Consider the following 57,671-nt stretch of genomic DNA (forward strand, 5'->3'; position numbering starts at 1 on the left):
TAGCCGCCAGCTTCAAGGACATCGAGACGGCGAGGCATACAAGGCGCGTAGGGGCATATTCAGAGGTGATCGCGGAAGCACTGGGCCTGACCCGGAGGGAGTGTGCGGATATCAAGCTTGCATCGCCGATGCACGATATCGGAAAGGTCGGCATTCCGGATGCCGTGCTTTTGAAGAAGGGTAAGCTCACCGAGCAGGAGTTTGCCGAAATGCAGACTCATACGCTTCTGGGATGCGACATCCTGCGCGCCTCGAAATCAAGCCTTCTGAGACTCGCCGCTGAGATCGCCGCCACCCATCATGAAAGGTGGGACGGCCAAGGCTATCCGTCCAGGTTGTCTGGGATAGACATTCCCATCGCCGGAAGAATTGTCGCATTGGCCGACAACTTCGACGCATTGACCACGGCCCGTCCGTATAAGCACGCCTGGTCGGTCGAAGAAGCTGTCGTGCACATACTGTCCCGATCAGGCTCTCAGTTCGATCCCGCATGCGTCCAGGCGTTTGAGGTCGCACTTCCGCAGATCATCGAAATCAAAGTTCGTTTCGGGGAGGCACCCGACGAGATTATGGCATGTTTTGAGGACGGAGGCCGAGAGGTCGCCGCCTGACGGCTATATCCGTTACTCAAAAACGGAGGCCAATTGCAGTCACTTCGCGAACATAGCCGAGTTTGCTCCGATCAGCCTAGAATTCAGCGCAAGCGTCTTGTTTTGTGAGCGCAAGCACTATGAGGGGCGCAAAGGCTGCACGAGGAGCCAGGCCAAATAGGAAGGGAAGTCCGACGCGATAGACGCCAAAATGACCCAAAGGAAAAAGCCAGCTCAGCGGTATCGAGAGGGAATGGCAAGCCAACGTCATGATCGCACCTGCAGCGCGGGGCGAGCGCATCTGCTCGGTGGGTCATGAGGTGAACTTGATTGAGCCCGATGTCCGAAGAGTTCGGCCTCAGGGCTCACGGCGGCAAAGGCTGCGCGGGTACGCGAGCGCCGAAGACATCGAAACGAAGACCGCAGCCCCCGTTGTCGCCAGGCGTGTCCGCATTGATCGCCTCGAAAAGCCGTCAAACCCCAAGCAATCAAGGCATCTCCATGTCGGGTGTATCTATCCGCCGGAAAACAGTGTTCGACACCTGTTTCAGCGGTAGATTGAACCCCGTGATCGATTCCGAGTGGCCGATGAACATGTAGCCACCTTTGGCCAAGCAGTCGCATAGGCGTGTGAGGACCACCAACTGTGTCTGCTGGTCGAAGTAAATCAGCACGTTGCGGCAGAAGATGATGTGCGCGGGTTCGCCCAGAGGATACTTCTGGTCCATCAGGTTCATGCGGGCAAAGCCGACCCTCGACCGCAGTTTTGGAGAAATGCGCACCTCGCCGCGCCCCTGCTGCTTCGGTACCATGACATATTTCTTGCGAAGCTTGCGCGGAACGGGGGAGATCATGTCGACCGTGTAGATGCCCTTGCGGGCTGCCTGCAGCACGTCAGTGCTGAGATCGGTTGCCAGAACGCTGTAAGCGAGGTCGTTGCGCCCCTCCGTAAATTCGGCAAGCACCATCGCCATCGTATAGGGCTCGGCGCCCGTCGAACAAGCCGAGCTCCAGGTCTTGATAGTCCTGATCCCGCTGTTCGCCAGCGCCGGCAATGCCGTTGAAAGCATATATTCGAAGTGCTTTGTTTCGCGGAAGAAATCCGTCTTGTTCGTGGTGACCGCGTCGATAAGGTAGACGGTCTCCTGGTCGAGGCCGCCGTGATTGAACAGGAAATCGCAATAGTCGTCAAAGCTCGCGTGCCGGGTCGCCCGCAGACGCCGGCGCAGCCGCCCTTCCAGCATGGTCAGCTTGGTAGGCGGCATCTTGATGCCGCTGTAATCGTAGATGAAACGAGCCAGCTTGTCGAAATTTCGCTTGCTGATTCGATCTCCCGGCGACTGCGATTCGGACTGCGCTACCCTCATATGCCTGATGCTCCGAATTTAGCGCTGTGCGGCCGACAAGGCCGATGTGTCCTCGCGTGACAGGAGCCGCGCGAGATCGACGATGACGACAAAACCGCTGTCATGATGAACGACGCCGGCGATATAGCCCGATCGCCACCTCACACCGATATCTGGGGCGGCCCCGATCTGGGCATGCTGGAAGCTCGTCACCTCGTAGACGCGGTCGGCGACGAGGCCGAGCGACAGCAGCCGGTCTTCCACCGGAACGTCGAGAACGAGAACCCTTGTGTTGAAGGTTGGGATCGTCTTAGACATTCCAAGTTTCAGCCGGAGATCAATCGTCGGCACACCCTGGCCGCGGACGTCCCGCAGCCCGAGCAGATAGTCGGGACCGTTCGGAATCTTGAAGGCCTCGGCATAATCGAGGATCTCCCGCACTACATCGACTGTTACCGCGAACATCTCGTCGCCAAGACTGAATGTCACGAATTGAGCTTCTTGAACGTTTGAGACCATTGATGTTTTTCCCAGAGAAAATGAAACGGGGTTGTCCGGAGCGGCTAAAAAGCGCCGAATCACTTTAAGCGATATCGCGGAAGTCCCCCCTGCCGCTTCAGGTCCTCTCATCGCCAAATCGAGCGCGAAACGCTTGGCATGAGACTGCTGGGGTGTATTGTGTTGTTGGATGACGTGGAAGCGGTGTGCAAGGAACGGCCGCGCTGGGCTGCAGCCGGAGCCGAACAAGCAGGATTATGGGGGAGGGCATGTTAAGTACCTTTCGAGTGGCCGCCCGTGTGATTTATGATGGTTTTCATGATAGATTTTCTGTTCCCGTCGAACGGGACTTTTGATGAATCTCGCTGTCGATACTGCGCCGGCCCTTTGCAGATGTTGTGGCTACAATTAGATCTGAGCTGCCCTGCTGCTTCGCCTGGTAAAAATGGCCTGCAGGTTGGGAAGGATGATGAATTCGCCGCCGCGCTTGACGAGGTAGCTGATGTAGTCCGGTCGCCAGCGCATGCCGACGCTCGGAGGCGCTTCGCTGGAGGCTTTCGCCAGCGTGGTGACTTCATTCACCTTGTCCGTTCGCAACCCGACCAGTGTCGGTTCGTCCTGGATCGTCAGGGAGATGACGACGATGCGGCTGTCGATGGTCGCTGCTGCCGCTTCCATGCCGAAGGCAAGGCGCAGATCGGCGAGCGGAATGACTTTGCCGCGAAAGTTGATGACGCTGGCAACGAAAGGCTGGCTTCCCGGCACCGCAGTTTCCGGCAGGAGGTCGAGGATTTCCTGAACCATTGCCGCCTCGAGCGCAAATGTCTCGCCGTTCAGATCGAACGTCAGGACCTCGAGTTCATCGGTGTCGTTCCAGTGATTATCGTTCTGAAGGGACTGGTTCATCCTGCTGCACGCAACTGCGCCTCCTGTTGCTGACCGGCGGCGACCAGGTGGACGACGTCGAGAATAAGCGCGACATTGCCGTCGCCGAGAATGGTGGCACCGGAGAATGTCGAGACATCCTGATGCAGCTTGGACATCGACTTGATGACCGTCTGGTGGTCGCCGATGATCTGGTCAACGACGAGACCAACCCGTTCCGTGCCGGTCGAGATGACCACTACCTTCTGATGCACATCCGGCTTGGTGCCGGTGCGGAACAGCTCGCGCAACCTGAGGAAAGGCACGAGGCTGTCTCGCAGCGAGATGAAGCTACGACCGCGCGAGCGCAGATCCTCTTCCAGCGACAGTTCGAGGCATTCCTCGACCGCTGAAAGCGGAATGACATAGCGACCGGTGCCGACCCGCACGAGCAGGCCATCGATGATCGCCAGCGTCAGCGGAATGCGCAAGGACACTTCCGAGCCCTGCCCGTCATGGCTGGTGACGTCGATGGCGCCGCGCAAGGCCTCGACCGTCTTCTTGACGACGTCCATGCCGACGCCGCGGCCGGAGAGATTGGTGATCTGCGCGGCGGTCGAGAAACCGGGAGCGAAAATCAGCTGCAACAGGTCACTGTCCGTCAGCACCTGGCCGAGCTGGATTAGCCCGGAGCTCTCGGCCTTGGCACGCACCCGCTGGCGATTGATGCCGCGACCGTCGTCCTTGATCGAGATGATGACCTCGCCGCCGGATTGGCGGGCCGAGAGTGTCACGGTGCCACCCTCGGACTTCCCGGCCGACAGGCGCTCGGCCGGCGGCTCCAGGCCGTGGTCGATGGAGTTGCGGACCAGATGCACCAAGGGATCGGCCAGCCGCTCGATGACCGTCTTGTCGACTTCGGTGGTTTCGCCTTCGGTGACCAGTTCGATGACCTTGCCGGTCTCGCGGGCCAGATCATGGGTCAGACGGCGAAAGCGGCTGAACAATGTGGCGACCGGCACCATGCGCAAGACCATCATCGTGTCGCGCAGTTCGCCCGACAGCCGCTCGATTTCCTCGGAGACGGAGCGCAATGCCAGTTCGGCGCTGGAATTGGCCAATTGCCGCAGCCGCGACTGGGCAATGACCAGCTCCCCGACACGGTCCATCAGCTCGTCGAGCCGTTCGGCCGGAACGCGGACACTTTCGGATGCCTTGGCCTGGCGGGCATCGGCGGGCGGCGGCGATGATGGTGTTTCAATCTTGACTGGCAATGTCTCGGCAGCCGGGACAATAACAACAGCGGCTGGAACAGCGACCGTGCCTAGTGGAGTGGCCACCGGCAGTGGCACGACGATCGCAGGCTGTTCGGCAACAGGGGCTGGCGCCACGGCGTCCGTCAGCGTCTCGACCTCGAACTTCATGTCGTCGATGACAAAGATGAAAACATCATCGATGGCGGAGCGCGGCTGGTCGGATGTCAAAAACACCTCCCAGGAGAGATGCAGTTCCGTCGGCACCAGCAGGTCGAGTGGCGGAACTCCGGCAGTATCGGCAACGATCCGGCATTCGCCGAGATCGCGCAATTCATCCAGCAGACCGAGCGGGTTGGTGCCGTTGATCATAGCGTTGTGCGGCAGGCTGAAGCGGATGCGCCAACGGTTCAATGCGTCCTTTGCAGCAGCTACGACCGGCTCTGCGGATTTGCCATCGACGGCAGCGCGCAGCAGTTCCAGCAGGCGATCACCCGCCGCCTGATGATCGCCGTTCGGCGTCTCGACCAGGGCACGCATGTGATCCTGCGCCGCGAGCACCGCAGCAACCAGTTCGGCAGTTGCCGGCACTTCACCCTTGCGGACACGGTCGAAGGCCGTTTCGCAATGATGGGTGAACGCGGCCAGCGCGTCGAAGCCGAACATCGACCCGGAGCCTTTCAGCGTATGCAGTCCGCGGAACACCGCGTCGATCTGCGCCTTGTCGTCGAGCCTGCGGGTAAGGTCGAGGAGGCCGCTTTCGATCTGTTCGAAAACCTCGGCAGCTTCAATGCGGAAGACGGCAACCGGATCGAGCGTGTTCATCGGCCGAGCACCTTGCGGGTTATCTTGATCAGGTTTTCAGGATCGAACGGCTTGGTCAGCCAGCCGGTGGCACCGGCCGCCTTGGCGCGGGCCTTGAGGTCGGCATCGGATTCCGTCGTCAGGAAGATGATCGGCACGCCCATGTGCTCGGGCAGCTTGCGCAACTCCTCAATCATCGTCAGGCCGTCCATAACAGGCATGTTGAGATCGGTGATGATCAGATCGAAGGAGCCGCTCTTGGCCTTGGCCAGGCCATCGGAGCCATCGACCGCTTCCGTCACCGTGTAGCCGGCGTTGGACAGGGAGATCTTGGTGGTCATTCGAATGCTGGCGGAATCGTCGACTGTGAGGATTTTTGCCGACATCACACGGCCTCCTTGCATAGCCAGAAATCCGCCGAGGGAGACGCGGCTTCCAGAAACCCTTCGCGTTTAAGGACATCGAGTGGCACGCGGTTTGCCGGAGCGTTCATCCGCAGACTCTTGCCGCTGTCCTTGGCGCTCGTTCTCGCAACCTCGATCAATTGAACGAAACACAGGTCCGCCTCAGCGCCCTCGGGCACAGACAGTTCAACGACGGAGTTCTTATCCAGCAAATCCGCGAGCAGAGTCTGGATCGCAACGATCTGCGGAAGGCGCATACTATTCGGCAGCAATGTCGTTTCGCTCATTTCAAATTCCTCGTGGCAATGGTTTGCGCAACATGATCAAGTTTTCTGCGTTCGCGGGGTCCTACGCTTGCCATCGCCTGTGGGCTGTGATCCGTCCCACCCGAGTAATGTCTCGATCGCTATGGCAGGATCCAGGCCTCAACTACGACATGGGAAAGCCGATATGAGCCGCTTTTCTGTTTCCGCCATGTCAAGCCGTGCAGACCGATCCTTGGGACGTTTGCTCGCACAATTCCGCGCAGACCCGGAAAGCAGTCCGGAGATGCGGAAAGCGCATTCGTCGTCAAGCATTTCCTTGGCCACCTCTACAGGACTGCAAAGCATTCATCCTTGAGATCGAACGTCACATACGGTGATTTAAAGGCGTTCGTAGCCCCGATCATGCGCTTTCTTTAAAGTCAGAATCTTCGGAATCCGGCCCCCCCATCGACATATCGAGCATCAAGCCCTTAACACGAGCCTGCTGGCTTGCAACCGTTTGGCCAAATTTGAATGTTGGTGCCTTGGCTGCCGGTCTTGCCGGGATGTTACTCTTAAGCCAAGCCTTGGCCGGCTGACCACGAGATGCCTGCATTTTATCACTCCCGGCATTGTCGACCTTAAAGAAGGCGATAGAGGCCTGAAGTTCCTCGGCCTGTGCGGCAAGTTCTTCAGAGGTTGCCGACATCTCTTCGGAAGCACCGGCGTTTTGCTGGGTCACCTTGTCGAGCTGCTGGATTGCTTCATTGATCTGACTGGCGCCGATATCCTGTTCGCGGCAAGCAGCGGAGATTTCCGATACCAGCTCTGCCGTCTTGCGGATGTCTGGCACCAGTCGGGTAAGCATCGCACCGGCGTCCGTCGCAATGCTCACCGTTTCACTCGAAAGGCCACTGATTTCGGCAGCGGCAGACTGGCTGCGTTCCGCAAGCTTGCGCACTTCGGAGGCAACGACGGCAAAGCCCTTGCCATGCTCACCCGCACGGGCCGCCTCCACGGCTGCATTCAGAGCGAGAAGGTCGGTCTGGCGGGCAATCTCCTGAACAATGGAAATCTTCTCGGCGATCGTGCGCATCGCAGCCACGGCCCGGTTGACGGCCTCGCCGGAAGCTTCGGCATCCTTCGATGATTGGCGTGCGATCTTTTCAGTCTGAGCAGCGTTATCAGCGGTTTGCTTGATATTCGACGCCATTTCTTCCATTGAGGCCGCGGCCTCTTCAGCCGCTGCGGCCTGCTCGGTGGCACCTTGCGAAAGTTGCTCTGAACCGGACGATAACCTCTGTGAACCCACTGATACATTGTCACTGGCGGTCAATGCATCGGCAACGACTCCGCGAAGTCGCTCGACCATGGACAGAAGAGCGATTCCCAGCGTGTCCTTGTCGGAAAGCGGCTCTGGTTCAACGGTCAGGTCGCCACTGGCGATCTGGTTGGCAATGGCTGCAGTGTTACGCAGATTGTCGACCATATTGTTGATCGCATTCTTCATACGCTCGTGATCGCCTTTACATTCGGTTCCCACATGCTGGGTAAGGTCACCGACACTCACCTGAAGAAGCACGCGATTACCATCTGAGATCGGAAGAATAATAGCGTCCAGCATGCCGTTGATTCCGAAGATTACCTTGGCGAAATCCCCAACGAAACGATCTGGAGCACCGCGCTCTGAAAGTTTGCCGGCCGTAGAAGCCGCAATCAGCCGGTGAAGTTCAGTAATAATCGCCCGCAAGTTTCCACGCAGGGTCTCGATCGTCTCATTGATGAAAGCCTTCTTGCCGGGGAATAGCTCGAGCGGCGCATCAAAATTGCCCTCGCCAAGTTCCTTGATGCAGGCCATGGCCTTTTTCTTGACCGCGATATGGCCGCTGACCATGCCGTTGATGCCCTTGGCCATGACGGCAAAGTCACCCTTGAATTTTTCTTCCGGTACGAAGACATCAATATCGCCCTTATCGTGCTCAATAGACATCGTATTCATTTCGGCAATCAGGCCTTTGAGGTTGGCGCGCAAGGTTTCGATTGTCTCGTTGATAAAAGCCTTTTTGCCTGGGAACTGCTCAAGTGGCGCTTCGAAGTTGCCCTCGCCGAGCTCCTTGATGCAGGCCATGGCCTTTTTCTTGACCGCGATATGGCCGCTGACCATATCGTTGACGCCCTTGGCCATTATGGCAAAATCGCCCTTGAACTCCTCTGAGGGCAACATGACATCGATGTTGCCCTTGTCGTGATCTCCTGACATACGCGCGATAGATGCTCCGAGCGTCTGCATCGGCTCCATGCTCTCCTCCAGCAACCGGTTGATAGCGATCAACACCTCTCTGGCTTCGCCTGTCGCTACATCGAGATTTGCACGCTCGGAGAGGTTCCCGCGGGAAACGCTGCCACAGAGCCGCTCTATTTCGTCCAGAACCACCCGAGATCTGGAAGATTTCTTCATTTGTGTGTAGAAAGACATTCTATTTCCCCTATCGGAAGCTGTTTTGGGACTTGATTTATCTGATATCGTCGCATACGACCGCTGACGTTGAGAACAGACTGGCCAGGCTTGTCGAAGCCGAGCAGGTCATCAGAGCCATCTGGAATGACTCGATTCATAAGGCCCCAAGCCCTCGCCCCCTTTGATAGCCCTTCATGAGAGCGAAAAGCTGATATCTTGCCTTCAATGTCGAAACGCGTGAATTCCTGTCGCCGCCTCAGGAGACGACCACCCGAACTCAGTTCTAAAAAACGTGATTTATTGTCGCGTCATGCGAAGGGACCATCTCGACCAGATGTTCTACAACCTTAGTTAGAAGCTGTAATAGTTAACTATTTGCTAAAGTATCGCCCCAATTTGTAACGCGGGTCAACTGGGGTTGTGTCATGCCGCGCATAGTTCACAGACTGTACGAAACCGGACTACTCATTCAGACATGACGATTTTTAATACTTTATAGACGCCGTCGTCTCAGACTGAGAATCCTAATACAATGGTGGGTTGTCGTCTGCGTTTCGCGGGAAACCGACAAGAAGACGCTGCACGGCCTCATGGTCGGACGGGTGCGTTCAGCCGACTACTACAAGGAAGCAAGGCCCGGCGGGTTAAGGAGACCTGCGGCGCTGGACTTGCTGATGATTGCCAATGTCCCGGCTTCATCAACTTGTTTGATAAAGATATTTCGTGTTAATGACGGATGGTCATAATGTAGTATGAGGTAGCCGAGATGACCGCACGGATAGCCGCTTTGCAGCCTGATACGCTGCGCCGTCAGAGCGAAAAAGCTGTTCGTGATAATATCACGTCCGGACGTTATGTTCCGGGTTCCCGCCTGATCGAACGCGAGCTGTGCGAAGATCTTGGTGTCAGCCGCACTTCGCTGCGTGAAGCGCTCCGCAAGCTTGAAGCGGAAAAGCTTGTGGAGATCGTCCCTCATAAGGGTCCGGTCGTCGCTATCATATCGCTTGAGGAGGCGCGTGAGCTTTACGCGCTTCGCGGCGTGTTGGAAGGCTTCGCCGCGCGAGAATTCGCCCAAAATGGCAGCGATGCCTCCATCGAAGAGTTCGCTAAAGGAGCGGAATTCCTAAGACGTGAATCACAATCGGGTGATACCACTCGGGTAATTGACGCGAAAAGTTTGCATTATAATATCATGCTCGCACATTGCGGAAATCACCTCCTCAAAGAGGTGCTGCAGAGTCTGTTCTCGCGAATTAACATTCTGCGCGCCACATCGCTGATGCACCCGAACCGTATTTCGCAAAGCCTTACAGAAATCGACGACCTCGCGGCTGCACTGAGGCGCCGGGACGCACCTGAGGCGGAGAAATTGGCGTCGCTTCACGTGCGGAATGCTTGTGTGGTAGCCATGCAATTGTTGGAAGAACAGCGTCGGCTCATCTTGAGGTAGATTGACTGGCATGCCGACGATCGAAACAAATCGGAAAGCTTAGCCCCCGCGCTAACTCCAAGGCCATAAATTTCCCTCGGCCCGTAGTATGCTATTCTACCTGCCAATCATCGTAAATACCGCTACCCGTGCGAATGCCGGGTAGTTGACGCGGGATCTACAACTGCCGCGTCCAAGTTCCATAAATGCGCATTACGCGCAAAGAGCGCGCCTTTTCAGACGCTTATGTAATTTTGGCCAGCCGGTCGCGGGTTCGATTCCCTTCAAGGCGAGGGGCAACCTCGCGTGCCAGGTGAGCCCATTCTTCGGGGAGAAGGCTGCCTGTAGCCTCTTATCAGCCGATCAGCCCCTCGCTCTCTATGCCCTTCGTAAGCTCCAACGCCTGGCGCTCAAACAGCCCGCGATAGATCCCGCTCTTGCGCCGGATCAGGCTCGCGTGGGTGCCTTCCTCTGCGATATGTCCCCGTTCGAAGACCAGCAGCCGATCAAGCGTCCGCACTGTCGACAGCCGGTGAGCGACGACGAGTGTCGTACGGCCCTCCATTAGCTTCTCCATTGCCTGTTGGATAAGCATCTCCGACTCTGAATCGAGACTTGAGGTCGCCTCGTCGAGGATCAGAATGGGCGCGTCGGCCAGGAATGCCCGGGCGATGGCGATGCGTTGCCGTTCGCCACCGGAAAGTTTGATGCCACGTTCGCCGACAAGTGTCGAATAACCCTTTGGCAACGCCTCTATGAAGTCATGGGCGCTGGCAAGCCGCGCGGCCCTTCGAATTTCCGATTGCGTGGCAGTTGGTCTTGCATAGGCGATATTCTCAGCTAGCGTACGGTGAAACAGGATAGGTTCCTGCTGCACAATGGCGATCTGGCGGCGAAGAGAGGTCTGAGCCACCTTGGAAATGTCCTGCCCGTCGATCGAGATTATCCCGCCGTTGATATCATGCAGACGCTGGATCAGTTTAATGAAGGTTGTCTTTCCAGAGCCAGAATGACCGACGAGGCCCACCCGCTCGCCGGGCTGGATGGTGACCGAAAAGTCCTTGTAAAGCGGGGCATGGTGGTTGCCATAGTGGAAAGTGACACGATCGAACGTGATCAAGCCAGCCTTCACATGAAGCGCTGGCGCGCCCGTAACATCTTCCACCCCCAAAGGCTGGGCGTGGATAGTGACAAGCTCCTCCATGTCGTTGACCGAGCGCTGCAGGTTGCGAATATGCATGCCGATTTCGCGCAGGTAGCCCTGGAGAATGAAAAACGCAGTCAGGACGAAGGTGATGTCGCCGGCTTTGGCCTTGCCATTGGCCCAGAGCCAGAGGGCAAGGCCCAGCACGCACCCACGCAACAGGCTAAGCAGCGCATTCTGCGAGGTGCCGTTCAGAGTGCCCCGCGTCCAGGTCCGTCGTGTTCGATCTTGCCACTTGCGAGTGACGAAGGAGAGGCGCTCGTCTTCGCGGCTTTCGGCACCAAAGGCTTTAACCACCGCATTACACGTCACCGCGTCGGCGAGCGCGCCTCCAAGACGCGTATCCCAACTGTTGGCCATGCTGGCCATAGGTGCGACATAGCGCAATGCCATCACCGCAGTGAACACAATAAAGAGGACTGAACCGGCGCCGACCAGCACTCCCATCATCGGCCAGTACCAAGTCATCAGGATCGTTGAGCCGATGAGCATCACCAGCGACGGGAATAGCGCTACGAAGACGGTGTCATTGAGGACGTCAAGCGCCCACATGCCGCGCGTCACCTTGCGCACGGTAGAGCCGGCGAAGCTGTTGGCATGCCATTCGCTCGAAAACCGCTGGATATGGGCGAAAGAGTCCGCGGCAATCTCAGACATCGACTTCAGGGTGAAGCCTATAATGGCAGTGAACGTCGCATGCCGTAGCATGACGGCGCCGATCGACAATGCCATCAGCCAACAAAAGGCGTTGATGGCATTGCTCCATGTTGTGGCATCGCTCGCCTGCCCGGATACCACGGCATCGACCAGCCGACCGGAGAACAGAGGTGTCAGCACATCCGCAAGCGTCGAGAGCATGACCGTGAACAACATGAAGAGCGCACGGCCCGGCTGATGCTTCCAATGAGCCCAGCAAAAACGGAAGACGCTGCGAAAAGCCCCGCCGCGGCGGGATTTGAAACCAAAAGCCATTGATATTTCCGGCTCACGCCGGCTCCTTCACAGGGAAAAGGATGTCCGCGCAGAAACGCGCGAAATGGTTTTGTGAGGAATGATCGACGGGAGGGTGGCACCAGTCAATCAGGTTCTATCGCGTCAAAAAAACGCTGCAGGCTTCAGGCGAACTTCGCGGAAGCTACTCGGGAGTTGTGAAAATTTGCCATCGAAAACTCCCTAGAACCGTGTTGATGATTGCCAATCCTAGATCGATTGGGGACGCAGGCCAAGTCGAACCCGGCGAGATTTCCAGCTAATCTTTGATATGCGGCAAAGTTGCAACAGATCGCGGGCGGCACCTGCTATCGATGCGTTCCGAATTTCCCTCGTCGTCCGCGCTGTCAAGAGGCCCAGATCTAGCCTCGCTCTCATCATGTTGGCGTCACAGACCAGCGCTATCAACCTCACAAAAAAGAGGGTGATCGCATGTGCCACGATGATTTGACGATGTCGGAAGTTCTCCATGATCCGATGATCCGGCTTATGCTTCGCGCTGATCACGTGCCGTTGGGTGAATTTGCGAAGATCATGGAAAACGCCGCGCGGGCTAGAAATCTCGCGTCTCAGGATAGACGCGAGCGGCTCCCGCGCGAAACTCGGCAATGAGGGTATAATGGCACAACAGTGTCGTTCGAACTTTGAGGACTAGGAGTGGTCAACATGACGCCCGACCGTTTCAGAGAATGCCTGAACCTCATCCGCTGGACATCGATTGATTTGGTAAACTCGCTGCATTGCGACCTTGCCTGGATCGAGGCGCTGGAGTCGGGCGAAGTCGCCATTCCGGGTGATGTCGCGACATGGATTGAGACGTTGGCGCAATGCCACAGCGAGAATCAGCCGCCGACAACCCACCGAGCAGTATCGTTGACGCTTCTAAACTCTCCGGAGTTAAAAGGCGTTGGTCATCGAAGTCAGAACGCTTGAACCGTCGTCCTAAATGACGCAGCAGTCGGTGCCCGAAGGTCTTACTACAGAGGGACAGGCTGTCGTTGCCTGGCGGAGTTGGCGAGAATCCGTATTCCATCAGGACCGCCGCTCGCACCCAGCTAACTCATTTCTTTGGGACATACTTCGGCTTCGGTTGATACAAGCGCCGTTTCACGTTGGAGCGCAACGCATTGCGCAGATCCTTGTCGGCAGTCGAAAGGTCAAACCATTCCGAATCGAAGTAGCCACCGCACCAACGGATGGTTTCATCATACTCCGGGTCTTCCCGGTCGGCGATGATCTCCAGGAACCGCTCATATCCCGACACGCCGCCGACATCCTCCGGTGGTCGCGCCCTTGCGCCTGCGACACAGCTCCCGTGCTTCGGCGTAGCAGTGAGCGTCAAGAACTCTTCAACCACGACGGTGTGCTGCCAGTCGTCCCCGAAATCATAATGGTAGCTGAACACGGAACCTTGCTCGAAGTCCAGCAAACGGACCTCGCTCTGATCGAAGACCCGAGGATCGTCGTCGGTGGCATCCTCCGTCAGGGTCTCGACTTCCCCATACCGCAGACCACCGATCCGGAACTCATAGAGGTGATAATTCCACCAGTTGAATGCAGCCTGAATTCCAAGATGCAGATGCTCTAGGTTCCATTGGACCGGCAGGACCAGCCGGCGCCAGACGTCTGGTTCGATCTCGTCGATAGAAACTCTGATCTGCACAGCATTCGCGGCTTTGAACATTCCCCGAATGAACAAGATAGACGAAAGATCGTCAAGTCGGTCGGGGTGCGGCATGCCAGGATGTTTTGCGGCGCCGTGTGTTCGTCCTACATCAAGGGTAGTTGATAGGTCCGTATGCGTGCCTCTTTCATGAAAACCAGCCAGAACTGCCTTCCCGACAAGCCACCGGCCTCCATCCGGCGATGGGCGTCCGATGTAGCCGTGAGCGGATATACCGCTCTAGTGACCGGCTTAAGCTTGCGGACAGCCCTCGGCAGCGTTGGCGCCGCAATGAATCTGTAAATCGGACGGGTTCATGGGGAATGCTATAGGGAGGGTTGTCCTATATCCGAAAGTGCAGTTATCTTTCTCGTAATGAGAAGCACTCGTCAACGCAGAGAAACGGCGACGTATGAAAACGGCAATCATATTTGACTGCGAATTTCTTTGCTTGGAAGGCTCTCAACGTCGATTTTGGTGTGCAGCCCACGATCCGGATCCCGTGATCGCGCAGATCGGGGCGGTCAGGCTGGGGCTTGAAGGTGAATTTCCGATTTTGGGGACATACAAGGCATATGTCCAGCCGGTCGACAGGTTTGGCAACAGGTATGCCATCGATCCGTTCTTCACCAAACTGACCGGCATTACCGAAAAAAACATCGAGGCCGACGGCGTATCCTTGCAAGATGCCCTCACTGGGGTCGATAGCTTCTCGGAGGGTATGCGGTTTTGGTCATGGGGCAAGGACGAGCTGAACATGGTCGCGATTAGCTGCTATATCGCCGGTATCCAACCTCCCATTCCGGCCCACCGTTTTGATAATGCCGTCAAACTTCTGCTTGCAGCAGGTATGCCGGTCGAGGATTTGGCGAAAACACCGAGCAACAAGCTTGCCGGCTACTATGGAATTGAGCATCACCCACTGCAGGGCCATGACGCACTCGATGATGCCCTTTCGATATCCTACACCTTGCAGCATCTCATGATGGCTGGACAGTTGGCGCCTGAAGTCTTTGATCGCCGGTAGCTGTCTCGGGTGTTAGGAGAAACTGGCGACACCCTTGCGCGTGCGGCCGCCAGGCGTTAAGTTTATGTCGCCATGAAAACATTCGCTCTCAACATCGCAACGGCCTTCTTCGACGCCTAAGGGCGCTCCCCTTGCCGGAGGGGTTCGAAGCAGGTGCATCGCACCTGGGTACGTTTTAGCCAGCCTCGCATTGGCGAGCTTGTAATGCTGGCTGCGATTCTGAGAGACTTCCATGAAATTCGTGCATTCTCGCACCGATCTTCCGAGCGAAGATCTGGCGAGCGGTAAGGTCCTGTTCAGCCGACCCGGCCTCACCGCCTTTCCCGTACGACCTGCCAGTGAATTGTTTCTGCGAGCGACCTCCCTTCTGAGGAGGGAGGGCCGGACGTCGCCTTACCACCTGTATGATCCAACTTGCGGAGGCGGCTATCTCGCCACGGTGTTGGGCTTTTTGCACGGCGACCAGTTGAGAAATATCAGCATGTCGGACGTCTCGGCCTATGCCGTTTCGGTCGCAGGAAAAAACGCGGCTCTCCTTACAGAGGAAGGGCTATCTGAGCGTCTCAGCGAGCTGAGCCACTTCGTTGCTCTGCACAACCGCCAAAGCCATCGTGCCGCGGTTGAGAGCGCCAACCGGCTTTTTGATCTGCACGGCCATCTGTCTACACATGTCATTCAGGCCGATGCGACAGATGCTGAGCTCCTTGCCTTAAAGCTAGCCAATCTGCCGCCTGTCGATCTAGTGGTGGCAGACGCGCCTTACGGCAAACAAGAGTATTGGCGAAATGGAGCACACGAAGCCGCTCTGCTGGCCTCGCTAGCCAGCATCAATGTTCCGGTCGTCATTCTGGCGACTGCCAAAGGAATTAAATTCGACCATCCCGGCTTTGGGCGCGCCGGCAAATATCATCATGGCCATCGCACTCTATGGCTCTTCCGAAACAGTAATTTAGCAGTTGATACTGCGATATCATAAGGGGAAGCTTATGCCACTCGTCATCCTCACCGGCGCATCCGGAGCTGGCAAGACAACAATTGCTGAGGCGATCGAACACCGACATGGCCAGGAGTTCGACGTTTTCTACAAGGACCGTATCGGTGTCCCACCCGTGCGAGAGATGATCGACGAATTCGGCTCAGTCGAGGGATGGCAGAGAGCGGCCACTTTCGAATGGATGGTCCGATTGTCTCCACTATTATCACAAGGCCGCAACGTTCTTTTTGAAGGTCAGTCCCGATTTTCGTTTCTGGCTGAGGCCGCCGAACGGGCAGGCATTGCTTTCTATACCGCAATCCTCGTCGACTGCGACGACGAGACCAGGACCGAACGTCTTACGATCGATCGAGGTCAGCCTGATCTCGCCAATGCGGACATGATGAACTGGGCCAGCTTCCTCAGAAATGAGGCGTCCCGCCACGGGTGTGAAATTCTCGATACCTCGGCACTGACCTTGAACCAGGGGATCGAACGCGTGCTTTGGTATTTGAGGAGCGAAGATGTTTAATTTCGAAACGTGTGCGGCGAGCGCGAAGGCAGGGAATCTTCAGAATTGGGTTCTCTCCTATCTCGCGACCGGCTATTGGGCGAACTTGGGTCTACGCGACGGGCTCCACGCCTATCTCGGATCTTTGGCAGAACGATGTACAGGGGGTAAAGCTCGCGAAAATAACCTTTGTATGAGCAAGAATATGGCAACAGCCGCCAAGCTCGATAAAAGGCCCCATATGGGCAAGAGAAGGTAATATTTCAGAGACAGCATTGGCAACGGTAAAAGGTTGGATGTGGTATGCCATAGCGTACAATAGACGAGAGCAAAGGCCGGAAATTCGGCTTTTAGATACACATAACTAGTTGCGACATGAAAAACCTTTGTGAAGATCAAAAAATATAAAGCCAGTAATATTGACGCGATACCCGGGTCGACTCCGAGGTAAGCGAAATGGCGTGATACTGAGGAAAATTGTGTTAATCCCTCGAGGAGGGCGAATGGGAGAAGTGCGATAACTGGGTACGGCGTACGCTTGAACACCCACACGATCAGAAATTTGATACCTTCTTCTAGGAAGGCGAGCAGCGTTGCTTTGAATATTATAGCAAAGTCTAAGGACACCGCCGCTCTCCCACTCTTAATGAGCTTGTGCTGAGCGCTATCTGCCCGGTCCGTCCCGACCATTGCCAGTGGGGGCTCCCCCACCGCCGTAGTCTCCCATAACGGTATATCCCGCTGGATCCGGCGCACCGTTCCCGAGCATAGAACCAAGAAGAGAATTGCTCCAACCAGGGTTATTGCTCGGATCTTTCGATGCTGCCACCTGGCCGTCGAAACTGTATCCGTCTTTGACGCCCATCCCTACACCTTGGGACATAGAGCTTGAACCGGATGAATTTGAAGAGCCACCCATTAAACTTCTCCTGCTGTTGTGAACTGAGCCGAAATTTAATTATGTAATGCATTCACAGTGATAAATATTTGTGGAAAATGCCTTGGCGATCACCCCCAAAAGTGGCCTTAGATAGGAAAACAACCGTTGGACGAGATCCCAGCATCACTGTCATGGTTCACAAAAACTACTGGGAAATACACTGCGCATATATTTGAACTTTCAATAATCTCTATCGTAATGCGCCTCCTAGGGCTTGTTCAGCCGTTTGTTTTGAAGGCGCTTATCGACAGAATTCTCCCGTTTCAACGAGAGGCTAGCCTTTACATTGTCGTGGCTCTGCTCGTTGTAGTCGCCCTTTTTCAGAGCGCATTTAAATCCGTGTCGACATATCTCGGCGTAGATCTGGTCAATCAATTAACGCGCGAATTTAGCAGTCGCATCTATGAACACGTCCTCCATCTGCCGCTGCGCACGCTGCAGAAATGGCAGGTGGGGGAGCTCTTCGCGCGCATGGGCGAAATCGAGACCGTCCGCCGATTTCTCACTGGAACCATTTCTGGCGTCGTCATCGACATCGTCTTTTCGTTTATCTATCTGGGCGCTCTTTTTTCGATCAGTCCATCGCTTACGCTGATAATAATTGTGGTCCTGCCGACACAAATGGCAGCAATTGCAATAGTCGGTCCCTTCTTGCGCCGCCGCCTGAAACAGGCGTTTCTGGCAAAATCAGCACACCAGTCCCGGATGATCGAGACATTTAGAAACGCCGAAACCGTGAAAGCGCAAGCAGCTGAGAACCGGTATGCAAAACGTCTCGATGGAACGATGTCTGCGTCCTTGGATCTAGGCTTCAAGATTACGAAGTTGCACATCTTCAACGGCATCATCAACGATGCCTTTAACAATGCGTTTGATATCCTGATCGTATTCTTTGGCGCCGGACCTTCTCAGGGAGGTGCATGAATGGACCGGATTTGCAGACCAGTTCACGCATGTCCGGACGGGCGATGCGCCGCAGAACATCTCCGCCATGCTCGCCGGCGTGTTGGCGGATGGCACCAATCTTGGCCCAAAACGCATGGCGGGAGCCTCCAAGGGGATCAGTGCACATCAGATCGGTTGGATGCGCACTTTTCATGCCCGATCCGAGACCTACAGGGCGGCCCAGGCCTGCGTGACGGATACCCATGCGCGTCATCCGCATTCGCAGCTCTGGGGAGACGGAACGACCGCCTCATCCGATGGACAGTTCTTCCGCGCCAGCGACCGGGCCGCCAAGCGCGGCGACATCAATCTCCATTATGGCAGCGAACCCGGTTCGAAATTCTACAGCCATCTCTCCGACCAGTACGGATACTTCGGCATATTGCCAATCAGCCCGACCGAGAGCGAAGCGGTCTATGTCCTCGACGGTCTGTTCGACCACGATACGATTCTGGAGATCGAGGAGCATTTTACCGATACCGGTGGCGCGAGCGATCATGTCTTTGCGCTGTTCGCCCTGATCGGCAAGCGTTTTGCACTCCGGCTGCGCAACATCAAGGAGCGGAAATTCCATACCTTCGAGAAGGCCGATGCCTATCCGGCGCTGGAAAACCACATCGGCGCCCCATCAACACCGCGCTTATTCTCGAACATTGGGACGATCTTCTGCGTCTGGCCGCCTCGATCACGACGCGCACCGTCGCACCGTCAACGATCCTCAAGAGGTTCTCCGCCTCATCTAGATCCAGCGATCTCGCCAAGGCCTTGCGCGAATTGGGCCGCATCGAGCGCACCCTGTTCATGATCGAGTGGTATTCCAGCCCGGCGCTGCGCTGGCGTTGTCAGGCCGGTCTCAACAAGGGTGAAGCTGCGCACAAGCTCAAGCGCGCCGTCTTCTTCCATGAGCGCGGCGAAATCCGTGATCGGTCCTTCGACAGCCAGGCATTCCGGGCTTCCGGCCTCAATCTGGTCGTCAGCGCCATCGTTCACTGGAACACCGTCTATCTGAGCCGCGCCGCAGCACTTTTACGAGAACAGGGCCGGGATGTTCCTAACGAGCTGCTGAAACACGTCTCGCCGCTCAGTTGGGAGCACATCAACGTTACCGCCATCTATTCGTGGGATGCTGAGCAACAGATGGCGGAGGGCTTTAGGCCCTTGCGACTTCCTGGCAGGATGCGGCGGGCCGCATAGCGGGATTCGAATTTCAATTGCTCATGCGAACCTATCGAATAGTGGTTGACACAGTTTCCACCTTGATACACTTTCGCCAAAGGTAGATACGACCTGCTGGTTGCACCCGTCAGGGAATGGTGAACGTATCACGCCTCGATGGCCTTCCCTTTGCCCGAGCGACTAAGTCAGCTAACGCAACCATCTGGCGCTTTTGTTCGCTCCTGCAAAGGACACGTCTATGCGCGATTACCGCGAAGCAGAAATCATGGCCCAGACTCTACGTGAGTCTTTGGCCGCAAAAGACCTCGTCGTCAGTCACAGTGAAAGCCTCGAGCTTGTTTCGAAAATGCTGGGACTTCCCGATTGGAATACGCTATCGGCAAAGATACAAGGAGGTCGCGACGGAGCGGCCTTGCCCCAAAATAACGCCGAAAGTTTGAGGGATTCGATGGATGAACGCAGCCGCAAATTAGCAGAACAGGCCGCACCCTCAGGAATCCCCTCATTCAAATGATCCCGAAAGTACGTTTGAGGATTTGATGGTCGCGGAAGAGCGTCTCGAACTGTAGGATGAGAGGGCGTAATCTTTCCTCGGGCATGTTGGGGATCAGTTGATAGTACATCACGCCCTGCCGGAAGAGTGAATGCACGCGTCGCGATGTCGTGCTCGTGCGCAGATGGCGGTCGTAGCCGATGGCCTCTCCGGCAGCGCCCAGCAGGGTTAGGAGCACAATGGCAAGAGCGGCGATCAACCACAGCCTGTCGCGCCGAGCGGGCGTGGAGACGCGGGTTGCCGACATGCCCATCCCGAACCGCCAATCCTTGGCATCGCGAAACGCGCATTCGATGCCCCAGCGCCGGGAGTAAAGATCAATGAGGATCTTTGCCGTCACCTTGGTCAGGCTGGTTGCGAGGCACCATGGCTCTTTCATGTCCTTGGCGTGGACGCACACGACCGCACCGACGGGGCATCCCTGCGCCGTGACTGTCGCCTCGCGCAGCAGCCTGGCACGTCCCGAGGGGCCGATCCACTCCTTCGCCGGACGGCTCTCACCGCCGGTCGTCACCTGGATGTTGCCGCGAAAGCGGATGACATAGTCGAAGTGCAGCTCGTCCTTTAGGACGCCGTAGAGCTTGGCGTCGCCAAAGCCGCGATCGGCGACGAGCAGCACCTTCACTTCTGTTGGCAACAGCTCGGCAAGCCGGGTCACGATCCAGTATTCATACTGATTGCGCCGCGCTTTCAGCTCCGCCTTGCGTACCGTCAACCACAGGAGTGGCGTCGCCCGGCCATGTTCGGTAAGCAGCGACAGCATCAGGGTCGAGTGCCCGTCGGCATCGAAGTCGGTCCAGTCCATGGCGACGACGATATCGGTGCGGCTACCAAGACAATAGTCGGCCCAGTCGGCCATCAGCGCGTCGACTTCGATCCCGTCGTTCGACAGCATCCGGTCGACCTGCTTGATCGCATGACGCGAGAGCCCTCCTTCGGCCAGCGCAAGACCGTGGCCAATCGCGCTCACCGCCAGCGACGACGCCTGCAGCGTGCCAACCGTCGCCTTCGCCAGCGAAGTTACCCGCTTCGCGTGCAGGCCCTCGCCAAAAAGTTCGTCAACAAAGGAATGCACCGCTTCAGAAGAAAACTCCGCCTTGCCGTTCATCTGACTCTGCTCTCCGTTCGAACGGAAATGCAGAATCATCTTTCCCGCCCTACGTCATCTCAAAATGAGGGGATGCCTGAGGGCCGCACCGCGAACTGCGGTTCCATTCGCTTCTCAACGTTTCGACAAGTTCGTTGGCTACTATCAACTTAAGCCCGGCACTTTGTTCCGAATATATCGCGAAGGCGAAAGATTCTTTTCCCAAATTACAGGGCAAGGACCGGTAGAAATCTACCCGGAAAGCGAAGTGAAGTTCTTTACGACCATCGTTAACGCTCAAATAAGCTTCATCATAAATTCCCAGGGCCGGGTAACTGATCTCATTCTCCATCAGGATGGCTTTGAGCGATCATGGAAGCGCATCGATGGGAAAAGCGCAGAACGCCAAATCACGAGGCTTGAGGAGCGTATCAAAAATAATCTACCCGACCCGCGTACAGAGAAGGCCCTTCGTCGATTTGTCGAGGGGATAATCTCAGGAGATCCCAACTACGACGAGATGGCCCCCGAGCAGGCCCAAGCTATCCGTGACCAACTGACTGGCTTGCAGTCTTTTATTCGAGAGAAGGGGCAAATTAGGTCGATTCGGTTTGTTGGTGTTCAAGAAAACGGCGACGATACCTATCACGTCGAGCATGAAAGGCGGCTCTTCCGCTGGACTATAGGTCTCGGTTCGGATGGCAAAGTTGAAAGGTCATGGGTCACCTCCGGCGGTTAAAGGGCTAGCCCTTTAACAGCTCATCAAAAGGTAGAAGCACGATAGTGGCAACGATATCGCCATAGGCATGCACGTTGCCGCCATTAGTTTACGATCCGTGGGTGGACCATTTTGGGAGTTCGTAGCGCGGTTCACGCTACGTTCGACCTTAGCGCAGGATTTTGAACTGCTCTTGTTCCGCCCCCAATGTGCCCGGCAATAGAACCATCCCATGGCCGAGAATGACATCGATCTGTCGGGCCTGAGCAAGGGCCATGATCTCACGGCGTTCGGCTCGATGTAGCTTCGCGCCGGAACCGGTCTCTTAGAAAATTCCGGTGACACTTTGACCGGCGCGTCTAGCAAGCCCTACCGCGACGAATTGAAAAATTAACTTGACAGATTTACTCAATTTCAGGTGAGTTTGGATTGTAGAGATTGTTCTCGAGTGCTTTCGTAAAACCGATTATTGGGAACGGATGTGATTGATATTCGCAGCAAAGAGTTCCGGGCTAGTACGCGCTTTCGGAACTCGATTTTCACTGTAGTCATCGTATTAATATCGTTATTAGTCGCAGACTCCATCTGGATTAATCGAGCAAGCCCGTCGATTCCCGAAGGTGTCTTATCGCAACAGATTTCGCGCGGGGCGGTCAGAGAAATAGTTCTAGCCACCGGCAAAATCTTGCCTCGCGCATACGTCGATGTCGGGGCTCAGGCGTCAGGAACACTGAAAAAGGTTCACTTCGAAGTAGGAGATCCGGTCAACGCCGGAGACCTACTTGCCGAAATCGACCCTGCGGTCCAAGCTGCAAAAGTAGATGCTGATCGCGCTCAATTGACGGAATTGCAAGCAGATCTCGTTGCTCAACAGGCTGAAGCTACCTATGCCGCAGCCCAACTCCAGCGAAATATTAGGCTTGCACCAACGAGCTCTATTTCACAGGCTGCTTACGATCTTGCGGTACGCGACGCCAAAACAACAGCGTCGAAGGCCGAATCTATTGGTGCACAGATCGCACAAATGCAGTCGGCTATGAAATCCGACGAAGCTCTTCTTGGCTATACCAAAATTTACGCGCCTATGGCAGGGACGATTGTTTCAATCGATGCTCGCGAAGGACAAACACTTAACGCAGCATACTCCACCCCAATGGTCATGCGAATAGCAGATCTTCACACCATGACGGTTTGGGCTCAAGTCTCGGAAGCGGATGTACCTCAACTAAGGGTAGGCATGGATTTGTCGTTTACGACACTTGGTTATGGGGAAAGGCGGTGGGTTGGAAAACTTCGGCAAATATTGCCGGCTCCACAGAAGCCAGATCAGCAATCGGGGCAAGGAGCCATTGGCGGGGGAGCTCAGGCCGCCTCAAACACGGTTGTTTTATATACAGCGCTATTTGATATCGACAATACGAGCGGTGACTTACGATCAGAAATGACCGCACAGGTATCATTTATCACCGCCAGTGTTGAGAGCGCGATTGTCGCTCCCATGAGCGCATTGATGATTTCTCCAGGAGAAAACAACAAAGCCCAAGTGACAGTTATTGATGCCATCGGTCATAGCGATCTCCGCACAGTGAGTATTGGCCTGCGTACCCGTTTTGAGGCACAGATTTTAAATGGCCTAGCGCCGGGTGATCGCGTTGTGGTGGGACACCGTACAGTTAAAAGCGGCCGCTCCATCTTTGGGCTACAGCTATGAAGGCTGGTGATGGATCAATGCCATATCCCTTGATCGAACTAGCTGCTGTTGGAAAGGAATTTCCGGAATCCGCAACCAGCTCAACCAGAGTGCTACGCAATGTCTCATTCACTATTGATGCTGGTGAGTTTGTCGCGATTATGGGACCGTCCGGTTCTGGAAAGTCGACATTGATGAACATCCTTGGCCTTCTCGATCATCCTAGTGACGGAAGCTATCGAATCAACGGCCGTGACGTCACATCCTTAACCAACAACCAGTTGGCGGCCCATCGGCGTCAGACGTTTGGCTTTATCTTTCAGCAATATCGCCTCATAACTTCGATGACCGCCATAGAGAATGTAGAAATGCCGGCTGCCTATGCCGGAGATCCTAAAGATCGGCGGCGAGATCGTGCTTCTTGGCTTTTAGGAAAGCTTGGCCTAGCGTCATTCCTTCATTATTATCCAGGGCAACTCTCTGGAGGACAACAACAACGCGTTTCGATTGCCAGAGCTCTGGTCAATGGGGGACAGGTGATCCTCGCAGATGAGCCAACTGGTGCACTTGATAGCGAAACCGGCGGCGAAGTCATTGCGTTGCTAAGCGATCTTGCAATGCAAGGTCATACTGTGATCCTTATTACACACGATCGTAAGACCGCTCAATCCGCAAGACGTATCATTGAGATACATGATGGGAATGTCATCACTGATACACGTCAACCTTCCCAAAACGCTACCACGGCTGACAAAGTAGCTTTGTCAGCTAATCAGGTAAATTCTCCGGTTGCCACTATCCGGAGCAATGTAACGGAGGCGTTTAAGTCTGGAGCAAGGGGACTACGTGCCAATCCGTTCCGGACTTTTCTCACCCTTCTTGGTGTCATTATCGGCGTAGCATCGGTTGCAACACTGATGGCAATCGGAGAGGGTGCCCGACGTGACGTCCTCGACCGGATGGCTGTATATGGCGCCGGCCGAATATATGTTGTGCCTGGTGGTGAGCGAAGCCGTGGAGCCGGCGGCAGGTTGCTTGCCAGTGATGTGGACCTGGTTCGAACTGTAACAAATGTCTCGGCGGCGATACCATATCTTGCAGGTCGCGTCACGGTGCGGGCAGGCAATGTAGACTACCTGACGACTGCTGCAGCAAGTACGGACGACTTTCCGATGGTCCAGAGCTGGCAAGTCGATCGCGGACGGTTCTTCACAAATGACGATAATCGCAAACTGGCAACGGTTGCCGTCGTGGGAGCCGCAGTTGCCAGCCGGCTATTCCCCGTTGGCTCAGACCCTCTCCAACAAATAATTCTCATCCAGGGAGTGCCATTTCAAATTATCGGCGTCTTCGCCGTTAAGGGAGGTGACGGTACGGGTACAAACAACGATGATTCCATCGTTGTTCCACAAAAAACGGGTCAAATACGGCTGTTTGGCACGCAAGAGCTTACGTGGATCTCCCTGATAATGGAGAATATTCATGCGTCAAAAGATACAGAGGACGATATTAAGAATGTGCTAAATCAAGCCCATGGCGGCGATGATTTTCGCGTCCTAAATCAAGCCGCGTACATCGATGCTGAGACCAAAACTCAGGATACTCTCAAACTACTTCTTACGTCCACCGCAGCAATTTCGCTGATAGTTGGGGGCATTGGTATAATGAACGTTATGCTCATGGCTGTAGCGGAGAGAACGCGTGAAATCGGAATTCGTATCGCTGGTGGAGCAAGAACTTTAGACATTTTGATCCAGTTTCTGACGGAAGCTGTAACGATGACGGTGTTTGGCGGCCTATTGGGGCTGGTCTTGGGGTTGGCGGCGGGAGCTGTCGCAGCATTCGGGTTTGGAGTTCCTGTGATCTTCACTGGCGTCTCTTTGGCGGGTGCCCTGATCAGCGCAATTTTGATGGGATTGATATTCGGCTTCGCTCCCGCTCTTCGTGCGGCAAGGCTGAAACCTGTTACCGCGCTTGCAAGAGAGTAATCTTGCAAGGCCAGTTTTCGCGGTGCATGTGCTTCGGCGCTTCATTTTTCGTTACATTCGAACGCAAAAAGCAATCACGTCTATTTACATAACTTGAGTCACAAGGTAGACTTTTACCGCTTATCGACGAAAGCGTACTGAAATACACAACCTCAATTCATGCAATTAGATCTCAACGCTAGCGCTGAGGGGGACGAACTGTCTTTGCCTTCAGCTGAAAGGAATTGACGATGATTTCTGTAAAGGCTCTGATCTTTTCTGGGGTCCTACTTGGACTTTCAAGCTTCTCCGCGACAGCTGGGGAGTCGCTAGCCCATAAGGACCTTAACGTCGCACGCTCAGCAGACTTAACCTGGAAAGTTAACGAGCTTCACGCGGCCGATAGCCAAACGAAGCATGCAGCGATTGTCGACGTAAACGACCAGTTCGTTATTAAATCCAGTGCTGACAATGGGGTTACAGCAGTAAAATTCGGAATACTGGATGGTGAGCGGGCAGCATTTGGCTCATGCACAAGCCTCAGCGCTAGCGACTATCATCCTAACTCTGGCCAGAGGCACACAACATGGGTGCAATTCTCGTACTCTCCGCGTGATGGTGCTGGACGGAGGAACATCACCCTCCAAAAGACGGCCGATTTTTACGGGCATGCCAAGGTCTACAATTTCCTGACAACCGGCAAAGCTCACGAAATTGCTCAACTTGATGAGGGTGTTACTGTCCGGATTGATGGTGACCAGCTCACTTATACGCAGAATGCCGGCCCTATTGGAGCTTCTGGAAATATCGACGTACTACGGCTCGCGTACCATTTGGCCGACGACCTGAAGGAAATTGACGCAAACGTCGTATTGAACGACAAAAGCTGGGATGTGGCGACTGCCCGCATTGCTGACGATATTCCAATCTATAGCGTCAATGACTTCAAGTCCCCAACAGTACTTGAGGACCGGTCAACGGTGGCCGCCTCTTCCACTCCCGTCATAGCAGAGCCGACCATTATGGCAGTGGAGGCTAGCGGAACACTGGTAAACAAGGTTAAATATTCCGCTGACTTGAATGCTGAGACCTCGATCGGCAGCCCGGCAATTACTAAAGAAATTAAAAACAAGCTCTCGGCAGTTTCACAAATTTCTGAGTTCAAAACATACCAAGTGGCAGAGAGGAATGCAATGCTCAAGGATGCAGCAAATTTGGTGCCCCTTGCTTAAGAGACACGTTTGCTTGCGTATGCAACATTTTGGACAATAGTGGAAATACCGGCGTGGGTGCATGCCTAATTTAGCTTCATGGGTGAAATATTGAGCGCGCTGCCTGATCTTCAAAAAGACAAGCCGTTACGATTACTTCCTGGAGATCAGGCTCCGCCACTTGAGCTCTCTTTGGCATTTAACGCGCCTCTCCCCGCAAAGATAGAGCTGAATCGTATCTCGTTGATAGTCCTTTGGAACGCGGGTTGCCTTTCAAGCCTACCATCGTTCGAGAAGCTATCTCGGGTCTACGAAGGTCGCGGCATTCCCTGTTATGGGGTGGCCATAATGGTGAGAGACATAGCTAGAACTGCGGCGGCGGCGGCCTCGGTTGACAGTAGTGGTCTGATGGCGCTCGAGGCATTTTCGCAAGTACCATCTCCGCTATCGCGCGGATTAGTGACACGCCGTTGGTTCGAGGACAGTGGTCAGACAGGTATACCGGTTGCTTTTCTAACGGATAGGGCTGGGATAATTGCGTGGATTGGCGACCCCAGTGAGGTTGATGACGTCCTTCCGAAAATTGAATCCGGTAAGTGGGATGTGGAAACGCATCGTAAAACCTGGCAACAAAAGAGAGCAGACCAGGATGTATATGACTTCCGGCTACTTCAAGATTTGGCTGATGCTGAGTTTGCGGGAAAACCTGCCGAGGTCGCAGACCTTATTTCGGTCGCGGAAAATACGTCTGTTCAAATCTCCAGTAACCCGAGATTTTCCAACTTCAAGCTACGAAGTCTTATGGCCAATGGCCAGATTCGGTCTGCGACACAATTCTATGATTGCATTTCCGAGCAATTCCGGGGCTCTGTTTCGACCCAATGTGACCTTGCACGAGCAATCTTAAGGGCCAGCAATTCTGATCAAATTATGCTAGAATTGCTCCTCGGAAATCTCGAAAACTCCTTAGAGTCTACTACCAACCAAAGCAATCTAAGCGGCATCAGCGATCAACTAGTGGTTACCGCCTGACATAAGAGTCCTGTATGGGATTCCATTTGCTGGGTTGGCATGCGAGTCTGGCGCATGCGCACAGGAATATCGTTCACCGTTTCGCCAACAGATCACCAACGCCTGATGGCCTTGACCAGGGATCGCAATGCGCCCCAAAAGCACGTCTGGCGGGCCGAGATCATCCTGCTGAGTGCCGATGGCGTCGGAACTGTCGAGATTATGCGCCAGACCGGCAAATCGAAGACCTGCGTATGGCGCTGGCAAGAGCGCTTCGCCACAGAAGGCGTCGAGGGTCTCCTGCGCGACAAGACGCGGCCGTCGCGTATTGTGCGGCTCGGACCCGATGTCGCCGAGCGTGTGGTGGCCCTGACGCTGGCTGATCCGCCGGGCGAGACGACGCACTGGACGGCCGACATGATGGCGACGGCCGCCGGCATCAGCGCCAGCGCAGTCAGGCGTATCTGGAAAGCGCATGGCCTCGCACCTCATCGGTGGCGGCAGTTCAAATTGTCCAACGACCCGAAATTCGTCGACAAGCTGCGAGACGTTGTCGGCCTCTATGTTGATCCGCCAGCCCACGCCGTCGTGTTGTCGGTCGATGAGAAAAGCCAAATCCAGGCGCTCGACCGCACCCAGCCGGGCCTGCCGATGAAGAAGGGTCGGCTCGGCACCATGACCCACGACTACAAGCGGCACGGCACAACCACGCTGTTTGCCGCCCTCAACGTGCTCGACGGCACCGTCATCGGCCGCAACATGCAGCGTCATCGTCATCAGGAGTTCATCCGCTTCCTCAACGCCATTAACGCCCAGGTGCCGGACGACAAGGCCGTCCACGTCATCCTCGACAACTATGCTGCCCACAAGCATCCCAAGGTGAGAGCCTGGCTCGACCGTCACGAGCGTTTCACCTTCCACTTCACTCCGACTTCAAGCTCATGGCTCAACGCGGTGGAGGGTTTCTTCGCCAGGCTGTCGAAGCGGCGTCTGAAACGCGGCGTTTTCCATTCCGTCGTCGATCTCCAGGCCGCCATCAACCGTTTCCTCGTTGAGCACAACAAAAAGCCAAAGCCCTTCACTTGGACCGCCGATCCCGACAAAATCATCGCCGCCGTTAAACGCGGGCACCAAGCGTTAGATTCCATCCACTAGAATTAAAGTTGTTGATTGCTGAAACGTTGGCTCGCCTAGACGATGAAAGAGCAAACAAAAGCATCAACGCGATCCAGTGCTGGATCGAAGATAAGCCTTTACACGACCTGGAACGGAAATGGGCCATCGCGGAAGTTGAAAGGTTGTCTAAAATGTGAGTTGCACACTGCTCGGATCGATAGACCTGATATCGGCTTGGATGCCGGGAACATGAGATACCAAGACGAAGCGACCGGGCCGGAACCATAGCCCGTCCTCGTCGAGCGGTTTAAGCGGCCGGCGTTCCGAGCGATGCGCTCTTTGAACCATAATGTTAATGTCGATTTCGGTTGATGCCGCAACCATAGCCAGGCGAGCTCGACCATGGTGGCTCGCAAACGCGGATTTCCCGCCTTAGACACGCCCTGTTCGCGATTGACGTTACCGCTTTGCCAGGGGGAGGGGGCAAGACCTGCGTAAGATGCAATTTGGCGTCAATTGTCGAAGTGTCTGAACAGGCCCTCCGTGTGAGTATCGTAGCGAATTCCGGCCCTATTCCTTTGATGCCTAAAAGCGCGGTCGCTTCTTTCGGCGTTTCCGGCGTCTCCTGAACGATCAAGGCATCTCGCTCGGCCTCAACAGCCTTGATTTGTGTGAGCAACAATCCGAGGCGATCGAGTTCTCTGCATATTTCTGCTATCAAATGTTTTGAGAGCGGTCGACCATCGCCAGTCCGAAGTTCTTCCAGACGTTGGCGGCGATCTCGATTGACAGGTTGGTAATCCCGAATTCCTTGCGTGAAGAGCAGGCCCTTTATGCGATTGACGTGGAAGACACGTTCCGCAATCAGAGTTTTCCGCTCCCGTCCAATTCGTCGATTGTCGTCTTCCTCGGGTGTAAGAAGTTTGACCATCGAGCACGCACGAGGCTCGCCACGTTTCCATGCCATCAAAGCGCGGATCAGCGTTTCGCCGTCGATACGGTCGGTCTTCGCCCGGCGATGGCGGCGCGGCATGGCAATTGATGCGGCTTCTACAATGTGGCTCTCAATCCAAGCTTCCTTGCTGAGCACTCGTCCCAGCCAGAAGCCATCCAGCCCGGCCTCCTGAATCACTACCAGTGGGTAAAGTATGTTCTTTCGCCGGGTGGCTTTCTGACGAAGCGCTGCAAAGCATGCGAACAAGCCGGCAATATCCCCTCCAGTAACGGAGTGGCGGGACATCTTCTCGCTGCCAGGTGACAGAGCTGTCACCAGCCACGTCGATTTACTTAATTCCAACGAGACGAATATTGCGCCAAGATCGACGGGGGTATGCGATGAGGTGAAACGTTTGGCATGAAATGAGCGATGATTGGCGCAATGGCCAAGTCATTAGGCGTTAAAGTCTGGCAGTCAAGACAGGAGTTGGCCAATGAAGTTTCGTTTCGGTTTCTCTGCTTCCCAGCGGTCCAGCAGTTGGACCTGACCGGCCCCTATGAGGTCTTCGCCTCCGCTGATGGCGCCGAAGTCCATCTCGTGTGGAAGGACCTCGAACCCGTGAGGTCCTCGACTGGCCTCTGGCTGAAGCCCGACACGCGTTTTGCTGACGCGCCGGATTTCGATGTTCTCTGCGTGCCCGGCGGAGCTGGTGTCAACGCGCTGCTCTTCGACCAGGAGACACTGGCCTTTGTGCGGGACAAGGCGGCGAAGGCTCGCTTCGTGACGTCAGTTTGCACGGGATCGCTCGTTCTTGGCCAGGCCGGTCTCCTTGAGGGCCGGAGGGCCACCACGCACTGGAACGCGCACGCCTTTTTGGAGCGCTTCGGCGCGGTACCGGCAAAGGAGCGGGTCGTTCGAGACGGATCCCTCATCACCGCGGGTGGCGTGACGTCTGGCATCGACTTCGGACTTACTGTTGTCGCGGAGCTATTGGGACGGGAGGAGGCCGAGATAATCCAGCTCTCGCTAGAATATGCGCCGGCGCCTCCCTTCAGCTCGGGCCTGCCCGAAACTGCCCCCTCGTCCGTGCTTGCGGCAGCGCGAGCCCGCATGGCGGGATCGCGAGCGGAACGCGAGGCGCTTCTGGTCGGCAGGTCTGTATAGAAACAGACATCCGGATCTGCGCATCTTAACCCGATACCCCAGTCCGTCCGCGTGCGACGGAAGCAATGTTCATCCCGCCGATGCCATGAGCGGTCCAGGCGCCGATATCCAACGAAACGACAAGCCTTAGTTCCCTGTCGAACATGCGCAGACCCGCTTCATATATATGATACAGGACAGTCAAGCCCACATGTAGTTCGCCATAGCCATGCCGAAAGCGCAATATTGAGTAGCATATTTACTCATAATAATACGTTTAGATTACAAATATATTCTCTCGCGCCTTTGGATATATTAAAGATATATCGATCGAAAGTAAGGCCTAGAGGTAGGCCGCCCTAATAGGGCGGCTCGGCATTAATCAGGCAGTCGAAATGCGTTCTCATCCTTGGCAAGGCGCGCTTCAGCTACCGCTGTCGATTTCAGAAGACGGGTTCAGTTGGCGATCAAAAAAGCATTTCAGTAAGGGCGTCACGTCAGAAAATTAGGCCGCACCCGCAATGAATATCATCTCATCAGAGGCGCCTTCATCGAAAGGCTTTTTGTCCCAGGGAAGGTTTCCGTCATCGCCATGAACGGTATGGCGTTCGACCTGTCGTCTCCGCATGGCCGCATGCTCGCGACCTTTCTCTCGGGCATTGCTGAGTTCGAGCGTGATCTCATCAGTGAGCGGGTCAAGTCCGGCCTCGCCGCAGCAAAGGCACGCGGCAAGAAGCTAGGCCGCCAGACCGGAGATCGCCCAAAGTCGGACCGCCTCACGCCGAAAGTCATGGCAATGATTACGGAAGGCCGCAGTTACCGCTGGATCGCGCGCCATCTCGGCATCAGCAAGAATACCGTTGGCGAAATAACAAGGCGCAACAACCGACCTGAGAAAAACTCGTCAATGTCATAACCATCGATACGAATTTTGGAGTGTTCTGAATGTCAGTTTGGCCAGATCTGTTCGCGGCAGAAGGCAATTTCGCATCCGTCGTTCCGCTTACGATGGAGCATCATGATGACCTGGTCGAAGCCGCCGGCGACGGTGAGTTGCATCGGATTTGGTACACAAAAGTACCAGAGCCAGAAAATATGGGGGTCGAAATTGAAAGACGGCTTGGGCTCCGCACTATCGGCTCCATGTTTCTATTTGCCACTATTGAACGGGCAAGTGGCAAAGCCGTTGGAATGACCACCTATATGAACATCGAAGCTGCAAACAAAAGGCTGGAAATCGGGGCTAACCGCGAGTCCCACGCACTTCTGCATGCCAACAAAGCGTGCTCCGAGCTGCACAACCATAACTCGCGCACCCGCTGGCGCAACCGGTTGCCGCCACCACAGATGCCGGAAGGCCGTGCCGTCACAATATCTCGAAGCCATAATGGCGAAACGAGCCCGTCACCTACTCTTATGTTCTATCTTGAGTATGCAGACGAGGCGGCAATGCTAATTATCGTATAGCCTGGCCAGGAAGCCAGATTCGCTCCGATCTGTTTGCCGAACTGGATGTATTGGTCCACTCGTTGCCAAGTCGTGCCTCGCCGCGAAGGGTGGCGACCCTAACTTTTTTGGCAATATTTCCGAACGCGCGCCGCAGCTAGTCTCCTGGAACTGAAATAAGCATCATTCTGTTTTCTTCTGCAGCAGCCTCGGCAGGAGGTCGAGTGATCATGAGCACGCGAGCAGACATTTGACGCTGAGTGAGGGAGATGCTTCCGGTGATCAGTCGCGAAAATCGCGGAACGCAGGTCGACCGACCAATCGACGGACCAGCCATCCGCAGCGATATGGTCGCGGAGCGCGTTGCCGATTATGAAATTGTCTTCCACTAACAGTACGGGCACCTATTCGGCTCCAGCTTCGGCAGTCAAGATGCACCGGCATGCTGACATCCACCTGAAACCGGCTCGTTAAGGCTCCTGTCAGCTAGGTTTGCGAGACGACGACGCGGCGAAGTCCTCTTTCGATATTGGTGACGCGGGCCTCTCCATCCGCTGCACGTCCGCTCGGTGACCAGCTCCGCATCCGGCCGTTCATTCCTTCCAAGATCGCGCACGCAAGGCCGAATTCATGATTGAACAGATCGCAATGGCGTGGATCCTCGGCCTGGTCGAGGGTCTGACCGAATTCATTCCCGTTTCTTCCACCGGGCACCTGATACTTCTCGGCCATTTCATGGGCTTCAAGTCTGCCGCGACCTTCGACGTGCTCATTCAACTCGGCGCGATCTTGGCAATCCTGCTCGTCTATTTCCAGCGCCTGGTAGGCATTGCAAAGGCCCTACCGACGGACAGACGCGCGCGTCACTTCGTGCTCGCCATTCTGTTTGCGTTCCTGCCGGCGGCGGTGATCGGCGCTGTAGCCCACGACTATATCAAGGCTGTGCTTTTCGAGACGCCGATGCTGGTTTGCATCGTGCTCGTTCTCGGCGGCTTCGTTCTGCTGGCGGTCGACAAATTCGCATTCAAACCTCTTTATCGCGATGCCATGGACTATTCCTGGCCAATGGCGGTCTGCATCGGCTTCTTCCAGTGCTTGGCCATGATACCGGGCACATCACGGTCAGGGGCGACGATCGTCGGCGCGCTGTTGCTTGGCGGAGATAAGCGGTCGGCAGCCGAATTCTCTTTCTTTCTGGCGATGCCGACCATGGTCGGGGCCTTCGCCCTCGACCTATTCAAGAGCCGGCACGATCTCAGCGCCGATGACGGGCTACTGATCGTCGTCGGCTTCGTCGCTGCCTTCGTCTCCGGCCTGCTGGTGGTGCGATCACTGCTAAATTTCGTGTCGACGCGCGGATTTGCGCCGTTCGCGTGGTGGCGGATTATGGTTGGAGTGATCGGAATGATTGGCCTATTGACGGTTGGCTAGTGTCGTTCGTCTGGCGACCGCCTCATTCGAAACCGATGCGACGGCCATTGTCTTTTCACCCCATCCAGGAAACAAAGCTGGTAATCCAGCGGAACGGTTCGTTCTTGCCATCGATATTGAAGACCACAGGCCTGCAATCCGGTGACATCGGCCCTTTCAGCCTTTCGGTTGCAAGTGGAGAATGTCTGGCTGTGGCCGGTCCTTCCGGATCGGGGAAATCCTTGCTTCTGCGAATGATGGCCGATCTGCTGCCCCATGCGGGGTCCTGCTGGCTCGATGGCCAGGAATGCACCGCCATGCCCGCACCGCAATGGCGTCGGTTGATACGCTACAGTGGATCGGAGCCCGGCTGGTGGGCACCGACGATCGGGGCGCATTTTCGCGATACACAAGGCAATAGAGGCGGTGCCGAGCATCTGGGTCTTTCACAGGCTCTGTTTGACGCAGCGCCCGACCGACTGTCGACCGGTGAGCGGCAGCGCTTCGCGCTGCTGCGGGCGATCGAACAGCGGCCACGGTTTCTCCTCCTAGATGAACCGACCTCGGCTCTCGATCACAATTCCACCCTGCAGGTCGAGTCACTGATCCGCGAACTCATCGCGGAGGATATCGGCATCGTCATCGTCTCGCACGCGGCCGACCAGGTGCAAAGACTCAGCAAGGCCGTTTTCACCATGGGGACAGGCCAATGAGCGGCATGACCTTCGGGCCCATGGAACTGGTGTTGGCGAGCGGGCTGGTGCTGCTCAGTTCAGGTCTCTCGCTGGCCCTGTCCCTCGGCATCCATCGGCAGATCCTGATCGCGGCGTTGCGCACCGCCTTGCAATTGCTGATGATCGGATTTGTGCTGCGGGCCCTGTTTCAAAGCGCCAGCCACCTTTTGACGGCGCTTCTGCTGATCGCCATGATCGCGGCCGCCGCCTTCGAAGTCGGTTCGCGTCAGCAGCGGCGCATCGCCGGGATCTGGCACTATCTGATCAGTGGTGTGGCGGTCAGCCTGTCGACGACGGCAATCGCGGCCTTTGCTCTCGTGACCCTGTCAACCAGCCAAGACTGGACGACCCCTCGGATCATCATTCCGATCGCCGGCATCATTCTCGGGACATCGATGAATGCTGCCAGCGTGGCGCTCAACAGCCTGTTGGGCAGCATTTCCAGTGAACGCAACGCCATCGAAGCGCAACTTGCGCTCGGTTATACCCGTTGGCAGGCGGTGTCCTCGGTCATGCGCCGCGCCGTCCATGCGGGTGCCATTCCGATCATCAACCAGATGGCCGGTGCCGGTATCATCACCTTGCCGGGGATCATGAGCGGCCAGATCCTGGTCGGTCAGGACCCGATGGCAGCCGCGCAGTCGCAGATATTTTTGATGTTCCTGCTGTGCGCCGCGTCGGTCGCCAGCATCATCATCACCGTCTTCTTGTCGCTCTCGCGGCTGACCGATGAGCGCCACCGTGTCAGACTTGATCGCCTGACCAACGGCTAGTCGCGATTGCCGAGTCCGATGCAAATACGTTGGTGGTGGATGCGGAACATCTCAAGCAATTCCCCAGTGCTTTCAGGTAGCTGTCAGTAGGCTTCGCCATAAGCGACAGCACGGTCAATGGTGGACTTTACCCATGAAGTTTTTTTCTAAACGCTTGAAAAAAGCCTTCGCAGTTTCCGGTCTTTCGGCGCTTGCCGTTGCGGCATCACTCGGCGGCTATGCCTGGGCGCTGCAACTGACGGGCAATTTTCATACTGTCATTCCGGGCGAGCTTTATCGGTCGGCGCAGCCATCGCCGCAACAGCTTGCCGATTACGTGCAGAAGAACGGCATCAAGACGGTGATTAATCTGCGGGGTGAAGACGAGGCCGCAAAATGGTACGGGAGCGAGCTGGCGGAGGCCAACCGTCTCGGCGTCCAACACATCGATTTCCGCATGTCGTCATCGCATGAATTGTCGCCGGATCAGGCGGACCGCCTTTTTGCGATCATGCGGTCGGCCCCCAAGCCGATCCTGGTCCATTGCAACAGCGGTGCCGACAGAACCGGCCTGGTTTCGGTCATTTACAGCCAGCAGATCGCCGGCGTCGATGAGGAAACGGCCGAACGGCAACTTTCCTTCTACTATGGCCATGTTGGCTTGCAGGCGGTTTCTCCGACCTACGCTATGGATTCTAGCTGGACGAAGCTCGAAAAGCATTTCGGCGTCAAGGAACAGGTTCTGGCGCCCCCGAATTCGAAGCCAGTCAGTGGGTGATTTCTTTCACAGCCTTTCATCGCGTCCCGAGCTGCCTGCGAACCGACGCCGGTGTCCGTCGTTGCGTATCGACACCAGGGGCTTGAAATGATTTCCTCCTCTGATCGACGCGAGAAGTCCGGCATCGGACTGAGAATTGCCCGGACTTCGATCGCTATCGGATCGCTTCTGTTCGTGTCGCTGATGGTCGCCGTGGTGAATGGTTGGACAGAGCGTTTTGATCATGACGTGCTGCTAGTGATCCGCCACAGGGACGATACGTCTGTGCCACTGGGTCCATCGTCACTCGTCCATATCTTCATCGCCATCACCGACCTCGGCAGCAGTGTCGCACTTGGCATCATCGCCGCAGCCGTCGCGGGATATCTCTTCATCGTCGGGAAAAGATCAGATGGCGTGTTTTTGCTTTTTTCGGTGATCGGTGCCTGGTGCCTCTTCAACATTATCAAGCTTGCTGTTGGGCGTCCAAGACCGGACATAGGATTGCACGTCGTTCCAGCGAGCGGCTTCAGCTTTCCAAGCGGGCACGCTACCGATTCATCCGCCACCTATCTGGCCCTTGCGCTGCTGTTTGCCGCCACCCAGTCCTCCAGTCGGCTGCGTGCCTGCGGATACGCTCTGGCGCTTGTCATGATCGCCCTCATTGGGTCGAGCCGAGTGTACCTTGGTGTTCATTATCCGATCGATGTCGTGGCTGGCTGGTGCTGTGGCGTCGTTTGGGTCCTGGTGTGCTGGCTGGTGACAAAACGCCTGACGCTGGCGCGTTCGCGCGGATAGACGTCATCCGCTCCGCTTCGTCTCCAATCTATTTTATTTATCTCCACCCTAAAATCGATCCAGGAAGTCCCGTCAAATGGTAGATTTGTGCCGCAAGCCCGAACTGAACATTGTGTATCTCGAGATGGGGGCTTCCAAGGTCCCTGAGGTCACCGCGCTTTTTTGGATCATCAAGATCCTGACTACGGGTATGGGTGAAACAACGTCCGACTACCTCGTCACCACCATCGATCCCATGGTCGCTGTCGGATTTGGCGGCGTTGCCTTCGTGGCATCGCTGGTGCTTCAATTGCGGGCCAAGCGCTACATCGCCTGGATCTACTGGCTGGCGGTCGTCATGGTCTCGGTATTCGGGACAATGGCCGCCGACGTGGTGCACGTCGTGCTCGGCATCTCTTACGCGATCTCGACGCCGTTCTTTGCTGTCGCGCTGGCTTTGATCTTCGCGATCTGGCAGCGGACCGAGGGAACGCTGTCGATTCACAGCGTCTACACGACGCGGCGCGAACTCTTCTATTGGGCGACCGTCTCGACCACCTTTGCACTCGGAACTGCGGCCGGCGATCTGACCGCGACAAACATGGGGCTCGGCTATTTGCAATCCGGCATTCTGTTTGCCGTCGTGTTCGCGCTTCCTGCGATTGCCTATTGGAAACTCGGCTTTTCAGAAATTGCGACCTTCTGGTTCGCCTATGTCGTCACCCGGCCTCTGGGTGCCTCGTTCGCGGACTGGATGGGCGTGAATGCCGCCCGCGGAGGCTTGAATTGGGGAACCGGTCCCGTCAGCCTGGTTCTGGCGATCCTAATTTGTGCGCTTGTCGTCTATTCGTCGCTGACCAGAAAGAGATCGAAGACTGAACTACCCGCCGGTGGGTATTGAAGTCGATGCCGCGGCGCGCGGCTCGGACCCGCAGGAGGTCAAGCCAGTGCCAGTCAAAAGACGCTTTCGGTGTTGGCAGCCGCATGAACGTCAGACACGGAAAATTGCACGACGACGGACAGTCCCGGTTGATTGTCTTGTAACAGAACTATTGCACCATGCAGTTCTGCGATCGCCTTCACGAGGCTCAAGCCCAGCCCGCTGCCCGGTGTCGTCCGGCTTTTGTCCAGCCGATAGAGACGCCGGAAAACCAGGGCCCGTTCTTCTGGTGGAATCCCTGGGCCGTTGTCCGCGACGACAGCCTGCGGACTTTCACCATCCCTGCCGGACCTTATCGATATGACGGTGCCCGCCGGACAATGGGTGATGGCGTTTTCAACAATATTGACAAACATCTGGGTCAGCAATTCAGGATCACCCAGCACCCACTGCGACGGGCTTGAACTCGGATCGAATTGTATCGACTGTCCATTGTCGATCGCGACGTCGCCATAGATCTCCGCGATGGAGGCTAAAATGCCCAATAGGTCGACGCGTTTAAAACGCGTCTTGCGTGCGCCAGCTTCGATTTGTGAGACACGCAGCAGGGCTTCGAAGGTGGCGTTGATATGATCGGCTTCGGCACGCGCCTCGAGCAACAGGGCCAGTGTCTCTTGTCCACTCTCGCTTTGCTGTATTGCCTGTTCGACGGTCATCTTCAGGCGGTTCAGCGGGGTCTTGAGGTCATGGGCGATATCGGTGCTGACCTGCCGCATGCCTTCGACGAGGCCGGAGAGGCGATCGAGCGCGTGGTTCATGTGCGTGGCGACGACATCGATATCATCGCCATTTCCGCGTAGCGGTATGCGGTCGGTTAGGTTGCCCCCGGAGACCTCGACCATTGTCCGTTCGATGCCATCGAGACGGCGTTGCGCGCGACCAGCGAGCCACGCGCCACCGGCCACGGCCAAGGCGACGATGGCGACGGAAGCCCAGGCGAAACTCACCAGGGCGATCCTTTCGAGATGGTTCGTTTCGACATAGCTCTGCCCGATGATCAGATGATTGGGTCCGACATTTCCGGCGAAACTCCGGAATTGGCCATCGCTTGCCATTCCGACGTCACTGGCAGGAACGGTGGAAAAGCCCTCCTGGAAACGGGCGGCCGGAATATTTCCCGCCACCCTTCTGCCATCGGGATCGAGCAGGAGAAAAATGCGATTGTTCGAGCGGCTAAGGCTGGCATAGGTGCCGACCGCTGCCGTCAGGTCCTCGAGATCGTTGGCGACGTAAGTCGAGGCAACAACGGAATAGGTTTCCCGGATCGACATGTCCAAAGCGCGCGACAATTCCCGCCTTAGCAGTTCGTAGGTCACCGCGCCGGCGATCAGAAAGGCCGTAATAAAAAGGATGCCGAAGGTCAGCGCCAGCCTGAACGGCGTGCTGCGCAACAGCCTAGCGCGGCGCATGAAGGCAATAGCCCGTGTTACGGACCGTGTGCAGAAGCTGGACCTCGAAGGGTTTGTCGATCTTGGCGCGAAGCCGGCTGATATGGGTTTCGACGACGCTGGTCTTCGGGTCGAAATGAAAGTCCCAGACCCGCTCCAGCAACATGGTGCGCGTCAGAACCCGGCCTTCGCCGCGCGTCAGTACCTCGAGCAAAGTGAACTCGCGCGGCTGCAGCTCGATCACCTGGCCCTGACGGGTGACGAGCCTGCGGACGAGATCGATTTCGAGGTCGGCGACGCGAAGGACAGTTTTCTCCTGCTGGATCGGCGGGCGACGGGCAAGCGCGTTAACGCGCGCCAACAACTCGGAGAATGCGAATGGCTTGGTCAGGTAGTCGTCGCCGCCGGCCTCCAGTCCCTCGACCCGGTCGTCGACCCCTCCGACCGACGTCAGAAAAATTGCCGGCGTTTTCACCTGCGCGGCGCGAACCGCCCGGACCATCGACAGGCCGTCCAGCCCCGGAATCATCCGGTCGACGATCATCACATCGTAAGGGTTACGCGTTGCTTGAAAGAGCGCATCTCGTCCATCGGCGATGATGTCACAGACATGCCCCATCTCCAGAAAACCCTTGGAAATATATTGCGCCGTCTTGGGGTCGTCCTCGACGACGAGAATATGCATGGGCTGTTGACGTCCTTCGCTTCAGACGGAATCCGGGGTTGCGCGCTTTGGTATCGCAGTATTGTGTCACCAACCTTAGCCGCACCTTACAGATTCGTAACATAAGCCTCTGGTTTGCCTTACGAAACCGTATTGTTGCGGACAGAATGTCGTATGCGCAACCCAGTATAGCTTGATCTGCCGCCGATCAGAAATCGCATCGTGCGGAAGATCAATCACCGCCAAGTCGGTCATTCGGAGCTATTCACATGAGAACATCAATTGCCGCTGCCCTTTTTAATGTCGTTGCCCTGGCCGGCCTCGTTGCTCTTGCCATTCCTACCCACGCCGCTTCGGTGCCCTGCGAGGAAATGCTGAAGGACATGCGGGCGACCAAGGCCTCCGCAAAATTGAGCGATGCCGACAAGACGAAGGTCGACGATCTTGAGGCAAAGGCCGTCGAGCGTTGCAATGCGGACGATGACACCCGGTCCGACAAGTTTCTGTCGGAAGCCATGAAGATCATGGGCAAGTGAAGAACGCTGCGGCCAGGAGAGACGTCATGAAAACAATTACCCTCATGGGCCCGGCGGAAGCGCTTAACCGTGTCCCGCGCGTCACCGTCGATTTCTGGCTCATCAAGTTGATGGCCGTGACGATGGGTGAAACAGCCGCCGACTATCTCGCCGTCAACCTCGGGCTGGGCTTGACGGCGACGACGCTAATCATGACTGGTCTTCTCTTCGTCGGTTTGCAGATCCAGTATGCCCAGAAGCGCTATATTCCATACGTATACTGGACGGCGGTGGTGATGATCAGCATTGTCGGGACTTTGGTCACTGACAACCTCGTCGACAATTTGGGCATCCCCCTGTTTGCGACGGTGATCGGGTTCACCATCGCCTTGGCCCTGACGTTTGTTGTCTGGAGGGTGCGTGAGGGTACGCTTTCGATCCATTCGATCTCGACTGACAGGCGGGAGATCTTCTACTGGTTGGCTATCCTTTTCACCTTTGCACTTGGTACGGCCGTCGGCGATTGGATCGCCGAGGTGATGGGCCTTGGCTATGTGACGACGGGAATTCTGTTCGGCGTGATCATCGGCGCTATCGGCCTTGCTTACCGTTATCTGAAGCTCGACGCCGTCGTCGCCTTCTGGCTCGCCTACATCCTCACCAGACCGCTTGGCGCATCGTTGGGGGACTATCTGTCTCAGCCTATGGAGTATGGCGGACTTGGGCTGGGAACGATCTACACCAGCCTGCTGTTCCTCGCGGTGATCGTGCTCATCGTGGTCTATATGACGGCCCGATACGCTTCCGAGGCTGACATGGAGCAGAAAGCTTCAATTTAAAGTCGATCTTCCTCCACGTTCGAACATCGACGCTAGCTAATAAGCAGACCGCGCATCAATAAGGTACGCGGTTTCCGCAAACTTAAAGGAGCTTTGGAGTCAGCATTGGTATCACGAGCACGATTCGGCTTCCCTGGGCGGGCTGCTCTATTCCCAGTGCCATGCCATGCAGCCGGGCTATAGCCGATACAAGGCTAAGGCCCAGACCGTTGCCGGGCGTATGTCGGCTCGGCTCTGCTCGGTGGAAGCGGCGCAAAACAGCTTCCGCTTCGGTGGGCGGAATTCCGCATCCGGTGTCTTCGACGATCAGACGGATAGCACCATCGATCTTCTCGAGTGTGACCGTCGCCCGTCCGCCAGCCGGGGTGAACTTAATGGCATTGTCGATCAGGTTGCCAATGGCCTCGAACAGCAGATTGGAATCACCCGACAGAGTCACGGCTGATCCCAGATGATTGCGGTAGGAAAGCGCGACATCGCGTTCCTCGGCGAAAGGCTCGTAGAACTCCATTGCGTCCTGTGCGATCTCCGCCAGATCGACGGGAAGAAACCCGGACCGCCGTATCCCGTCCTCGACTTCCGAAATTCGCAACAGTGCGCTGAATGTCTTTAAAATGCCCTGCAGCTCGACCACGGCCTCGTCTACATATCGTCCGTAGTCCTCGACGGTCACGGCGCGCCGGCGTGCCCGTTCCAGGCCAGCCAGCATGCGGGTCAACGGCGTGCGCATGTCATGGGCGATATTGTCGCAGACGCCTTTGACCTCGTGCATCAGATGCTCGATCTCCTCCAGCATGTCGTTAACGACCGCAGCCAACCGGTCGATATCGCCACCGGCTCGGCCTGTCGGCAAGCGCTGCGCCAGATCACCATCCATGATCATCCGAGCGCTGCGGGTGATGCGCTCTATGCGTCGGATTGAGCCTGCTCCGACGAAGGCCGCTCCGAACAATCCCAAGACCGCTGTTACCACAGCACCTAGCAGCAGGGCGTTCGACAGCTGCTCGTTGAACTCGTGCTGTTCGGCAACACCCTGAGCAATCAGCAATTGCTCGCCGTGTTCAAGCCGCCTGACTACACCGCGAAACGGCAAACGGCGATCGCCGACGCGCACCTTAAAGTCGAACGGTGTTGTGGCGCTCGCTGCGTTGGATGGTAGGGGAATGTCGCTGCCGGCGAGCAACTTTCCGTTCGCGTCAAAGAGAGCGAATGATCGCTCGAGACTGAGACCGTTCGCCTGACGCGCGACCAGTCTTGTCCGGATCACATCCGGCGGCACATCCTGGAGCCCGGACATCTCCTTCAGCAGCCACTCATCCGTTCTCTGCGAGATGAAGTCGGAGGTTTGCCAGGCGACGAAGGCGAAAAGACTTGCCGCCGCGATGCTGAACAGGACGAGGAATGTAAGCGCCAATCGGAAGCTGGTCGTCCGAACGAGTTCAATTAGCCGCATCTAGAACATATCCTGATCCACGCATCGTCTTGATCATCGGCGGCAGGCCCGCCAAGTCGACCTTTTTGCGTAATTTGCTGATATGAACATCGATGACGTTGGTGGGTTCGTTGTAGCGATAATTCCAGACCTCCTCGAACAGCATGGTCCGGGTGACGACCTGGCCAGAATGGCGCATCAGATATTGCAGCAGCTTCATCTCCCTTGGCAGCAGATCGAGCAATCGTCCCGCCCGCCTGACAACATGGTTCAGAAGGTCGACTTCGAGATCGCCGACCTTCAGCACGGTTTCATGGGCGACGCTGTAGCGGCGGCGGACGAGGACATCGATCCTCGCGGTCAGTTCGAGCGCCTCGAAGGGCTTTGTCAGATAGTCGTCGCCGCCCGCCTTCAACCCCCGGATGCGTTCGTCGACTGCCGATAGCGCACTGAGGATCAACACGGGAGTCTGAACACCCGCCGTCCTCAGGGTCGCCAGCAATCCCAAGCCGTCCAGGCTGCCCGGCAACATTCGGTCGAGAACGATGGCATCAAAATTTTCAGAGACGGCTTTCACCAGTCCCTCGCGTCCGTCGTGCGAACAGGCGACCTCGCAGCCATTGTCGACCAAAGCCGCTTCGATCTCGGCAGCGGTCTTCACATCGTCCTCGATCACCAAGATTCTCGACACATTTTCTCCAAGGAGCAAGCCTTATACGGCTGGCATATGGTCAGACTGCTGTGCGACCTTATATGTGCGAAGACTAATCGGGTTTCGCCCAAACATGAAAATATTTTAATCTAACGGTTGGGATGCCATGCGGGTGCTAGTCGTAGAGGACGATGATAAGACCGCTCACTACCTTGTACGGGGTTTGTCGGAGGCCGGAATGGTCATCGACCGCGCCGCGGATGGCGAACTCGGCCTGGCACTCGCCAGCGAAGACATCTATGACGCGTTGATCGTCGACCGCCTGCTGCCGAAGATGAGCGGCATTGATCTGGTCCTGGCCCTTCGTTGTCAGCAAAACCCGGTGCCGATCCTGATGCTGAGCGCGCTCGGCAATCCGCTCGATCGGGTGGAAGGTCTTCGCGCCGGCTGCGACGACTACCTCGCCAAGCCTTATGCCTTCGGCGAGCTGATGGCGCGGCTGCAGTCCATCGCGCGGCGGCATGACGGTGCCGCGCACGGGGCGGTGCTGACGGCCGGCGATCTCACCCTCGATATCCAGCAGCGGATCGCTATGCGGGCCGGAGGGGCTATCTCGCTGCAGTTTCGCGAATGTCTGCTTCTACAGACGCTGATGCGGCATGCCAATGCCGTCGTCACCCGTTCCATGCTGCTGGAGGCGGCCTGGGACTATGCCTTCGAGCCGCGCGGCAACATCATCGACATGCACATCCATCGGCTCCGCCGCAAGATCGACCATGGCCATGCCTTCGACTTGATCCAAACGATACCGGGTGTCGGTTACCGGCTGGCCACGGGGCCGGAGAGGGCGCAGCCTGCCGGCAAGACAGCGGCTCCTTAAACTTTTTTTCATCTTCGCGCGATTTGCCGTCCATGCGCCGACCCGCACTGTGATGCTGCGATGCACCAATCCGTATCGCCAAGTCCAGTTGAGCGAGCGCCCCATGAATCATGATGCAATTCCGACGAAACCCGCCGTTGACACCAACCCGCGCCGCCCGCGGGACAGGGCCATCCTTGGCAGCCTCGCATTCCTGCTGGTTGCCGGAACCACCGTTTCGGTCTTCTGGCCGGCACAGAAGAGCGTGTCGGCACAATCGCCCAAGGCCGCTGCCGCAGCGATACCGGTGGACACCGCGTCCGTGACGATGCAGGACCTGCCCATCGAGCGGTCCGGCCTCGGCGTGGTGACGCCGCTGACCGCCGTCGACGTCAAGGTGCGTGTCGATGGGCAGCTGCAAAAGGTGCTGTTTTCCGAGGGCCAGACCGTCCATGCCGGCGATGCCATCGCCCAGATCGATCCGCGCCCCTATGACGCCGCCCTGGCGCAGGCGCAGGCGAGCCTGCAGAAGGACATGGCCCAGCTCGCCAGCAACAAGCTTGACGAGGCGAGGGCTAGGCGCCTGACCACCTCGGGCGGCGGCACGACCCAGGCCGCCGATCTGGCGACGGCGCAGGTCGCGGTCCTCCAGGCGACGGTCGATGGCGATCAGGCGGCGGTGGATATCGCCAAGCTTAACCTCAGCTTTGCCACGGTCACCGCGCCGATCTCCGGGCGTGCGGGTCTGCGAACCGCCGAACAGGGGGCAATCGTCCACAGCAGCGATACGGCCGGCATCGTGACGATCACCCAGATGCATCCGATTGCGGTCGAGTTCACGCTGCCGCAGGACGAGGTCCCGGCCTTAGTCGATGGCCAGTCCGAAGGCGTTCTGGCGGTTTCCGTCGACAGTCGCGATGGCTCCAAGCATCTGGGGGACGGCAGACTTTCGGTGATCGACAGCCAGGTCGACACCACGACCGGCATGATCAAACTCAAGGCCGAGTTTGCCAACGGCAATCTTGCACTGTGGCCGGGCGAACTGGTGACTGCGCGGATTGTGCTGAGAACGGAAAAGAACCAGACGGTCGTGCCATCGGCGGCCATCCAAAACGGCCAGACCGGACCCTATGTTTTCGTCATGAAGCCGGATCAAACCGTGGCCACGTCATCGGTCAAGACCGGACCGGTGGTCGATGGCATGACGAGCTTGCTCTCCGGCGCGGCAACTGGGGACAAAGTTGTCATTTCCGGCCAATCGAGGCTCACGGACGGAACGAAGATCGCACCGAAGTTAGCGGTACTGCAAAAGGTCGCCAGCGCCGGGAAGATCGCTCAATGAGCATTTCCGAGGTCTTTATTCGCCGCCGCGTCGGTACGTGCCTGCTGGCGCTCGGCATGATTTTGTTAGGCTCTGTCGCCTATTCGAAACTGCCCGTCGCCTCGCTGCCGCAAGTCGATTTTCCGACGATCGAGATATCAGCGACATTGCCGGGGGCTAGCGCCGATACGATGGCAACGTCTGTTGCTACCCCGCTGGAAAACCAGCTCTCGACCGTCTCCGGCGTGTCGCAGATGACCTCGACGAGTTCGTCCGGCCGCACCAGCATCACCATGCAGTTCGATCTCAACCGTGACCTGACCAGTGCCGCCCAGGACGTGCAGGCGGCGATCAGCGCCGCCAGCGGCCAGCTGCCGAAGGATCTACCAAGCGCACCGACATTCCACAAAACCAACCCCGCGGAAGTAACCTTCCTGACCTTGGCGCTGACATCTGACCGGCTACCGCTGACGGAACTTGATCACTACGCCGAAGACATCATCGCGCAGCAAATATCGCAGATGAGCGGCGTTGGGCTTGTCGACTATCACGGGCCGCAGCGCCCTTCGATCCGCCTTCGTCTCGATCCGGACAAGCTCGCGTCGCGTGGGCTGACGCTTGAGGACGTTCGCACGATCGTTGGAACGCAGACCCTGAACGCGCCGAAGGGATCTGTGTCCGGCGACGGTCGCACAACGGTTCTTGACGCCACTGACCAGATTGTCGACGTCCCGGCCTATCAATCGATGGTGGTCGCCTACCGCAACGGCGCGCCGATCTATGTCAAGGATCTTGGAACGGTGATCACCGGGCCAGTGGACACGCACCAGGCGGCCTGGCTGCAGGACAGCCGCTCGGTCATGCTCGACATCCACAAGATGGCCGGGTCCAACATTCTCAGCACGACGCAGGCCATCAAGGACCGGCTTTCGGCGCTTCAGGCCGCCCTTCCTGCGGGCATCACGCTTTCCGTCGTCGGCGACCGCACCCAGATCATCACCTCCTCCGTCTCCGACGTACAGATGACGATGCTGATCACCATCGGCCTCGTAGTGATGGTCATCTTCGCCTTCCTGCGCAATGTCTGGGCGACCGTCATTCCCGCCGTGACGATTCCGCTGTCACTGGTCGGCACCTTCGCGGTCATGTACTTGCTCGGCTACAGCCTCGACAACCTGTCGCTGATGGGGCTGACCATCGCCGTGGGCTTCGTCGTCGATGACGCGATCGTCGTGATCGAAAATATCGTCCGGCATCTGGAGCAGGGAAAGTCCAAGCTGCAGGCGGCGATCGAAGGCGCGAGGGAGGTCAATTTCACCATCATCTCGATGACCATCTCGCTGATCGCGGTGTTCATTCCGATCCTGCTGATGGGCGGTATCGTTGGCCGGCTTTTCCGGGAGTTCGCCGTCACCGTCAGCGTCGCCATCCTGGTGTCTGGTCTGGTGTCGTTGACGGTGACGCCGATGCTGTGCGCCTGGCTGATCAGGCACGATCACCAGCAGACGCATGGCAGGCTCTATCTGTGGTCGGAGCGCTTCTTGGACGCCTGCACGCGGGGATACGGGCATTGCCTGGACATAGTCCTGCGCAATCGCCTGCCCACGCTGTTTGTCGCATTCGCAACGCTTGCCGCGACGCTCTGGCTGTATACGTCGATGCCCAAGGGCTTTTTGCCGCAGCAGGACACCGGCTACATCCAGGCGCAGGCGCAGGCGGCCACCGACATTTCCTTCGAGGCGATGTCTAAGAATATGCAGGCACTCGGCAAGATCATCACCGTTGATCCGGCCGTCGAGAACGTTGCCTACTGGATCAATCCGAGCCCGTCGGCCGCCGTCGGTCAGGTGCAGATCAACCTCAAGCAGTTTGGCACGCGAAGCCCGGCCGCCGACGTGATGGCGCGGCTGAAGAAGGCGACCGCCAATCTCGAGGGCCTAACGATCGGCATGCAGGTGCGTCAGGACATCCAGGTCGGCGGGCGGTCCTCGGCCTCGCAGTGTCAGTATACGTTGCAGGACCCGGACGCAGCCGAACTCGACAAATGGGCGGCGGTCATGGGCAAGACGATGGCCGCCCTGCCGGAATTGCAGGACGTCATCTCCGACCAGCAGACGGCGGCGACCAGCGTGACGCTCGACATCGACCGCACCACGGCCTCGCGGCTTGGCGTCGATGCCGAAACCATCGACAACACGCTCTACGACGCCTTCGGCCAGCGGCAGGTTGCCACCCTGTTTACCCAAGTCAGCCAGTATCACGTCGTCATGGAGGTCGACCCACGCTTTGCCCTGACGACGGAGGCGCTCAGCCATCTCTACGTCCGCTCGTCGACTACCGACAAGCTCATTCCCTTGAGCATTCTCGGGACATTGAGAAATGGCGTCACGCCCGTGTCGGTCAATCACCAGGGATCGATGCCGGCAACGACGCTGTCGTTCAATTTAGAGCCGGGCTTCGCGCTCAGTGATGCCGTGACGTCCATCCACGCGGCAGAGGTGTCCGTCGGAATGCCCGTTACCGTGATCGGTTCGTTCCAGGGAACGGCGCAGGCTTTCCAAGACTCCATGGCAAGCGAACCCTATCTGATCATGGCCGCCGTCATCGCCGTCTATATCGTTCTCGGCGTGCTCTACGAAAGCGCGATCCACCCGCTGACGATCATATCGACACTGCCGTCCGCCGGTCTCGGCGCGCTGCTTGCCCTAAAATTGTTCGGTCAGGACCTTTCTATCATGGGCATGATCGGCATCATCCTCCTGATCGGTATCGTCAAGAAGAACGCCATCATGATGATCGACTTCGCGCTGGAAGCCGAGCGGCATCAAGGGATGAGCCCGGCAGAGGCGATCCGCCAAGCTTGCCTGCTGCGCTTCCGGCCGATCATGATGACCACCCTTGCGGCGCTCCTTGGTGCCGTCCCACTGGCGATCGGGGCCGGACCCGGCTCTGAGCTGCGGGTGCCGCTTGGCATCGCCATTGTCGGGGGTCTGATCGTTTCGCAGGTGCTGACGCTGTTCACTACGCCGGTCATCTATCTGATGCTGGGGAGGCTGACGCAAAGAACTAGCAGGGAGCCGTCCGAGGCGGCCATGGCCCACTGAGGGCCAACGGTCCGCCTACCGCTTCTGCGGCGCGATAGAGACGCCATCCTTCGAGCGTCTCTATCGACATTACCAAATGGTATGGTGCGAGCGAGGTGTCCGTAAGCAAACCGCTTCATTGTGCACTGCAGCGTGGCGCCTTTGCTGCGCGGTTCAAACCGAGGCGACGATGAAAAAACTGATGCTGATCCTCTCTATCCTGGTGCCTCCGGCGCTGATGGCGACCTCTCTGCCGGTGACCGCATTTGCTGCGGCACAGAGCGGACTTGGCGATCTCTCGGCCTTCGAATCAATTGCGGCCGATACGCTTCGTCTCGTGAAAGCGGGCGACCTGGGCGGTGCAAAAAATCGCATCACTGACTTTGAGACCGCCTGGGACGCTGCCGAACCAAAACTGTATGCAGCAGATAAGCAACGCTGGGGCGTAATCGACGATGCAGCCGACGGCGCGATCTCTTCGCTGCGCAAGGGAAAGCCCGACGTACACAATGTGGAATCTGCGCTAATTAAACTCACGAATACATTAGGAAACTCCGCTTCCAAATAGCGGAGAATTCCTTGGAGAGAGGAACGCGTTCACTCATTGCATGGCATGAAGCCCGGCGAATGCGAGGATACGCAAGCCGTTAAGTTCGTCCGCAACAACGGGCGCCCCGCTCAACAACCGTGATTGACGGGCCTCCGTCCATAATGAAAGCTCACCAATGAATAAGTTAGGCGCGATAAATAAGATCGCCGAAATTACTGTCTTTTTCTGGGTTGCTAAAATCGTCGCAACCACGCTTGGCGAAACGGCAGGCGATTTCATCTCTCAGACACTGAACCTCGGTTACGTCGTAGGCCTTTTGATAACAGGGGTGCTGCTAATCGCTATCCTCGTTTTTCAGGTTAGATCAACGGTTTTTCACTCCGGTCTGTTCTGGGCAGCAATCGTCGCCACAACGACCGCTGGAACCGAGGTTTCAGACATTATGGATAGGACCTTTGGACTTGGGTATGTCGCCGGATCGTGTGTTCTTGTTGTAGGTCTCGGGCTATCTCTGGCTGTCTGGTACTACCGCAAGGGAAACTTGGCTGTCGTTCCGATCGCGGACCGGGACACCGAAATTATGTTTTGGATTGCTGTGATATTTTCAAACAGCTTAGGCACAGCGTTTGGCGATGCACTCGTTGATTTTATTGGCTTGAGCTATATGCAAGGCGCACTCGTTACCTCTGGGGTGATCGCGCTCGTTCTCATGCTGCATTACTTTACGAAGATGAACGCGGTCTTTCTCTTCTGGGCGGCATTTGTTTTCACGCGGCCTTTCGGCGCAACCTTCGGCGATTTCTTGACGAAGCCACTTGAAAAAGGTGGTCTGGAACTGGGCACTTGGCAGGCCTCAGCAGTATCGACAGCATTGCTGATCGTCGTCGCCTGGCTTTCTACCAGGTGGCGAACAGATAGGGACCCAGCCAGGCAGGGGTCTTGACCTATTCAGCATCGAATTTCGTCGGACGCGTGCAGGAGAGCGGTGTCATGCCCACTGAAAGTCGCACTCGTTGACATTCATTGGGCCGTCGAGGTGAGTTCAGGCGACTGTCAGCTTGTCCCGCCATAACGAAATACACCACGGGTTAAAGGCATTCGCATGATTATGAAGGAGTGCCCTGCCTCGGGATAGGTGGACACACCCTGTGAGGGCTAGGAATCACCGAGCATTCTACGAAACTGGACACCTCAGAGAGCCCCGCAGGTCAGAACGATCAAAATTACAACTCACTACACGGTAAACCAATCATCGTTCGAGCCAACCATTGGCTGACGTGCGCAGCAACGACGCTGTTTTCGGCGCATTCATTCAGAGAACTGTTGATGGATATAAAAGTCCCAGATATGGCCGGCTTTAGGATTGATGAACACTCGGGCAGGTCAGTACGCCACTTACTTTGGGTAACGTTGACAGCCCTAGCGATCGATGTCCTAATCTTCGAGATACTTTTCGAGTCTAGTGTTGGTTTCCTGCCTGCGTTGACGATTAGTTTCGTCTGTTCCTCCGTCTTCAGCTATGTCGTTTGCTCGCAAGCGCCAGCCATTCCGCGGTCTCCAGGAGCCAAGGTCTCGGCAGAAGCCGCGCGCTTCATCGCCATCTGCGTTCTTGGTTTCGGACTGCGAGGAGGCGTCCTTTCGGATGCGAGTCAATTCCTGCACTAGCCACCGCTGGCATCGATTGTCGCCGGGGCGGCCGCATCGGCGATCGTGAGCTATTTGGGGAGCCGATTTTTTGTTTTTCAAACTTCTGCGGATTCCCTGTCAGACGATCGCTGGCGGCTGGCGGCCTTCGGCGTAGTCGGCTATATGCTGGCCTTGCGGCTGGCCTACCTTGGGCTTGTGAACCTTCTCCCGGAAGAAGCCTATTATTGGAATTTTTCACAGCACGTCGATATTGGCTACCTCGATCACCCGCCGATGGCCGCATGGACGATCTGGCTCGGCACCAGCCTGTTCGGGAACACGGAATTCGGGGTGCGAATCGGAGCCTACCTTTCGTGGATCGCAGCAGCCTTCTTCCTCTACCGGTTAACTGCCAACCTGTTCGGCAAATCCACGGCCATCATTTGCATCGTTCTCACTGCCACGCTCCCCGCTTTTTTCTACACGGGCTTCATAATGACGCCCGACGTGCCTCTGACGGTTGCTTGGGCGGGTGCCCTCTATTTCCTAGAGCGTGCTCTTATCGCTGACAGGCGACAGGCCTGGTGGGGCGTCGGAATTTGCGCCGGCCTTGGAACGGTTTCCAAATACACGATCGCGCTTCTTGGTCCCGCAGCGCTCATCTTTCTCATCCTCGACCCCAAGGCGCGCCGCTGGCTCAGGAAGCCCGAGCCCTATGTTGCCGCCACCCTCGCCTTGGCACTGTTTTCTCCCGTGATCTACTGGAACGCCATTCATGGTTGGGCTGCATTTGCGTTTCAGAGCACCCAGCGGCTGGAAGACCCTGCAACGTTTTCAACTCCGTCTTTGCTGGCAAGCGCTGCACTCTTGCTGACACCGCTTGGGCTTATCTCCGCGCTAGCCGTCTTCGTATCACGTCGTCGCCGGTCCGTTCTCGCCCCGATCGCCGACGTCCAAACTCGCAGAAAGCTGCTGCTCATCACGGTGTTCACCGCAGCACCTTTGTCCGTCTTCTTGGCATTCAGCTTCGTGCATCAGGTCAAGCTCGACTGGACAGGCCCCGTCTGGTTGGCGATTCTGCCGGCCATAGCCGCCATGCTCTTCCAGTCGGGCCAGAGTTCCAAGTTCGAGGTCGCGATCAACAGTTTGTGGGGCCCAACGCTGGTAGGAACGCTGGCGATTTACGCGGTTTTTCTTCACTATCTGGTCGTCGGACTGCCACTTGTCGGTCATCTCGGGAACATCCGCACGCTTCCTGTCGCTTGGGACGCGTTCGGCCATCAGGTCGGCCTCGTGCAGCAGGCTGTCGAGAAGGAAATGGGACAAAGCGTGCTGCTTGCAGGAATGGACAAGTACTTCGTCGCCAGCGAGATTGCATTCTACAACCGCCAGGGTCCCGATGTCATTCAGAAATCGGTGGGTGCCGGTCCGTGGAAACGACAGCCTGATGTACGGCTATTGGTACAAGCCTGCCGATATGCAAGGACGGACGATCATCTTGTTCGGGGTGAAAAGCGGGGACGTCGAACAACAGGACCTCGGACGCTATTTCGATCGGCTGACGGATATCAGGAGCCAAACCGTCAGGAAGAATGGAGCTTCTATCGGCCAGTTCTACTACCGCGTCGGTTACGGATATCGGGATTGCTCTATGGTGCTGATCTCATGCTCGACCAAGTGACACCATGGCGGTTAGTTTTCCAATTCAAGTCCTCTGAAATCCGCGCTAACACCGTAAAAAAATCTGAATAATATCGATGAAGGAGAAACGGAGTTCAGTTGGCTGTCAGGGTTGAATGAAAGAACCACCGCTTAAAGTAAACCGTCGGTCTTTTACCTCGGTTTGGGGGAATTCTGTCGCTCAAACGGCTGATGCGGAAAATCGGGCTATTCGTCTCGCTTCTGCTCGAAGGACATAAATTTTATGAATTCAATTGCCGCTTCTCGCCTCACTAAAGACGATCCGGATCTTTCGATTGCCCAATCGTATCTCCACAATGCCGGGCCGTCGCTTTCCATTGTTATTCCGACGTTGAACGAGAGCGAGAACATACCCACTCTTGTTGGGCGACTGCACGACACACTCGAAGGCATCGATTGGGAGGTCATTTTTGTTGATGACGACTCCGTCGACGATACGATGGAGAGGATCAGGCAGCTCTCGGTATCCGATCGACGCATCCGTGGCCTCCGCCGTGTGGGCAGACGAGGATTGGCTGGCGCGTGCCTGGAAGGAATTCTTTCCAGTTCCGCTTCCATTGTAGCGGTCATGGACGCCGACCTCCAGCATGATGAGAAGCGTCTCACTGAAATGCTTGCCGTAATTCGTCGTGGTGAAGCCGACCTGGTGGTGGCCAGTCGATATATCAGTTCGGATGGAGCGTCGAACGGACTCTCCAAGATCCGGCATGCAGGCAGCCGGCTGGCGGTCGGATTGGCGCAGTCGATTCTCGGAGTTCGCCTGAGCGATCCGATGAGCGGTTTCTTCATGATCCGCAGAGAGTTTGTCGAGGAGGTCGCACCGCGCCTTTCTCATCAGGGCTTCAAGATTCTTCTAGATATCGTTGCATCGTCGACGAAGCCGATCAGGATTGAAGAAGTCTCATATTTATTCAGTCAGCGTCTTTACGGCGAGAGCAAGCTCGATGCTAGCGTTGTCTTCGAATATCTTGGCCTGCTTATCGCCAAGGCCTCGCGAGATAGGGTTTCGGCCCGGTTCCTGGCGTTTTGCATGGTCGGCTCGGCTGGGGTTGCAATCCATCTGAGCATCCTGCGAATACTACTAACGTCCGATGTAGCCTTTCCAACGGCGCAGGCCGCGGCGATGCTGATTACCATGACCTTCAACTATACGCTGAACAACTCGTTGACCTACAGGGATCGCCGCCGCCGTGGTTGGCGCTTCCTGACGGGCCTTGGAATGTTCGCGGCCCTCTGCAGTTTGGGCGTCGTTGCCGGCGTGGGTGTCTCATCAGCTTTCTATCAGAACGAACCACGTTGGTGGGCGGCTGGCCTTGCGGGCGCAGCGATTGGCGCGGCTTGGAACTATATGACCAACTCGGCCATCACCTGGCGCAAGCTGTAGCGAGCTGCCCGCCCGTCGGTGCCGATGGCCGACCAATTTCGGTGCGGACGGCAGGAGAACGCATGCTTCGCAGTTGAATGACTGGACGATGTCGCTGGCCAGCAGGCCCTCAGCGCAGGGCAATCCACGACAGCTTATTATGCTTGATTTTGAGAGAACCAGGAGCGGCACCGCGTTCCGCAAAGTAGTGAAGTGAGCGTTTAGTTTCGTCGGCAAATGGCATGTCTCCACCACCTTTTGCCAAATATTCTGAGAAAGATCGGATCCATAGCAAACCTCCATTTGAAAAGGCTTGCTACCCAGCCGTTGAATTATGTGGCGTCAAGAACCCAATGACGGCTTTGCGGCAAAGCATCAGAGGGATTCCGCAACATAATTTCGGCCGCAACATAACGGCTATATCCATACCCATCTGGATGAATGCTGCGGTATTCTTCCCAAAGGATAAGCAGCGTAACGCCTGGCTTCTTCAGCTCTATTGAAAACGGGCCCCAATCGGGCTCTTGGCGCAATCGCTGGCCCTGCTTGACGCCGGAGTGGACGAAAAGCTTGGCCTCAAGAACATCGTCTGTCAGGTCGCTGGCGAGCGGCCAACTCAGCCCTGCCATCGCAGCCCGCTTCAAATTGTCCTGCTCGGTGCTGCGAGCAATGCCAAGTATCACCGCGATCTCGTGGCTACTCGTTCCGCTACCCGCAAGCCGCAGCATTTGTCGAATGTGTCGCATGGTCAGCTTTCTTTTTGCAGGCATTAAATTCCCCTCGTGGATATCGAGGGGACACATGCCAAGGTTGCTGACCCAAGGGAATTTAAGTGCCGGAAACTGGCCGGTTATTGATTGGAATGGTGGCCGGCTTCAAATCGGAACGGTGGCCGGTCAATGATTGGAATGGCGGCCGGCTTCAGAGCGGAATTCCCAGGAAGGTCGATATCAGGCTGACGTATCGAGCGGTCGAGATCTTCTTTGACCACAAGCGGGTCGCCAGCCACATCCGAAGCTCCCAGCGTTCCGGCCATATCACTGTCAATGAGCATATGCCGAAAGCTCACCAGCGCTATGCAAACACGACGCCTTACACGTTGCGCAAGGAAGCGGCGAAGGTTGGGGCCAATACTGCGATATTTATCGAGCGTCTACTCAGCGATCGGCCGCACCCGGAGCAAGGCTACAGATCCGCTCAGGGCATTCTCTCCCTGGATCGTGTCCCAGGGCGTTCTCTAATCGCGGTTGTCAAGCTGGTCGCAGCTGGCATCGCAGGTCAGGCTCATGGTTCTCTTCGAGGTCGGCACTTTGACCGCCTCATCATGGCGTTGGATAGGCTCAGTCGACCAATGTGGTGTTCGCGGTTATCTGGACGAACCAGCACTCGCATTCCTGGGATCGGTCTTGACTGCGCCATCGTCCTGACCGGACGATCTCGCTGGTCTCAGCTAACTAGGGATAACGGCGTAAATCACGCGAGCTCACTCGGCTCTTGCGATGACCAGCGGAAGGGTTCCCCGGAGATCCACATCGAGTGAAGGATCACGGCGAGCTTTCGGGCGACAGCGACCTTCGCTTTTCGATAGCCGCCACGCCGGGCGATGCGTAATCCCCAGCTCTTCAAAGGGGAGAACTGAGGAATACGTGTCAGCAGCGCATTGGCTGCCTCATAAAGGCTGCGTCGAAGAAAGTCATCGCCCCGCTTAGACACCCGCCCGGATCTCATCGTCTCACCGGAGGCGTAGATGCGAGGCGTCAGCCCAAGATAGGCTCCGGCGCTGGATGATCGTTTGAAGCGTGTCGGGTCATCAATGGTTGCGGCGAAACCGAGCGCAGTGATAACGCCGACACCAGGGACCGACATCAGCCGTCTGACGACATTGTTCTGCCGCGCTAGCGAGCGAACCTTCGCCTCAAGATGACGGATCTGCTCAAGGATGTTGGCACGTGCCCGCATCAATGCTTCCACGACAGCCCGGATTGTCGGCGACGCATCGAGCTCGCCATCGATGATTTCCTCAGCACGCCTGGCGAACCCACCAACCCGTTTGCCAAACAGGATACCAAAGGTGCGAAGGACACCTCTGATCTGGTTTTCCAGGTCGCAGCGCGTTCGCACAAGTTGGCTACGAGTGGCAAGGAGCGCCCGAGCTTCGTGGCTTGCCGTCGACTTGACATGAACGCTCTTGCACCAACCCGTGCGAACGATCTGCGCCAAGCCGATGGCGTCGTTGCGATCCGTCTTGGCAGGCATCATCTTTAAGGCTGCATTGGCATGGCGAGCATCCATGCAGACGATGGGAACGCCGCGTTCCTTCAATCCATTCCATAGCCAGACCGACAGGGGACCGGTTTCCAGTCCTGCACGTGTTACCGAGAACGGTTCAAGCGCTTCCCCAATCGCGTCTGGGCACGACGCTACCTTCCGCTCGGCAACAATCTTGCCTTCGTCATCAACGATGCAGATTGAGGTCGTTTGCTGGCTGACATCCAGTCCGGCATAATACTTCATGGCGGTTCTCCTCATAGCTTCGGCACACTGGCCACAGTTGACAAGGGACAGTGTGGAGAGCCGCCGCCTGGAAGGCTAGGCCCTGAGCGATTACGCTATGTGGTGTAGCTGACAGGGTGATCACCGGTGATTTCCGGTAGGGTCGGGTTGCTTAGAGCCAACCTGAAGGACACCACCTATGACCAACGACATGATGAACCTGCGCTCCCTCGTTGAGAAGAGCGCTGATGCTGATTTGCTCCGGGAGATGATCGGCATTGCTGCCGAGAAGCTGATGGCTCTCGAGGTCGGCACGAGGACCGGCGCGGGCTATGGCGAGAAGAATGGCTTTCGGCTTGCCCAGCGCAACGGCTATCGCGACAGGGACTGGGAGGCGGGCTGGCACCGTCGAGCTTCGCATTCCGAAGCTTCGCACCGGCAGCTATTTCCCGAGCTTTCTTGAGCCGCGCCGCATGGCCGAGAAGGCCCTGACGGCTGTCATCCAGGAAGCCTATATCCAGGGCGTTTCGACCCGATCCGTCGATGATCTCAGCGCAAACGCAGTTTGTCGCGGTCAAGGCCATGGGCATGTCAGGCATCTCCAAGAGCCAGGTGTCCCGGCTCTGTGAGGAGGTCGACGACAAGGTCAAAGCCTTCCTCGACCGCCCCATCGAGGGCGAATGGCCATACCTGTGGATCGATGGTGCGCCGTGCGGCGCGGGAGGTGCGTATGAGTTAGCGTGACCTCTCAAGCTTGCCGATTTTTGACCGACGGCTGTGATGCCGTCCGATTTGCAGGAGCAGTAGATCGAAGGGGGCCAAGAAGCCTAATCGGGCGTCGCCGATTGGGTTGCATAAGCAGATTGGCCTTAACTGTACCGGATGCGGGCCATCAACCGCGGGCCGGGCTACCGCAGTGCCCATGGCGAGACAACGAAGTGAGCGTCAGAAGCCTCGAACCACAGAAATCGCTTTCATTAGCGTGATGGCGTGGAGGCACGAAAGAGCGATCAGAGGCGGTAAGGCTCGTCTATCCTTACTGCCGGGTTCTCGAAGAGACCCGAGATGGGACTGGCTCCTATGCCCCATCTCCCGCATTGCACGGGGTAGAGCTCACCGCCTAACGGCACAAAGGTTGGAAATCGGAACACGGGAACTTGGATCGTTTGCCCGGTCGGAAGCCGGGCTCGCTGCGACGGCCAGATATGGACGACACCAAGGGCGGAGCTTTCGTAGTAGTCGGAGTGCGGGAAAGCCGCATACAGGGCGAAGGAAAGCAGGAAGACGATAGGATTGCAAAGACGGAGGAGTGATCTGTGGACATGGATCATCGGGCAGACAAAGTCTGGGTACTCGGCATTCAAAGCAAACTCTATCAGTGGAGTAAGGCAAATCCCGACGACCAGTGGCGCGACATGTGGGGTTGGTTGACCGACCTCAGAGTGCTCCGCCATGCCTGGCATCGTGTTGCCTCCAACAAAGGAGGGCGCACTGCCGGGGTCGACGGGATGACGGTGGGACGCATCCGGAACCGGAGTGAGTATCGCTTCCTGGTCGATCTTCAAGCTGATCTGCGCAGTGGTGCATATCAGCCAAGTCCGGCCAGACGCAAACTG

Annotated in this window: 49 protein-coding genes and 6 pseudogenes (2 of these 55 cut by a window edge); 36 read left to right on the forward strand and 19 right to left on the reverse strand. The window is 56.8% G+C overall.

The genetic code is table 11. The features are described from left to right. Positions 1 to 611, forward strand: partial view of an HD domain-containing phosphohydrolase gene (locus J5274_RS25455; protein ID WP_219275757.1) — the 3' portion only. The gene continues 475 nt to the left of window position 1, outside the view; 611 of the gene's 1,086 nt are visible here — the last part of the coding sequence; its start codon lies off the left edge, out of view; the stop codon is at positions 609 to 611. 467 nt (positions 612 to 1,078) lie between these two features. Here the strand turns inward: J5274_RS25455 and J5274_RS25460 are convergent, their stop codons facing one another. From J5274_RS25460 to J5274_RS25490, 7 genes are all read right to left on the reverse strand, one after another. Then, on the reverse strand, positions 1,079 to 1,957 hold the full coding sequence (locus J5274_RS25460; protein ID WP_219275758.1) for a protein-glutamate O-methyltransferase CheR: 879 nt from the start codon (positions 1,955 to 1,957) through the stop codon (positions 1,079 to 1,081). A gap of 18 nt (positions 1,958 to 1,975) precedes the next feature. Continuing rightward, a complete protein-coding gene (locus J5274_RS25465; RefSeq protein ID WP_219275759.1) occupies positions 1,976 to 2,455 on the reverse strand; it encodes a chemotaxis protein CheW in 480 nt (159 codons plus the stop codon). Positions 2,456 to 2,842: 387 nt separating this feature from the next. Further along, positions 2,843 to 3,340, reverse strand: coding sequence for a chemotaxis protein CheW (locus J5274_RS25470; protein ID WP_219275760.1), 498 nt, complete (start codon positions 3,338 to 3,340; stop codon positions 2,843 to 2,845). Continuing rightward, complete coding sequence (locus tag J5274_RS25475) at positions 3,337 to 5,376, reverse strand: chemotaxis protein CheA (RefSeq protein WP_219275761.1); 2,040 nt, start codon at positions 5,374 to 5,376, stop codon at positions 3,337 to 3,339. Before J5274_RS25475 ends, J5274_RS25470 begins: the two co-directional genes overlap by 4 nt. Next, positions 5,373 to 5,741 (reverse strand): response regulator, encoded by a 369-nt coding sequence (locus J5274_RS25480; protein ID WP_219275762.1) that lies wholly within the window; start codon positions 5,739 to 5,741, stop codon positions 5,373 to 5,375. The genes J5274_RS25475 and J5274_RS25480 overlap by 4 nt, the downstream gene beginning before the upstream one ends. After that, complete coding sequence (locus tag J5274_RS25485) at positions 5,741 to 6,046, reverse strand: hypothetical protein (RefSeq protein WP_219275763.1); 306 nt, start codon at positions 6,044 to 6,046, stop codon at positions 5,741 to 5,743. The genes J5274_RS25480 and J5274_RS25485 overlap by 1 nt, the downstream gene beginning before the upstream one ends. 379 nt (positions 6,047 to 6,425) lie before the next feature. Continuing rightward, positions 6,426 to 8,480 (reverse strand): methyl-accepting chemotaxis protein, encoded by a 2,055-nt coding sequence (locus tag J5274_RS25490; RefSeq protein WP_219275764.1) that lies wholly within the window; start codon positions 8,478 to 8,480, stop codon positions 6,426 to 6,428. Positions 8,481 to 9,228: 748 nt separating this feature from the next. On the opposite strand from J5274_RS25490, the gene J5274_RS25495 reads away from it, so the two are divergent. Beyond that, entirely contained in the window at positions 9,229 to 9,912 is a 684-nt protein-coding gene (locus tag J5274_RS25495) for a GntR family transcriptional regulator (RefSeq protein WP_219275765.1), read from the forward strand. 334 nt (positions 9,913 to 10,246) lie between these two features. On the opposite strand, the gene J5274_RS25500 is transcribed toward J5274_RS25495, so the two are convergent. After that, positions 10,247 to 12,067, reverse strand: coding sequence for an ABC transporter ATP-binding protein (locus J5274_RS25500; RefSeq protein WP_219275766.1), 1,821 nt, complete (start codon positions 12,065 to 12,067; stop codon positions 10,247 to 10,249). A 684-nt stretch (positions 12,068 to 12,751) separates the two neighbouring features. Between J5274_RS25500 and J5274_RS25505 the strand changes: the two genes are divergently transcribed. Further along, on the forward strand, positions 12,752 to 13,018 hold the full coding sequence (locus J5274_RS25505) for a hypothetical protein (RefSeq protein ID WP_219275767.1): 267 nt from the start codon (positions 12,752 to 12,754) through the stop codon (positions 13,016 to 13,018). Between the two features lie 127 nt (positions 13,019 to 13,145). Here the strand turns inward: J5274_RS25505 and J5274_RS25510 are convergent, their stop codons facing one another. Further along, positions 13,146 to 13,769, reverse strand: coding sequence for a plasmid pRiA4b ORF-3 family protein (locus J5274_RS25510; RefSeq protein ID WP_219276044.1), 624 nt, complete (start codon positions 13,767 to 13,769; stop codon positions 13,146 to 13,148). A 391-nt stretch (positions 13,770 to 14,160) separates the two neighbouring features. On the opposite strand from J5274_RS25510, the gene J5274_RS25515 reads away from it, so the two are divergent. The 6 genes and pseudogenes from J5274_RS25515 to J5274_RS25540 all read left to right on the forward strand — a co-directional run bounded on the left by J5274_RS25515 (position 14,161) and on the right by J5274_RS25540 (position 19,834). Then, positions 14,161 to 14,775 carry a 3'-5' exonuclease gene (locus J5274_RS25515; protein WP_219275768.1) on the forward strand — a complete coding sequence of 205 codons (615 nt, stop codon included), beginning with the start codon at positions 14,161 to 14,163 and terminating at the stop codon, positions 14,773 to 14,775. A gap of 232 nt (positions 14,776 to 15,007) precedes the next feature. Next, positions 15,008 to 15,751 (forward strand): hypothetical protein, encoded by a 744-nt coding sequence (locus tag J5274_RS25520; RefSeq protein WP_219275769.1) that lies wholly within the window; start codon positions 15,008 to 15,010, stop codon positions 15,749 to 15,751. 10 nt (positions 15,752 to 15,761) lie between these two features. Then, on the forward strand, positions 15,762 to 16,280 hold the full coding sequence (locus J5274_RS25525; RefSeq protein ID WP_219275770.1) for an AAA family ATPase: 519 nt from the start codon (positions 15,762 to 15,764) through the stop codon (positions 16,278 to 16,280). A gap of 1,117 nt (positions 16,281 to 17,397) precedes the next feature. Next, the gene (locus J5274_RS25530) at positions 17,398 to 18,123 is read left to right on the forward strand and encodes an ABC transporter transmembrane domain-containing protein (protein ID WP_224130075.1); all 726 of its coding nucleotides are present in this window, start codon (positions 17,398 to 17,400) and stop codon (positions 18,121 to 18,123) included. Further along, a pseudogene (locus J5274_RS25535) lies at positions 18,098 to 19,338 on the forward strand (Tn3 family transposase); the annotation flags it as partial. The gene J5274_RS25530 and the pseudogene J5274_RS25535, both read left to right, overlap by 26 nt. A 220-nt stretch (positions 19,339 to 19,558) precedes the next feature. Continuing rightward, positions 19,559 to 19,834 (forward strand): glyoxalase superfamily protein, encoded by a 276-nt coding sequence (locus J5274_RS25540; RefSeq protein ID WP_219275772.1) that lies wholly within the window; start codon positions 19,559 to 19,561, stop codon positions 19,832 to 19,834. On the opposite strand, the gene J5274_RS25545 is transcribed toward J5274_RS25540, so the two are convergent. Continuing rightward, positions 19,827 to 20,981 carry an IS4 family transposase gene (locus J5274_RS25545; RefSeq protein ID WP_142832625.1) on the reverse strand — a complete coding sequence of 385 codons (1,155 nt, stop codon included), beginning with the start codon at positions 20,979 to 20,981 and terminating at the stop codon, positions 19,827 to 19,829. The genes J5274_RS25540 and J5274_RS25545 overlap by 8 nt on opposite strands. 64 nt (positions 20,982 to 21,045) lie before the next feature. On the opposite strand from J5274_RS25545, the gene J5274_RS25550 reads away from it, so the two are divergent. Further along, entirely contained in the window at positions 21,046 to 21,699 is a 654-nt protein-coding gene (locus J5274_RS25550) for a DUF3471 domain-containing protein (RefSeq protein WP_219275773.1), read from the forward strand. Between the two features lie 217 nt (positions 21,700 to 21,916). Here the strand turns inward: J5274_RS25550 and J5274_RS29165 are convergent. Beyond that, a pseudogene (locus J5274_RS29165) lies at positions 21,917 to 22,096 on the reverse strand (hypothetical protein); the annotation flags it as partial. Between the two features lie 63 nt (positions 22,097 to 22,159). Between J5274_RS29165 and J5274_RS25555 the strand changes: the two are divergent. The 5 genes from J5274_RS25555 (at position 22,160) to J5274_RS25575 (ending at position 28,712) form a co-directional block, all read left to right on the forward strand. Next, a complete protein-coding gene (locus J5274_RS25555) occupies positions 22,160 to 23,389 on the forward strand; it encodes an efflux RND transporter periplasmic adaptor subunit (RefSeq protein ID WP_219275774.1) in 1,230 nt (409 codons plus the stop codon). Continuing rightward, complete coding sequence (locus tag J5274_RS25560) at positions 23,386 to 25,356, forward strand: ABC transporter permease (protein ID WP_219275775.1); 1,971 nt, start codon at positions 23,386 to 23,388, stop codon at positions 25,354 to 25,356. The genes J5274_RS25555 and J5274_RS25560 overlap by 4 nt, the downstream gene beginning before the upstream one ends. Before the next feature lie 230 nt (positions 25,357 to 25,586). Beyond that, on the forward strand, positions 25,587 to 26,567 hold the full coding sequence (locus J5274_RS25565; protein ID WP_219275776.1) for a hypothetical protein: 981 nt from the start codon (positions 25,587 to 25,589) through the stop codon (positions 26,565 to 26,567). Between the two features lie 90 nt (positions 26,568 to 26,657). Then, complete coding sequence (locus J5274_RS25570) at positions 26,658 to 27,578, forward strand: hypothetical protein (RefSeq protein ID WP_219275777.1); 921 nt, start codon at positions 26,658 to 26,660, stop codon at positions 27,576 to 27,578. 54 nt (positions 27,579 to 27,632) lie between these two features. Further along, positions 27,633 to 28,712 carry an IS630 family transposase gene (locus J5274_RS25575; RefSeq protein ID WP_111223089.1) on the forward strand — a complete coding sequence of 360 codons (1,080 nt, stop codon included), beginning with the start codon at positions 27,633 to 27,635 and terminating at the stop codon, positions 28,710 to 28,712. Positions 28,713 to 28,810: 98 nt separating this feature from the next. Here the strand turns inward: J5274_RS25575 and J5274_RS25580 are convergent. Continuing rightward, a pseudogene (locus J5274_RS25580) lies at positions 28,811 to 29,913 on the reverse strand (IS110 family transposase). A 183-nt stretch (positions 29,914 to 30,096) separates the two neighbouring features. Here J5274_RS25580 and J5274_RS25585 point away from each other — a divergent pair. The 9 genes and pseudogenes from J5274_RS25585 to J5274_RS25625 all read left to right on the forward strand — a co-directional run bounded on the left by J5274_RS25585 (position 30,097) and on the right by J5274_RS25625 (position 37,530). Continuing rightward, entirely contained in the window at positions 30,097 to 30,774 is a 678-nt protein-coding gene (locus J5274_RS25585; protein ID WP_224130004.1) for a DJ-1/PfpI family protein, read from the forward strand. A 553-nt stretch (positions 30,775 to 31,327) separates the two neighbouring features. Next, a pseudogene (locus J5274_RS25590) lies at positions 31,328 to 31,669 on the forward strand (recombinase family protein); the annotation flags it as partial. Positions 31,670 to 31,698: 29 nt separating this feature from the next. After that, positions 31,699 to 32,220 carry a GNAT family N-acetyltransferase gene (locus J5274_RS25595; RefSeq protein ID WP_219275780.1) on the forward strand — a complete coding sequence of 174 codons (522 nt, stop codon included), beginning with the start codon at positions 31,699 to 31,701 and terminating at the stop codon, positions 32,218 to 32,220. 609 nt (positions 32,221 to 32,829) lie between these two features. After that, positions 32,830 to 33,630 carry an undecaprenyl-diphosphate phosphatase gene (locus tag J5274_RS25600; RefSeq protein ID WP_219275781.1) on the forward strand — a complete coding sequence of 267 codons (801 nt, stop codon included), beginning with the start codon at positions 32,830 to 32,832 and terminating at the stop codon, positions 33,628 to 33,630. A gap of 35 nt (positions 33,631 to 33,665) precedes the next feature. Further along, positions 33,666 to 34,322 carry an ATP-binding cassette domain-containing protein gene (locus tag J5274_RS25605; RefSeq protein ID WP_219275782.1) on the forward strand — a complete coding sequence of 219 codons (657 nt, stop codon included), beginning with the start codon at positions 33,666 to 33,668 and terminating at the stop codon, positions 34,320 to 34,322. Next, entirely contained in the window at positions 34,319 to 35,116 is a 798-nt protein-coding gene (gene fetB, locus J5274_RS25610) for an iron export ABC transporter permease subunit FetB (protein ID WP_219275783.1), read from the forward strand. Before J5274_RS25605 ends, fetB begins: the two co-directional genes overlap by 4 nt. A 133-nt stretch (positions 35,117 to 35,249) precedes the next feature. Continuing rightward, complete coding sequence (locus tag J5274_RS25615; protein WP_219275784.1) at positions 35,250 to 35,873, forward strand: dual specificity protein phosphatase family protein; 624 nt, start codon at positions 35,250 to 35,252, stop codon at positions 35,871 to 35,873. A gap of 87 nt (positions 35,874 to 35,960) precedes the next feature. Beyond that, complete coding sequence (locus J5274_RS25620; RefSeq protein WP_219275785.1) at positions 35,961 to 36,650, forward strand: phosphatase PAP2 family protein; 690 nt, start codon at positions 35,961 to 35,963, stop codon at positions 36,648 to 36,650. 76 nt (positions 36,651 to 36,726) lie between these two features. Further along, a complete protein-coding gene (locus J5274_RS25625) occupies positions 36,727 to 37,530 on the forward strand; it encodes a hypothetical protein (protein ID WP_219275786.1) in 804 nt (267 codons plus the stop codon). Between the two features lie 53 nt (positions 37,531 to 37,583). On the opposite strand, the gene J5274_RS25630 is transcribed toward J5274_RS25625, so the two are convergent. Further along, a complete protein-coding gene (locus tag J5274_RS25630; RefSeq protein WP_219275787.1) occupies positions 37,584 to 38,978 on the reverse strand; it encodes a HAMP domain-containing sensor histidine kinase in 1,395 nt (464 codons plus the stop codon). Further along, a complete protein-coding gene (locus J5274_RS25635; RefSeq protein WP_219275788.1) occupies positions 38,965 to 39,642 on the reverse strand; it encodes a winged helix-turn-helix domain-containing protein in 678 nt (225 codons plus the stop codon). The genes J5274_RS25630 and J5274_RS25635 overlap by 14 nt, the downstream gene beginning before the upstream one ends. Before the next feature lie 248 nt (positions 39,643 to 39,890). On the opposite strand from J5274_RS25635, the gene J5274_RS25640 reads away from it, so the two are divergent. Further along, positions 39,891 to 40,157, forward strand: a complete 267-nt coding sequence (locus J5274_RS25640) for a hypothetical protein (RefSeq protein ID WP_219275789.1) — start codon at positions 39,891 to 39,893, stop codon at positions 40,155 to 40,157. 26 nt (positions 40,158 to 40,183) lie between these two features. After that, positions 40,184 to 40,975, forward strand: a complete 792-nt coding sequence (locus J5274_RS25645; RefSeq protein WP_224130006.1) for a hypothetical protein — start codon at positions 40,184 to 40,186, stop codon at positions 40,973 to 40,975. Between the two features lie 82 nt (positions 40,976 to 41,057). On the opposite strand, the gene J5274_RS25650 is transcribed toward J5274_RS25645, so the two are convergent. Then, the gene (locus tag J5274_RS25650; RefSeq protein WP_219275790.1) at positions 41,058 to 42,428 is read right to left on the reverse strand and encodes a HAMP domain-containing sensor histidine kinase; all 1,371 of its coding nucleotides are present in this window, start codon (positions 42,426 to 42,428) and stop codon (positions 41,058 to 41,060) included. Next, a complete protein-coding gene (locus J5274_RS25655) occupies positions 42,415 to 43,098 on the reverse strand; it encodes a response regulator transcription factor (RefSeq protein ID WP_219275791.1) in 684 nt (227 codons plus the stop codon). The genes J5274_RS25650 and J5274_RS25655 overlap by 14 nt, the downstream gene beginning before the upstream one ends. A 127-nt stretch (positions 43,099 to 43,225) precedes the next feature. On the opposite strand from J5274_RS25655, the gene J5274_RS25660 reads away from it, so the two are divergent. The 7 genes from J5274_RS25660 (at position 43,226) to J5274_RS25690 (ending at position 53,583) form a co-directional block, all read left to right on the forward strand. Continuing rightward, positions 43,226 to 43,939: a response regulator transcription factor gene (locus J5274_RS25660; protein ID WP_219275792.1), complete on the forward strand. Its 714-nt coding sequence runs from the start codon at positions 43,226 to 43,228 to the stop codon at positions 43,937 to 43,939. A 103-nt stretch (positions 43,940 to 44,042) separates the two neighbouring features. Next, positions 44,043 to 45,260, forward strand: coding sequence for an efflux RND transporter periplasmic adaptor subunit (locus tag J5274_RS25665; protein WP_219275793.1), 1,218 nt, complete (start codon positions 44,043 to 44,045; stop codon positions 45,258 to 45,260). Further along, on the forward strand, positions 45,257 to 48,343 hold the full coding sequence (locus J5274_RS25670; RefSeq protein WP_219275794.1) for an efflux RND transporter permease subunit: 3,087 nt from the start codon (positions 45,257 to 45,259) through the stop codon (positions 48,341 to 48,343). The genes J5274_RS25665 and J5274_RS25670 overlap by 4 nt, the downstream gene beginning before the upstream one ends. Before the next feature lie 169 nt (positions 48,344 to 48,512). Continuing rightward, positions 48,513 to 48,890, forward strand: a complete 378-nt coding sequence (locus tag J5274_RS25675) for a hypothetical protein (RefSeq protein WP_219275795.1) — start codon at positions 48,513 to 48,515, stop codon at positions 48,888 to 48,890. Between the two features lie 157 nt (positions 48,891 to 49,047). Next, positions 49,048 to 49,815, forward strand: a complete 768-nt coding sequence (locus J5274_RS25680) for a hypothetical protein (protein ID WP_219275796.1) — start codon at positions 49,048 to 49,050, stop codon at positions 49,813 to 49,815. A gap of 866 nt (positions 49,816 to 50,681) precedes the next feature. Next, a complete protein-coding gene (locus J5274_RS25685) occupies positions 50,682 to 52,250 on the forward strand; it encodes a glycosyltransferase family 39 protein (RefSeq protein WP_219275797.1) in 1,569 nt (522 codons plus the stop codon). A gap of 172 nt (positions 52,251 to 52,422) precedes the next feature. After that, entirely contained in the window at positions 52,423 to 53,583 is a 1,161-nt protein-coding gene (locus J5274_RS25690) for a glycosyltransferase (RefSeq protein WP_219275798.1), read from the forward strand. A gap of 311 nt (positions 53,584 to 53,894) precedes the next feature. Here the strand turns inward: J5274_RS25690 and J5274_RS25695 are convergent, their stop codons facing one another. Together J5274_RS25695 and J5274_RS25700 are read right to left on the reverse strand one after the other, a co-directional pair. Continuing rightward, a complete protein-coding gene (locus tag J5274_RS25695; protein ID WP_219275799.1) occupies positions 53,895 to 54,332 on the reverse strand; it encodes a hypothetical protein in 438 nt (145 codons plus the stop codon). Between the two features lie 80 nt (positions 54,333 to 54,412). Further along, positions 54,413 to 54,598: a hypothetical protein gene (locus tag J5274_RS25700; RefSeq protein WP_219276051.1), complete on the reverse strand. Its 186-nt coding sequence runs from the start codon at positions 54,596 to 54,598 to the stop codon at positions 54,413 to 54,415. Here J5274_RS25700 and J5274_RS25705 point away from each other — a divergent pair. Further along, positions 54,506 to 54,778: pseudogene (locus tag J5274_RS25705) on the forward strand (IS21 family transposase); the annotation flags it as partial. The gene J5274_RS25700 and the pseudogene J5274_RS25705 sit on opposite strands and share 93 nt — an antisense overlap. Before the next feature lie 257 nt (positions 54,779 to 55,035). Here J5274_RS25705 and J5274_RS25710 read toward each other — a convergent pair. Continuing rightward, complete coding sequence (locus J5274_RS25710; protein ID WP_219275800.1) at positions 55,036 to 56,076, reverse strand: IS110 family transposase; 1,041 nt, start codon at positions 56,074 to 56,076, stop codon at positions 55,036 to 55,038. A 178-nt stretch (positions 56,077 to 56,254) separates the two neighbouring features. Here J5274_RS25710 and J5274_RS25715 point away from each other — a divergent pair. Together J5274_RS25715 and ltrA are read left to right on the forward strand one after the other, a co-directional pair. Next, positions 56,255 to 56,757 (forward strand): annotated as a pseudogene (locus J5274_RS25715) (transposase); the annotation flags it as partial. A gap of 620 nt (positions 56,758 to 57,377) precedes the next feature. Then, positions 57,378 to 57,671, forward strand: the start of a protein-coding gene (ltrA, locus tag J5274_RS25720; protein WP_257625761.1) for a group II intron reverse transcriptase/maturase. It continues 1,218 nt past the right edge of the window; the window shows 294 of its 1,512 coding nt (coding positions 1-294); its start codon is at positions 57,378 to 57,380; the stop codon falls past the right edge of the window.

The sequence above is a fragment of the Rhizobium sp. L51/94 genome (genome assembly GCF_019355555.1).
Classification (GTDB): Bacteria; Pseudomonadota; Alphaproteobacteria; order Rhizobiales; family Rhizobiaceae; genus Rhizobium; species Rhizobium rhododendri.

Coding starts and splice junctions, on each gene's coding strand:
- J5274_RS25685 (WP_219275797.1), top strand. CDS start 50,682: ATGCTGGCCTTGCGGCTGGCCTACCTTGGGCTTGTGAACCTTCTCCCG.
- J5274_RS25595 (WP_219275780.1), top strand. CDS start 31,699: ATGTCAGTTTGGCCAGATCTGTTCGCGGCAGAAGGCAATTTCGCATCC.
- J5274_RS25605 (WP_219275782.1), top strand. CDS start 33,666: ATGCGACGGCCATTGTCTTTTCACCCCATCCAGGAAACAAAGCTGGTA.
- J5274_RS25625 (WP_219275786.1), top strand. CDS start 36,727: ATGGTAGATTTGTGCCGCAAGCCCGAACTGAACATTGTGTATCTCGAG.
- J5274_RS25515 (WP_219275768.1), top strand. CDS start 14,161: ATGAAAACGGCAATCATATTTGACTGCGAATTTCTTTGCTTGGAAGGC.
- J5274_RS25710 (WP_219275800.1), bottom strand. CDS start 56,076: ATGAAGTATTATGCCGGACTGGATGTCAGCCAGCAAACGACCTCAATC.
- J5274_RS25500 (WP_219275766.1), bottom strand. CDS start 12,067: ATGGCTTTTGGTTTCAAATCCCGCCGCGGCGGGGCTTTTCGCAGCGTC.
- J5274_RS25545 (WP_142832625.1), bottom strand. CDS start 20,981: ATGAACGGCAAGGCGGAGTTTTCTTCTGAAGCGGTGCATTCCTTTGTT.
- J5274_RS25615 (WP_219275784.1), top strand. CDS start 35,250: ATGAAGTTTTTTTCTAAACGCTTGAAAAAAGCCTTCGCAGTTTCCGGT.
- J5274_RS25700 (WP_219276051.1), bottom strand. CDS start 54,598: ATGGCCGGAACGCTGGGAGCTTCGGATGTGGCTGGCGACCCGCTTGTG.
- J5274_RS25565 (WP_219275776.1), top strand. CDS start 25,587: ATGATTTCTGTAAAGGCTCTGATCTTTTCTGGGGTCCTACTTGGACTT.
- J5274_RS25600 (WP_219275781.1), top strand. CDS start 32,830: ATGATTGAACAGATCGCAATGGCGTGGATCCTCGGCCTGGTCGAGGGT.
- J5274_RS25520 (WP_219275769.1), top strand. CDS start 15,008: ATGAAATTCGTGCATTCTCGCACCGATCTTCCGAGCGAAGATCTGGCG.
- J5274_RS25665 (WP_219275793.1), top strand. CDS start 44,043: ATGAATCATGATGCAATTCCGACGAAACCCGCCGTTGACACCAACCCG.
- J5274_RS25675 (WP_219275795.1), top strand. CDS start 48,513: ATGAAAAAACTGATGCTGATCCTCTCTATCCTGGTGCCTCCGGCGCTG.
- J5274_RS25495 (WP_219275765.1), top strand. CDS start 9,229: ATGACCGCACGGATAGCCGCTTTGCAGCCTGATACGCTGCGCCGTCAG.
- J5274_RS25485 (WP_219275763.1), bottom strand. CDS start 6,046: ATGAGCGAAACGACATTGCTGCCGAATAGTATGCGCCTTCCGCAGATC.
- J5274_RS25650 (WP_219275790.1), bottom strand. CDS start 42,428: ATGCGGCTAATTGAACTCGTTCGGACGACCAGCTTCCGATTGGCGCTT.
- J5274_RS25470 (WP_219275760.1), bottom strand. CDS start 3,340: ATGAACCAGTCCCTTCAGAACGATAATCACTGGAACGACACCGATGAA.
- J5274_RS25560 (WP_219275775.1), top strand. CDS start 23,386: ATGAAGGCTGGTGATGGATCAATGCCATATCCCTTGATCGAACTAGCT.
- J5274_RS25490 (WP_219275764.1), bottom strand. CDS start 8,480: ATGTCTTTCTACACACAAATGAAGAAATCTTCCAGATCTCGGGTGGTT.
- J5274_RS25660 (WP_219275792.1), top strand. CDS start 43,226: ATGCGGGTGCTAGTCGTAGAGGACGATGATAAGACCGCTCACTACCTT.
- J5274_RS25635 (WP_219275788.1), bottom strand. CDS start 39,642: ATGCATATTCTCGTCGTCGAGGACGACCCCAAGACGGCGCAATATATT.
- J5274_RS25465 (WP_219275759.1), bottom strand. CDS start 2,455: ATGGTCTCAAACGTTCAAGAAGCTCAATTCGTGACATTCAGTCTTGGC.
- J5274_RS25525 (WP_219275770.1), top strand. CDS start 15,762: ATGCCACTCGTCATCCTCACCGGCGCATCCGGAGCTGGCAAGACAACA.
- J5274_RS25530 (WP_224130075.1), top strand. CDS start 17,398: ATGCGCCTCCTAGGGCTTGTTCAGCCGTTTGTTTTGAAGGCGCTTATC.
- J5274_RS25575 (WP_111223089.1), top strand. CDS start 27,633: ATGCGCACAGGAATATCGTTCACCGTTTCGCCAACAGATCACCAACGC.
- J5274_RS25680 (WP_219275796.1), top strand. CDS start 49,048: ATGAATAAGTTAGGCGCGATAAATAAGATCGCCGAAATTACTGTCTTT.
- J5274_RS25695 (WP_219275799.1), bottom strand. CDS start 54,332: ATGCCTGCAAAAAGAAAGCTGACCATGCGACACATTCGACAAATGCTG.
- J5274_RS25640 (WP_219275789.1), top strand. CDS start 39,891: ATGAGAACATCAATTGCCGCTGCCCTTTTTAATGTCGTTGCCCTGGCC.
- J5274_RS25620 (WP_219275785.1), top strand. CDS start 35,961: ATGATTTCCTCCTCTGATCGACGCGAGAAGTCCGGCATCGGACTGAGA.
- J5274_RS25460 (WP_219275758.1), bottom strand. CDS start 1,957: ATGAGGGTAGCGCAGTCCGAATCGCAGTCGCCGGGAGATCGAATCAGC.
- J5274_RS25550 (WP_219275773.1), top strand. CDS start 21,046: ATGAGGGGATGCCTGAGGGCCGCACCGCGAACTGCGGTTCCATTCGCT.
- J5274_RS25670 (WP_219275794.1), top strand. CDS start 45,257: ATGAGCATTTCCGAGGTCTTTATTCGCCGCCGCGTCGGTACGTGCCTG.
- J5274_RS25475 (WP_219275761.1), bottom strand. CDS start 5,376: ATGAACACGCTCGATCCGGTTGCCGTCTTCCGCATTGAAGCTGCCGAG.
- J5274_RS25480 (WP_219275762.1), bottom strand. CDS start 5,741: ATGTCGGCAAAAATCCTCACAGTCGACGATTCCGCCAGCATTCGAATG.
- J5274_RS25510 (WP_219276044.1), bottom strand. CDS start 13,769: ATGTTCAAAGCCGCGAATGCTGTGCAGATCAGAGTTTCTATCGACGAG.
- J5274_RS25540 (WP_219275772.1), top strand. CDS start 19,559: ATGCGCGATTACCGCGAAGCAGAAATCATGGCCCAGACTCTACGTGAG.
- J5274_RS25630 (WP_219275787.1), bottom strand. CDS start 38,978: ATGCGCCGCGCTAGGCTGTTGCGCAGCACGCCGTTCAGGCTGGCGCTG.
- J5274_RS25645 (WP_224130006.1), top strand. CDS start 40,184: ATGAAAACAATTACCCTCATGGGCCCGGCGGAAGCGCTTAACCGTGTC.
- J5274_RS25505 (WP_219275767.1), top strand. CDS start 12,752: ATGACGCCCGACCGTTTCAGAGAATGCCTGAACCTCATCCGCTGGACA.
- fetB (WP_219275783.1), top strand. CDS start 34,319: ATGAGCGGCATGACCTTCGGGCCCATGGAACTGGTGTTGGCGAGCGGG.
- J5274_RS25690 (WP_219275798.1), top strand. CDS start 52,423: ATGAATTCAATTGCCGCTTCTCGCCTCACTAAAGACGATCCGGATCTT.